We start from the raw sequence: 56,761 nt of genomic DNA on the forward strand, positions 1-56,761 counted from the left end.
GTGATTAGCTCTGCCGAAGATCTCTGGCACCAAATTTTGGAGCGGTTGCAACTGTTGCTCAGTCGCCCGACGTTTGAAACTTGGATTAAGACAGCAACGGTGCAGTCCTTTGATGGCCAGACCCTGACGATTTGCACCCCCAATCCCTTTGCCCGCAATTGGCTGCAAAAGTACTATTTGAAAACCATTGCCGATGTGGCACGGGAAATTGTCGGTGAGGCGGTGGAGATTGAGCTGGCGATCGCCCAAGGGGCAGAGCATGACACCAGCATTCGCCCCACCAGTCGTGCTGAAGTAGAGGCTACCACCCCGCCCGCTCGTCATCGCGGCAGTGAACTGAATCCCAAGTATGTCTTTTCCCGCTATGTCGTTGGCCCCAATAATCGCATGGCCCATGCGGCCTGCTTGGCAGTGGCGGAATCACCGGGGCGGGAGTTTAATCCTCTCTTTCTCTGTGGCGGTGTTGGCTTGGGCAAGACCCATCTGATGCAGGCGATTGGTCACTATCGCTTGGAAATTGACCCCAATGCCAAGATTTTCTATGTCTCGACCGAGCAGTTTACGAATGATTTGATTGCCGCCATCCGCAAAGACAGTATGCAGAGCTTTCGCGAGCACTATCGGGCGGTGGATGTCATGCTCGTGGATGATATTCAATTTATTGAGGGCAAGGAATACACCCAAGAGGAGTTTTTTCACACCTTCAATACACTGCACGAGGCCGGTAAGCAGGTGGTTTTGGCCAGCGATCGCCCCCCCAGTCAAATTCCCCGCCTGCAAGAGCGCCTCTGCTCCCGCTTTTCCATGGGGCTGATCGCCGATATTCAACCCCCGGACTTGGAAACCCGCATGGCCATTCTCCAGAAAAAAGCGGAGTACGAAAATATCCGCCTGCCCCGCGATGTGATTGAGTATATTGCCGCCAGCTACACTTCCAATATTCGGGAACTAGAGGGGGCACTGATTCGAGCGGTGGCCTACATTTCCATTTCTGGGTTGCCGATGACGGTGGAAAATATTGCCCCCGTTCTGAGTCCAGCCATCCGCAAAATTGAGACCTCCCCAGAGGTGATCCTGAATGTGGTCTCTGAAGCCCTGAATGTGTCTATTAGTGATCTCAAGGGCAACTCCCGCCGCCGCGAAATTAGTATGGCGCGCCAAATTGGCATGTACCTGATGCGCCAATATACTGGCCTCAGCTTGCCGAAGATTGGTGAAGAATTTGGCGGCAAAGATCACACCACCGTCATGTATAGTTGCGACAAGGTGGCCGAACTGCAACGTACCGATCCAGAAATGGGCAGCCTGCTGCGACAACTCAGCGATCGCATTAACTTGGCCAGCCGTCCCACAGAGCCATAGTGCCCAGAGCCTTCCTATGCCAAGATAAAAACAGTCTTAAAAGGGGTATGAATGCACATCCTCATTCCCGCCGCCGGCATGGGTAAACGCATGGGGGCAGGCCACAATAAACTGCGCTTGCAACTCTTGGGTAAACCCCTGTTGGCATGGACATTGGCAGCGGTGGCTGCTGCGGAAGCGATTGAATGGATTGGCGTTATTGGCCAGCCAGAGGATTTTCCCACTTGGGAAGCACTCCTTGGGGACTTGAACCTACGGCAGCCCGTCCAGCTCATCGAAGGGGGTGAGACCCGTCAAGCCTCTGTTTTTAATGGGTTACAGGCACTTCCCGAAAGGGCTGAGCAGGTCCTGATCCACGATGGTGCCCGCTGCCTTGCCACCCCCGATCTGATCAACCGCTGTGCCCAAGCCCTAGAGACCTACGCGGGACTGATTGCAGCCGTGCCGGTCAAAGATACGATTAAAATTGTCAATCGTGAAGGGGTTGTCGTCCAAACCCCAGAGCGGGACTCCCTGTGGGCGGCTCAAACTCCCCAAGGCTTTCGCGTCGAACCCTTGCGTATTGCCCATGAAATGGCGGTGGCCAGAGGCTGGGAAGTCACAGATGATGCTGCCCTTTTTGAACGCCTTGGTTATGCCGTGCACATTGTTCTAGGCGAAGAAACCAATCTCAAGATCACCACTCCCAGCGATCTCCCCCTTGCAGAACGAATCTTGCAGCATCGCCAAGAGCAAGGCCAAAGGGACACGATGCCCTAGGCCAAGGTTTCGGGACAGTAGCCCAAGCCTTGAATGAACTGCTTGCGAAACGCTTCAATGTCGTCGTAGTTGGGGTAGCCATGGGAGACAATCGCCACTTGATAACGGCGCATCACCTCCACCATTGACTGTCCGGTTTCCAGTGCCCACAGTGCCATTTTCAGCGAAATCCCCGGTGTGTAGGGGAATCCCAATTCGTTCAAGAAGGCGCGGAAATTCCCTGCTTGTTCGTTGGAGAGGGGCGAATGCATTTTAATGCGAATCACCCACCCATCCACTTGATGAATGACTGTAACAAACTGTATTGGTAGCTTGGCGTATTCATGCAAGAATTGCACAACCCGCAGGGTAAGGCTGGCATTGCTGAGGTGATAGATGAAATCCATGGTGTTGACCTCTTACCCTTGATACTTTTATTGTCGGTGGCACCTAGAGCGATCGCCTAGGGGAATTGTCCGCGATTTGCTGGGGAAAACTCCCCTATCCTCAAGATTGAGATAATCGCTGCTGCGGCGTGCCACTGAGCAGATCATGGGCTGCCTGCAAAATCCTTGGAATCTTCTGCCGATGGGGACTCTTTTGCAAACAGGGGTCTAAATCCAAGTGCTTGACCTGTGCTGCATTCGCCCCCGGAAACCAGTGGCCACCGTTGCCAAGCAAGTTATAGCGCATACGGGCGTACTCAAGCAAATCGTAGGCCTGCACTAGGTTCCACAGCCAGAGAATGGTGGGGATATTCACCTCACCGGGGGTGTGGCGATAGTCGGGCAGTCCCTGATGCCAAGTGTGGTACCAATCTTCCCCCAACCGCTCAATGGCGGCTTGCTCCAGTCGCGCCAAGATCGGCGGCAAAATTTCAGCGGCCTGATCCAACAGATCGAGCACCTTGAGATGCTCATCAAAATCACTGGGGCGAGCAGCACCGACACTCAGGGTATGCACTTGGGGATGGGAGAGGCAAAACAGATCGTTAAAGACCATTGGGCTTAAGGGGGCACACAGTTCCACTAGGCGTTGGGGTGGTTTGTAGAGCATCCCCCCCTTATCCGCAGGGCTAATGATAAAGACGCCCATATCCCGCGCTTGGGCATCGAGGATGGCGGGCCAATTCTGCTGATTGATGTAGTACCAGTGCAGATTGACGTAGTCAAAGGCATCGCTGGCGATCGCCCGGCGGATCACCTCCAGACTGCCGTGGGTAGAAAAGCCAATGAAGCGGATCTTTCCTGCCGCTTGCCAGTCCCGTGCCACCTCTAGGCATCCCCCCGGTCGCAGCACCTGTTCCAGATGCTCTGGCAAATTAAGGCCATGAATTGCCAGCAAATCGATGTAGTCCAGCCGCAGATTACGCAGCGAGGTTTCCAAGGTTGCCCGAAATTCCTTGGCGGTGGGTCGCGGCCCCACTTTGGTTTGCACAATCAGCTTTTCGCGAGGCAGCCGCGGCAGAATTTTGCCCAACTGCACTTCTGAGGTGCCATAGCCACGGGCGGTTTCAATATGATTAATGCCTAGCTCGACGGCTCGGCAAATCGTCGCCTCTAAATTGCGTTGATTTTCTTCTGGAATCGTACTCGGGCTGACATCCTGCCATGAAAACTGATAGCGCATGCCGCCACAGGAAAAGACAGGCATTGGTAATTGGGTACGACCAAAGCGACGGTAGCGCATGTTGAACTCAATGAACGTTTCTTCATCATTGTCGCGGAATTCCCGATCCTTCGCTAACGGGGGCATGAGGGGCTGAGGCAGCGGCACTGAAGAGAGTATCCCCAACATCCCTTGGTTTGGGCTAGGCTGGAAAAAAATGACAGCAATTATTTTGTATGTTCCAAGGGAAAAGCAATTCTCTCCTGCCTCTACTCCTTTCCTTGCTGGCCACCCTCGGCCTTTTGGGCATTGGTGCAGGGCTGGTGCTTCGCCTCATCAATAACGGCGAAATCATTGGCAATGGTGGTCTCAATCTCGGAACCAAGGGTCAATCCACGTTTACCCAAGTCAAGAATGTCCCCAGTGGTCTTTTTAATTATGGCGGTAGCACCACTTGGGCACCCATTCGCCGCGATGTGGATCCGCTGCTGCAAGCGGCTTGGCCCAATTTTCAACTGCGCTATGTGGATCCGCCCACAGGAACGCCGGGGTCGGGCAGTGGGATCCGCATGTTACTGAATCATCAATTGTCTTTCTCCCAATCTTCCCGTTCCCTCAAGGACGAAGAGCTAGCCAAGGCAGCGGCTCAGGGTATTAAATTAACTGCCATTCCTGTTGCTATTGATGGGCTGGCGATCGCTGTCAATCCGAGGCTAGAAATTCCCGGACTGACGGTGCAACAAGTGGTGGATATTTACACCGGCAAAGTAACCAATTGGCAGCAGGTGGGCGGCCCCAACCAAAAGATTACCCCCTTCTCTCGCCGTCCGGAAGATGGTGGTACCGTTGAATACTTTATTCAGGAAGTGCTAGGGAAGCAGCCTTTTGGTCGCAATGTGGTCATGGTTCGCGATACCACCGATGGCCTACGGCGCGTCGCCGCGACACTGGGGGGTATTTATTATGCCTCTGCGCCGGAGGTCGTGGGTCAGTGCAGCATCCACCCGCTTCCCCTCGGCCGCCAAGCCAATGAGTACGTGCCTCCCTATCAAGACCCCTATGTTCCCCCTGAGCAGTGTCCCCAACAGCGCAACCAACTGAATCAGCGTGCATTTCAAGAGGGGACGTATCCCATCACCCGCCGCCTATTTGTCATTACCAAGGAGGACAATAGCCTCGATGCCCAAGCAGGACGTGCCTACGCTGCACTCTTGCTCACGGATCAAGGGCAAGCCGCCATTGAAAAGGCAGGATTTGTGCGCCTGCGCTAGCGATCGCCCACTGAACAGGGTTTTGGCTAAAATCAATATTCTGGCACCGCCACCCCAGATAATAGATCTGGCCACCTGCTTCTTAATCTGAATCCATGACCTACAAGCGACTCAGTGACAGCGAACGCCAGCGTGTCTTTCAACAGTACACCGCCGGACAAACGATCAAAGCTCTAGCAGCGGAATTTGGTGTGAGTGAAAACACCATTCGGCGTGTGATCAAACAAATGGAAGAAGAAGCGGCTGCCCCTGAAGCTCCCCTATTGGCCATGGCTACAACGGATGACATGCCAGAGGAAGAGGATCTAGAAGATGTAGAGACGGCAGAGGCCGTTGTCCTCGATGAGGATGACTACAGTGATGCAGAGGATGACGATCTCGAAGATGACGATGACGAGGAACTTGAGGGGGACATTCCCTTACCGGATCTCGCCGATGTAGAAGTGGTGCAGTCGGTGGAGGTCATTCCCCTTGCCGAAGCAGTGCTGCCCCGTCCTTGTTATGTTGTTGTGGATCGGCGGGCGGAACTGCTCACCCGTCCCCTAGAAGCCTTTCGCGGTTTAGGTGCCCTCTCTAGTGAGGAAGCGCAACAAAGTACCCTACCCATTTTCGATAGCCGCCCCGTGGCTCTACGCTATTCCCAGCAAAATCAACGCCTCTATAAGGCCAGTGATGTCCAGTGGCGCAAGACCGTTGTTAAGGTACCCGACGGCGAAATGCTGCGGAAAGTGCGCAGCTATCTTCAGTCCAAAGGGATTACCCGCTTGCTCTACCATGGGCGGGTGTATGCCCTGGATTGAGGTAAGCTAGGGGGGATACAGCCCTTTTCTAAAACGTGGGGTTCCTCAAGGAGTAGTGATCAACCATAGCTTTGGCTCTTTCCAGAGTCTTCCATACCTTGTGAAAAGGGCTGTTATCACGAGTGGGGGTGTCTCCCTTTCAGTGTTGGTAGATTAGGTAAAACCGATATGAAAGCAATGATCTTGGCGGCTGGAAAAGGCACGCGGGTACGTCCGATTACATACACCATTCCGAAGCCAATGATCCCAATTTTGCAAAAACCGGTGATGGAGTTTTTGGTAGAACTTTTGCGGCAGCATGGGTTTACTGAAATTATGGTGAACGTTAGTCACCTAGCCCACGAAATTGAAAGCTATTTTCAGGATGGCCAACGCTTTGGTGTAGAGATTGCCTACTCCTTTGAGGGCTATATCAAGGATGGCGAACTCGTGGGCAAAGCCCTAGGCTCTGCGGGGGGAATCAAGCGAATTCAAGATTTTCACCCCTTTTTTGATGACACCTTTGTGGTGCTGTGTGGGGATGCCCTCATTGACTTGGATTTGACGGCAGCGGTGGCTTGGCATCGCCAAAAGGGGGCGATCGCTACCGTGATTATGAAAACAGTCCCCAAAGAGGATGTCTCTAGCTATGGCGTCGTCGTCACCGATAAGAGCGATCGCATTATCGCTTTTCAAGAAAAACCTAGCGTTGAAGAAGCCCTGAGCAACAATATCAACACGGGAATTTATATTTTTGAGCCAGAAATTCTCGACTACATTCCCTCCAACCAGGAATACGACATTGGCAGCCAGCTGTTCCCTAAATTGGTGGAAATGGGTGCCCCCTTCTATGGCCTAGCAATGGACTTTGAATGGATTGATATTGGTAAAGTCCCCGATTACTGGCAAGCGGTGCGCGGCGTTCTTGAGGGCACAATTAAAAATGTCTCGATTCCCGGCCATGAGCAGTTCCCCGGCATTTATACCGGGCTGAATGTGGCGGTCAACTGGGATAAAGTCACAATTCAAGGCCCTGTATACATTGGCGGCATGACCAAGATTGAAGATGGGGCAACGATTATTGGGCCGACGATGATTGGCCCCAATTGCCACATTTGCAGTGGTGCTGTCGTCGATAACTGTGTGATTTTTGAGTATTCCCGCCTTGGTTCGGATGTGCGTCTTGTGGATAAGCTGGTCTTTGGCCGCTACTGTGTTGACAAAACAGGGACAACGATTGATCTCAAGGCTGCTGCCCTCGATTGGCTAATTACCGATTCACGGCAAACGGATATTCAGCCGAGTCCCCTCGAGTTGAAGGAGATTGTGTCCTAGACCCCGCTATACACCCATGACATTTGCGAATCAGTTGCAAAGCGGTTTTACCCTTTTTCTGAGCCTACTGGTGGAGGCAGTGCCGTTTCTGCTGCTGGGCATTTTGCTCTCTAGCGTGCTGCTGCTATTTGTAGATGAGCAGGCGCTCATTCGTCGCTTGCCGCGATCGCCCCTGCTGGGAGCCTTGATCGGCAGTTGCATTGGCTTTCTTTTTCCAGTGTGTGAGTGTGGCAATGTGCCGGTGGCGCGGCGATTATTGGTGCAAGGACTGCCTACATCCGTGGCCATTGGTTTTTTGTTGGCAGCACCGACAATCAACCCGATTGTGATTTGGGCAACGTGGACGGCCTTTCGTGATCAACCGGAAATTGTCGTCTTTCGTGTCCTCTTCTCACTGGCGATCGCCACCATTATTGGCTGGGTTTTTAGTTTCCAAAAGGATCTAACCCCCTTTTTGCAGCCCACCGTCACCAGTCTCATGCGTCGTCCCCAGCCTCAAGCAGCCACTATACCGGCCTTGCTCCAGTCAGGCACCTACCTGTTGGGAACCCCCGGCCAACCCCTTGCCATGGAAACTCTCACGCTTGCGCCACCGACTGCAACGATGCCTTGGCAGCAGCGTCTGCCCCAAGTCCTGGAGAATGTGGTGCAGGAATTTCGCGAATTGGGGGGAATTTTAGTCCTCGGTAGCCTAGTGGCGACTCTTATTCAGGTGGCGGCTCCCCGCGAACTCATTCTCAGCCTTGGCCAAGGGCCGGTGATCTCGATTGTGGCAATGATGATCTTGGGCACAGTGATTTCCATTTGCTCGACGGTTGATGCCTTTTTTGCCCTTGCCTTTGCTGCCACGTTTACGCCGGGGTCAATTCTCGCTTTTCTTGTCCTCGGACCGATGGTAGATCTCAAGGGGCTGGGATTACTGCTGACGATTTTTCGCCCCCGTGCTCTAATTTACCTCTTTCTGTTGGTGGCACAATTGACGTTTTCCCTTTGTTTGTTTTTGAATTTGCAGTGGAGTTAGCCGTGGTTGTTAAACCAGAGTGGTTACGGGTCAAAGCACCCCAGTGGCAGCGGGTCGGTTCCGTCAAGGAACTGTTGCGGGACTTAAACCTCAATACCGTTTGCGAAGAGGCCTCTTGCCCCAATATTGGTGAATGTTTCCATGAGGGAACGGCGACATTTTTAATGATGGGGCCAGCTTGCACCCGCGCTTGTCCTTACTGCGATATTGATTTTGCGAAAAAGCCACTGCCCTTGGATGCCACTGAACCCCAGCGACTGGCGGAAGCAGTGGTGCGAATGCGGCTCAATCATGTTGTCATTACCTCGGTAAATCGGGATGACTTGGCTGATGGTGGAGCCTCCCAGTTTGTGGCCACGATTCAGGCCGTGCGGGCGCGATCGCCCCAAACAACCATTGAAGTGCTCATTCCCGATCTCTGTGGCAATTGGCAGGCCTTAGATCAAATTCTCGCCGCCAGTCCCGAAGTGCTGAACCACAACACCGAAACCGTGCCCCGTCTCTATCGGCGGGTGCGTCCCCAAGGCAACTATCAGCGCAGTCTGGAACTGCTGCAACGGGTGCGCGATCGCGCCCCTTGGATCTACTCAAAGTCAGGCATGATGGTGGGTTTGGGAGAAACCCCTGAGGAAGTGGCGGCAGTGATGGCGGATCTGCGTCAAGTGGGCTGCGACATTCTCACGATTGGCCAGTATCTGCAGCCGAGTCCGAAACACTTACCCGTGCAGGCTTTTATTCCACCAGAGCAATTTGAAGCATGGCGGCAGCTTGGCGAATCCATGGGCTTTTTGCAGGTGGTCTCCTCTCCCCTCACCCGTAGTTCCTACCACGCCGAGCAGGTGCGTGCCCTGATGCAACAGTATCCCCGCCAGCGTCCTGCAACAAACCTCCTCGGATAAATTTATTGCAATTTAATCGCAACTAAGCTAGGCTAAGCAATAGGAAAAATCTGCATTAAAAAACCCCCTTGGGTGGGGGCGTTTTATGGACAACCGTGATCTTGCATTAAGGTTCGTTAACCTAAATTGCGAAAGACTACGCCTTCAGGCTGTCGTTGGCCAAGAAATGACCAATGTGGTAAGCACGCTCCTCCGTTTGCAGCAGGATTTGGTCATAGAGGTAGGCAGTGGCGCGATCGCCCAAACTCTCTGCTTGGGTAGCCTGTTGCCGCAGAACACCAATGATTGCCTGTTCGGCCTGCAAATCATTAGTGAGCATTTGGCGGCAATTAAAAGCCCCCTCCGGTTCAGGGGTAAAGCAGCAGAGCGTGGCCAACTGTTGAAAACCGGCCACAGGCACGCCCCCCAGACCATTCAGACGTTCACCCAAGTCATGGACGTGACCTTGCACCTGTTCATAGCAGTCTTGGAAAAACTGATGCAGTGGATAAAATTCTGCCCCCTCAACCACAAAATGATGCTTTTGGTACTGCAAATACAGGGCTTGAAAACTGGCCAAGAGGCGATTCATCCCCTCACAGATGGGCGTGGTGGTGGCTTTCTCCAGCAGTACAACTGTATCTTTCATCTCGCCAAAGGCTTGGCGCGGCAATGCACTGGTCGTCATAGCACGATGCTCCTTTGCGGACACTAGTGAGCTAACCAACTTAGCTCTGACAGCCCGATCCTAAACTACCTTTCTGTACATTTTCAATAGTGGAGTGCTTATTGAATGTCTATAAACCCCCACCTTATTGCAGTTCAGTGGCAATTACGCTGGCCAATCTACCAACGGTTGATTGATCTAGAGGTGCCCTGTGACTATGCTCCCTATCAACCCCTGAGGGTCGAGGTCAACTCCCCCTTAGCTGCCTTACAGGTGTGGTCAGTGGTGCGGCAAGTCTCTGCCCCTCGCGAGACCTTGATAGACTGGCTCGAAAACTGTTGGCAGTACTCTTTGACCACCTTGAGTGAGTATCACAATCCTGCTGAGTCCTAGGGGAATGTACAACCAGCGGGTGGTGCAGCACTGAATATGGCAGGCGTGATATTGGTAACTGTTCCTGCTCCAGTTGTGTTGATGACTACACCACCATTGTTCGGGGTGAGACTAAGAGCATTAACAACACGGAAGATGACAGGAGCATTCTGGGGTCGTAAGCGGAAACCTGCACCACTTGTTTCGACGTTACTAAATACGTTTGCACACAGTGTTGCATTATTATCAGCCCGCAGCTCTAAACTTCGCGTGGCAGGATTCCCTTGAGTGAGGGTGTTATTGTTGACTGTGGCATTGAGGCGAGAAGTATTCTGAGCACGCAGTCGCACTGCTTCACCACCAGCTGTTGCTTGGATACTGTTATTGCTAACCTCAAGTTGCAAGCTAGCATTGTTAGTGGTATCGATTTCTATCCCGCGATCGCTGACACCAGAAAGCTGATTGCCAACAATTCTGACCCGTGCCGGTGTTGGATTGGCAGCATTCGTGGTGAACTCAATGTCAATGCCGTCATTACCATTGCCAATATTTTGGATTACATTATTTTCAATGTTTAGTACCACTTGTCCTGCACTGTTGGACTCTAGCGTGATGGCATCATCATTGAGGATGTTGCGTATCTCATTGTTGCGAATTATGATGTTTGCGCTGGGAGGTGCAATTGGAGCCGCACTGCTGACAATATCAAACGTCATCCCCGCATCAGAAATATTGTTAACCACGTTATTTTCTAGAACGGCTGTGAGGTTGGCACCATCGCCAATATTGAAGTCAATGCCATCACTGCCGTCGGTACCTGTACCAATGTTGCGAATCTGATTGTTCCGAACGATAACAGTTGCACTCGCGGGAGCCGCACAGTTCGCAAACTGATTGTCACTGAAACGGTCAGCCACAGCAAAGCTATCGCCACGGCAGAGGTTAAATTCAATTCCATCCACACGATTCCCTGCCGTCAAGTTGTTTTCAGTCACGTTATCTTCGATGGTAATGTTGGCGTTGCCACGATTGTTGCGAATGAAGATGCTAGCTTCGAGGTTAGTATCTGTTGCTGTTTGGCCAACATTACGGACAGTGTTGCCACGAATAGTTACATTTCCAAGGGCATTATCTAGGCCAATTCCCTCACCAATACCACCATTAACAGTGTTATTTTCAATCGTTGCGTTGGTGCTTTCAGTAATACTGATGCCACGGCGGTTAAAGGCAGGGGCAGTTGTGCTCGTAATTGTAACGGTATTATTGCGAACCACAGGGGATTGTACATTTTGCAAGATAATACCTGCGGCATTTGTAACGGTGATGGTATTGTTGTTAACCGTAGGCGTCAATACAGAGTTATTTTGACCACGTAAGCGAATTGCTTCGCCTGTATTGGTTAAGGTGTTGTTGCTGATTTCAATTGCTAAGCGAGCATTATTAGTGGTGTCCACTTCAATCCCGCGATCGCTAATGTTATTCAGTTGATTCCCCACAATTCTGACTTGTGCAGGGGTTGGACTTGCAGCCGTTGTTGTGAACTCAATGTCAATGCCGTCATTACTATTGCCAATATTTTGGATTACATTATTTTCAATGTTTAGTACCACTTGTCCTGCACTGTTGGACTCCAGCGTGATGGCATCATCATTGAGGATGTTGCGTATCTCATTGTTGCGAATTATGATGTTTGCGCTGGGAGGTGCAATTGGAGCCGCACTGCTGACAATATCAAACGTCATCCCCGCATCAGAAATATTGTTAACCACGTTATTTTCTAGAACGGCTGTGAGGTTGGCACCATCGCCAATATTGAAGTCAATGCCATCACTGCCGTCGGTACCTGTACCAATGTTGCGAATCTGATTGTTCCGAACGATAACAGTTGCACTCGCGGGAGCCGCACAGTTCGCAAACTGATTGTCACTGAAACGGTCAGCCACAGCAAAGCTATCGCCACGGCAGAGGTTAAATTCAATTCCATCCACACGATTCCCTGCCGTCAAGTTGTTTTCAGTCACGTTGTCTTCGATGCTGATGTTGGCGTTGCCACGATTGTTGCGAATGAAGATGCTAGCTTCGAGGTTAGTATCTGTTGCTGTTTGGCCAACATTACGGACAGTGTTGCCACGAATAGTTACATTTCCAAGGGCATTGTCTAGGCCAATTCCCTCACCAACACCGCCATCAATAGTGTTATTTTCAATCGTTGCGTTGGTGCTTTCAGTAATACTGATGCCACGGCGGTTAAAGGCAGGGGCAGTTGTGCTCGTAATTGTAACGGTATTATTGCGAACCACAGGGGATTCAGCATTGACTAAAATGATGCCACTGCCATTGGTACTCGTAATTTGGTTATTGGTAATTTGTACACCAGTACTATTCGTTATACTGATGCCGTTGGCATTGATGGTTGTAATTTGATTGTTGAGAATACGCGGTGGATTGACGTTATTACCAATAATTGCAGGTTGGCCGGAAGGCGGTGTAATATTGAACCCCTCAATTGTATTATTCTTAGCTAAAATAATAGTGGCAGCGATAATCGGCTTTTGGCTACTGGGTGTCAGAGCAGGAATCGTAATGGTTCCTACTGTACTTGGTAGTTGCCGATTGACAGTTGTCGAGAGGAGTTGGACGCCATCTCGGAGATTAATTGTGCCCTGACCTGCGGTATTGCCATCGGTGTCAGCAACGCCAACTAAGACAATATCGTTTTGAGCAAGGGGTAAATCATTAATACGAGCCGCGCTGCCAGCGCCAGTATCAACTGTGAAAACGCGATAAGGCTGACCTGTAGCAGGGTTAATTGCCGCAATTTGATCCTCAACAAGTTCGTTATCAACGGTAATAAAGCTGAGACGCTCTGGAGATTCACCTAGACGGGCTGCTACATTTTGACCCTGTTCTGGAGCACGGCGGCGACTACCTGCGACACCGGGAAAAGAAACCCCAATTCCAAACCAAGCTTTCGTGCCAAAGCGATCATCGTTTTGCACTGTTGCACTGAGGCTGAGGTACTCAATAGGGCGGGTAGCTAAACGGGCACGGACGCCAACAAAATCAGCAATACTCTCACCGCTGTAGTAGTATAAACCTGCGTAACCCCGCAGATAGTCTTTACCTAATGGAACCAATCGGGTTCCTACTTCAAAGTCAAAACCCGTCAGCGCTTCTTGGAAAAGGCGATCGCGATCAAGAAGAATCTGGTTGTTTTGAATGGTGCCGATTGAACCCACTGCTTGATTGAGAAGGACTTGCCGAGTCCCTAGGGGGATATAGCCGTTTATACGGACATCAACATCTCCCAAGAGTTCCAGACCAAGCCCAAGCTGGTTAAAACCTGCATCTCCCGTGTTGCGAAAATCGTAGGATAGGTAGCCACCAAGGGCAAATTTCTGATTGCCTGTCAGGGCACGGTAGCCAAGGGTCAAATTGTACCCCAAGGCTGTATTGGGCGTGGCCATGAGGAGTTTGCCTTCAAAGAAGCCGACGCTAGCACCCTGCTGTTGAAAGAACGGAATAAATGTTTCTGCACTGAGGTAGTGATCAAAACCAGCGCCTTCACTATTGAAGCGAATCGTTCCACGGGGCTGGATTCGAGGCCCTAACATTTCCTCTGCTGATGACTGGCCAACGGCTGCATTGTTCAATCCCAAAATGACGCCCAAGCCAACTAGGCAGCTTCCTAGAAGCTTCCCCCAAGAACGCATATACACTCCTCAACACACAATTCGGCAGTCACACCTCACCTGCGACTGCTTTTTGTTCCTCGACTCAAGATATTGGCTTGTATTTAAGTGGCGATAAAGATTTGTTTAGCTGAACGTTAAGGAATTAAACGCAACAATCGGCCATTTTGGGCATCGTCGGTGAGAACGTACAGGTAACCATCGGGGCCTTGGCGCACATCCCGTACCCGCTGACCTATCGGAATGCGTCCTTGGCTTGCAACAGCATTGTTAGTATTGACTCGAATTTTGCGCACATCTTGGGAGACGAGACCGCCGGCAAAAAGGGCACCTTGCCACTGGGGAGCGCGATCGCCCCGATAAACTGCTAGCCCTGAAGGCGCAATGGCCGGTGTCCACACCACCAAAGGATCCACCATTCCCGGCCGGCGCCGCTCTGGGGTAATTTCTGCCCCCCAATACTCACGGCTATAGGTGACCACTGGCCAACCATAGTTGGCACCACGTTCAATGCGATTGAGTTCATCACCACCAAGGGAGCCGTGCTCCGTTGACCACACCGTTTCTGTGACTGGATCAACCACCAGTCCTTGGATATTGCGGTGGCCGTAGCTCCAGAGTTCGGGGGTGGCCGTGGCATCGCCCACAAAAGGATTGTCCTCCGGCACAGTGCCATCGTCCCGCAGGCGAATAATTTTGCCCAAATGACTGCGGCGGTTTTGGGCTTGCTCGCGAATTAATTTGCCTTCCAGTTCAATTGGGGGATTGCCGCCATCGCCAATGGCCATGAGCAATGTGCCGTCGGGGAGCCAAGCCAAGCGGGAGCCAAAATGCTGTGCCCCAGTTTTCGCTTGCGAGACTTCAAAGAGAACTGTCACCTCTTCAAGGCGATCGCCCACCAGACGCCCCCGTGCTAGGCGAGTACGATTCGCGGATGCTGTGCCATGGGCATAGGTAAGATAAACCCAATTGTTTTCAGCAAAGCGGGGGTGAAGGGCGACATCCAATAAGCCCCCTTGGCCTTGGCCAAAGACCGGCGGCACGCCACGAATAGGTGAACCCAAACGCCCTTGGTGAAATCGCCGCAACCGTCCGGGGCGCTCAGTAATCAACGCACTGCCATCCGGCAGCCAAGTTACTGCCCAAGGATGCTCTAACTCTTCAACAACGGTTTCAATGCGTACCGCCAGTGTTGGTGGTGGCTGCGATTCTAACAGGGGTTCAGCGGTTGATAAGGGTAACGGGGTATCCGACTGCGCAATGGGACTACAGCCTAGGAATACCCCGATCGCCCCCATGAGGGGGAGTAATTTGACAAATCGATAACTAGGCAATGGGTGTCACATCTTCAGAACGCTCTGCACCTTCAGACTCTGGCAAGACCACCGGCAGTTCCAAAGAGGCAGCATCAGAAGCAGGGGTCGGGGCATCCGTTTGCTGCCGCCGTTGCCAGAGGGTCACCCCCACTGCCGCTGCTGTAATTGCACCTGCACCCAGTCCAAGGGCGATCGGCAGCTTGCTGCTATCGAAGAATGAGGAATTACTCAGACTTTGATGACTTAGCCCTTTGGCATAGGCACAGGCTTGGGCAGAACTGGGTTGCGGCATTGCCACCAAAGTGGCAGACAGGCCAACGGTCAGGGCAATGAGGGGACGCAACATAAACGACTCCTTAACGAATGTATTCTTTGAGGACACTGTTGCGGTTGGGATGGCGCAGTTTCCGCAGGGCCTTGGCCTCAATTTGGCGAATGCGCTCACGGGTGACGTTAAAGAGTTGACCAATTTCCTCCAACGTTTTCATGCGACCATCGTCCAAGCCATACCGCAGTTTTAACACATCTCGCTCGCGGGGGCTAAGGGTGCACAATACTGTTTCTAAATCTTCGCGCAGCAGGTGCTTGGACACTTGATCTTCAGGGGTTTCACCCTCAGATTCAATGAAGTCCCCCAGACGGGAATCCTCTTCTTTACCGATAGGGGTTTCTAGGGAGATGGGCAGTTGTGCCGATTTGGCAATGAAGCGCAGTTTTTCAATGGTCATTTCCATGCGATCGGCAATTTCTTCCTCAGTGGGTTTGCGCCCCATTTCCTGTGAGAGCAGCTTGGTGGTTTTCTTAATGCGGGAAATGGTTTCGTACAGGTGCACAGGCAGACGGATGGTGCGGGATTGATCGGCAATGGCGCGGGTAATGGCTTGGCGAATCCACCAGGTGGCGTAGGTGGAAAATTTATAGCCCTTTTCGTGGTCAAATTTCTCAGCAGCGCGGATGAGCCCTAGGCTGCCTTCTTGAATCAAGTCCTGAAAGGATAACCCCCGGTTCATGTATTTTTTGGCGATCGACACCACCAGTCGCAGGTTCGATTGCACCATTTTTTCCTTGGCTTTGCGACCCACAAATAAGCGATGGCGAAAGGCTTGCACGGTCATACCCAGCTCTGTAGCCCAAGGCTCAGGATTGCGCTCTAGCTCTTCAGGGGTACAGCCGAGTTGTTGACACAGGCGATCGCGCACTCGCTCCATTTCTAAGAGATCGGCAATTTTGCGTGCCAATTCAATTTCTTCGTCGGCACGTAATAGACGAATGCGGCCAATTTCTTGCAAATAGAGGCGTATCGAGTCCTCGGTGTAGTGTTTCTTCTTGACCTGTGTCCGCCGTCGGCTGGCACGACCTTTTGTGGGCTTGTCGTCAAGATCGTCGCTGACCTCCTCAAAGTCTTCGCTCTCCTCCTCTTCTTCGGCCTCTACAGCATCAAGGCCATAGTCACTGAGTAGAGCCACCTCATCCTCAAGGGGGGCTGTTGCGGGGTCGTAAACGTCAAGTACATTCGCTTGGGTCATGCCGTTGTCCTCGTAAAATCTCCCTAAATGTCTATTGTCAGTGTGTTGTCGGCAACCGTTGCCTTTGGTGACGCTAGAATCGTCAGCCACATTTCAATCATGGAATGTAGCTAAGGAAAGCGGTTGGACGGGGGCATAGGCTCTAGATTCCACATTCTCAGGATCTCTACCGCTGGATCATCTTGAAAAATTTCCTGTGTGACCCATGGGGTCAGGGAGCAGGCAGTAGCGAGCGGTTGAGACTGTGCAGGAATCTTTTGACTAATTTTAACTAAAACCTCATTGATTGTAGCCTTTCTAACAGAAATCGCCCACAGCAAAGGGATAAATTTTTCGGGAATTCAGGGCTAGCGATCGCTCGCGTCAACAACCGCTAACAAATTCTAATTTGCTGTTCTCAGATAAAATTTCTATCCCTGCTGAGGGAAATTTCTTGCTTCTAGCCTAGCTAATTTATCACCGTTCCGCCGTACCCGTTACGTTTGATCACGAACGATCACGAAACGCCCGAATCGTGGCTTGCAGTGCCTGAGTGCCCCTGACATCACTGCTGTAATAAAACCGCAGGGGAATTACCTGCCCATTCTGTAATTCCAAGGCCAAACGAGCTGATACTCTGCCCTTCTTACCACGGGAGAGCTGTACGACGACATCCTTGAGGTCATGCCAAGGGAAGGTTTTCTTTTCTGTCCTGAGAAGACTGCTATATTGCAGCGATACCACGCCTGCACTTTTATCAAAAACCAGCACCAGCACCTTGGCTCCGATAAAGATTAGGGGTAAGCCTAGACCCCAGCCAATAGCTAAGATCAAAAACCCCCACCAGTGGTTGTCTTCCACTAATGTTAAAGGGGGATGTTGCGGCTGCTGCAAAAAGCGACGGATGCGTTCGGCAACGGCTTCCCGATTCTGGCGATCGCGGGTAAATTCACCAAAGGCAATAGAACCCGCGGCGGTTTGTAGGTGCACCTGATAGACACGGTAGCGTCGTCCGCGACTAGAGCGCCACTGCTCGATAATGCCCACCCCTTGGAGCCGATTCAGGGGAATTTGGGTGATCTGTACCCCCGTTGCCCCAGAGCGCACCCAGCGACAGCGACTATCAATAACGCGAACCTCATGGCGGCACACCAGCTCATAGCGGGCTGCAAACCAAATCGGTACAGCAGCACCAACACAGAATATCAGACCTGCCAGCCACACCCCCCAAGGGCGACTGCGCAAAATCAGCCGCTGCTGAGACTTCTCGATAATTTCCATGCCCCTATTCTAGGGGGTCGGATTATTGGCATGGACCTCTTGGAAAATCACCTGACGCCGCAGCACCTCTTCAATCGTCACATCAGGTTCAGGCACCCCCTTGAAGGCAGTCCCCACCTCTAGGCGAATAAACTGAATGCCTGCCAAGCGATAGCCTTCGGGCGTAAGGGGAACATACCCGACCTTGGGAACGACCGTCGGTGCCTGCTGGATGTAATACTCAACAAACTGTCGCAGCAGGGGCTTGTCTTGGGCATATTTGGCATTGACATAGAGGAAGAGGGGGCGCGAGAGGGGCTGGTATGTACTGTTTTGCACCGTTTCCACTGAAGGCGGAATTGCCCCTCGGCCATCATTGACGGGCACAGCTCGTAGCCGATTCTGGTTGGCCATGTAGTAAGCATAGGGAAGGTAACCAAGGGCATTCACATCCCCGGCAATACCCGCTACGATTTCGTTATCGTCTTCGCTGGCTTTGTAGTCGGTGCGAGAGCCGCGCTGATTGCCAAGAATCGCCTCGTTGAAATAATCAAAGGTGCCTGAATCTTGACCTGGTCCCCAGAGCACAATGGGTGCATTGGGAAAGTCGGGACGTAATTGGTTCCAGCGAGTGAGCTTTTGCTCCGCCGCTTTTTCCCAGAGTTTTTTCAGCTCAGCCACAGAAATTTCCTTGAGCCAAGTATTTTGGGGATGGACAGCGATCGTCAGCGCGTCAAAGGCAATGGGCAATTCAATAAAGGGGACACCATTGGCAATGCACTCGTTCATTTCAGTAATGAGGATCGGGCGAGAGGCGTCACTAATATCCGTTTTGCCGCTACAAAAGGCGCGAAAGCCAGCAGATGTCCCTGAAAAAGCAACGGCAATATCGGCCTCTTGACCATTGGGCGTGGTCTTAAACCCTTCGGCGATCGCCCTGGAAATGGGATAAACCGTGCTCGATCCATCCACCCGAATCACCTTGAGCATTGGGTCATTAGATGCCGCCTCCATTGTGCAGCCCACAAAGATGATGGCCAAAAGGGGTAAAACGCCGCGCCTCAATTGCTGAAACTGCATCACTCAAGCCTCACTCTAAAAATGACGGATATTGCATCAATTAGAAAATTGGTGAATTCAACTATTTCCCCACTAAAACAAAATCACTAAAAACGATGAATAACTTGCCAAAACTATTTATAAATAAAACTTCAAAGATGAGTTATTAATATAAATCCTTCTAAAGTTAGTAACTTGAATTCAAAGAATTGAGACTTAAAAAGTCTTATCTTAAGGTATTTCGTTAGCCCTTCTCCCTAGAGAAAGTATTGTTGAGAACACCCTAGCGATAATCTTAGGCTGCCTTTGGTCTCAGGAACCTAGAGATTAAGAAAATTTTTATAAATTGCTTCCTTGAAAGTATTCCTCACTACACCCAGCGGAAAACTAAGTTTAGACTGCCCTACCCAAGCTTTGGTTCAGATCGACAGAGACTGCACAATAATAAAAAAACTTAATTAACAGATGGAGTCGTTCTTAACCTAACCTTTACATCGTTCCCGTATTATCGCCCTAGCTTGTCTTTGAGTCGCGATAGATTTGTCGTTGCTATCGAGCAAGCTGTCATACAGCCCTTGTTCTAAAAACTATGGAGCACATGAACGGGGATGAGAGCCTCGTGCCTGCTGTCAGCGCACAATCGTTCTAACTGTTTGGAGCAGTCTCAATCCTCACGAGAGGGGCTGTAACTACTGATGCATCAATGCATTCGTTCATTGTCCTTACTTGCGATCGCGCTTATGATCTTCAAACTCAGAAAATCTCGAATTCTCATGATCCTCTCCGCTATTATTACCGCTGGCATCGTTGTTGCTTGCGGTCCTCAAGGAGGGGGTGGCTCAAATCAAGCGGGCGAGCCGATAAATATTAATGGTGCCGGCGCCAGTTTTCCTGCCCCCCTTTACCAAAACTGGTTCAAAACCTACGCCCAGCAGGTTGATCCCAACGTCCAAATCAGTTATCAATCCGTTGGCAGTGGTGCTGGTTTGGAGCAGTATATTAACGGCACAGTGGATTTTGCTGGTTCCGATGCACCGATAGCCGGCGATCGCCTGAAGTCCTTTCAGGAAAGATACAAGGCTGACCCCATCCAAGTTCCCATGGTCGGTGGTGCCGTTGTCTTTGCCTATAACCTGCCCGGTGTGGATGAACTGAAATTACCGCGGGCGGTCTATTGCGACATCGTCATGGGCAAAATTACCCGCTGGAATGATCCCAAGCTGGTTGCTGCAAATGAGGGTAAAACGCTTCCCGATAAACCAATTACCTTTGCCCACCGCTCTGACGGCAGTGGCACCACATTTATTTTCACAAACCACATCAACACCGTGTGTCCTGGCTGGCCGGCAGGGGTTGGCACCTCCGTCAATTGGCCTGTGGGTGTTGGTGGCCAAGGCAATGAAGGCGTGGCTGCCCAAATTCAGCAAAACGAAGGCACCATTGGCTACGTCGAGTATGCCTATGCCAAACTCAACAACTTGCCCCGCGCCCTACTGGAAAACAAGGCAGGTAACTTCGTCTATCCTTCCCCGGAAGCTGCCTCCAAAGCCTTTGAGGGCGCTGACGTTCCCGAAGATTTTGCATTGCTAGTGCCGGATCCCGAAAATCCCGAAGCCTTTCCCATCGCTGGCTTGACATGGATCTTGGTGTACCCTGAGTACCAAGATGGCAGAAAATGGCAAGCCCTTGAAAATGTGCTGCTTTGGGCACTGGGCAATGAGGGCAAAAGCATTGCCGAACAACTGGACTATGTTCCCATGCCTGACGACATCGTCGCGCGAGTCAAGGCAACCCTCGATAAGGTGAAAGTCACAGGCTAAATCATGCAACCGCAGGGGGAGTGTTTCCCCCTCGCAATCCCCTAGGATGAAAAAGAGCCAGTTATGGCAATTGAGGCAACTGATCAATATTACCCGTGAAACCCTATGGCTGTTACCAGCACTCCCCCTGAATCACCGGATTTGGCTGCGATTGAGGCACGGAAAAACCTCCGCTACTACCTCGATCAATCCTTCTACTATCTGACAATGGTCTTTGCCTTGGCGGTGGCTGTTGCCCTGCTCTGGATTGTGATTCAAATTGGCCTTGCGGCTATACCTGCAATTACACGATTTGGTCTGCGCTTTCTGGCTAGCACCACATGGGATCCGGTGCAAAATATCTACGGCATCCTACCCCAAATCTACGGTACCCTTGTTAGTGCCCTCATTGCCCTACTGGTGGCAGTTCCCCTAGGACTGGGTATTGCCGTCTTTCTCAGTGAGGACTTTCTACCTACGTACATTCGTACCCCAATTGCATTTGCGATTGAGCTATTAGCTGCCATTCCTAGTGTGGTCATTGGCCTGTGGGGCATCTTTGTGCTGATTCCCTTTTTGCGGCCATTTTACAATTTCCTGCACGAGTACCTCGGCTGGATTCCTCTCTTTGGTACCAGTCCTCGCGGTAACAGCATCCTCACCTTAGGTCTAGTGCTGGCGTTCATGATTTTGCCCCTGATCACCTCCATTTCACGGGAAACGCTGGTTTCTTTGCCTCCTTACTTACGCCAAGGAGCAATGGCTCTAGGCGCCACCCGCTGGGAGACGATTTTGCGGGTGCTCATTCCTGCTGGCTTCTCTGGAATTGTGGGTTCGATTATGTTGGCTCTCGGTCGGGCGATGGGGGAAACGATGGCCGCAGCTATGCTCGTGGGCAATACCAACCGCATCAGCCTCTCAATCCTTGAGCCGGGTTCGACGATCGCGTCATTGATTGCCTCCCAGTTTGGGGAAGCAGGGCGAGAGCAAGTGGCTGCACTGCTGTATGCCGGTTTAGTGCTCATGATCCTGACACTGCTGGTCAATATCTTGGCAGAAATCATTATTAAGAAGTTTCAAAACGTTGAGCGATAGGTTGCACCATGACAGAGATCAGTAACCGCCTTTCTACCGCAGAGATTCAACTAGGCAAGGTCTGGACTTCGGCACGAAACCTCTTTGGTCTGTTGATGACAGGTGTGACGGGACTGTTTGCTGTCATTGCGGTGATTCCCTTGGCAGCCATTGTCATCAATGTGGCGTCCCAAGGACTGCCTCGGATTAACTTAGATCTGTTTACAAAACTGCCACCGCCGCCGGGTTTGAGTGGGGGGGGCTTGGGAAATGCGATCGTTGGTACGTTAATCGTGCTCGCTGTTGCCATGGCGATTAGTGTTCCCATTGGCGTTTTGGGCGCTGTGTGGCTGTCCGAATTTGGGCGGGGGAGCAAAATCGCCTATTGGGTGCGGTTTTCGGCAAACGTTCTCAGTGGGGTGCCCGCTATCATTGCGGGTTTGTTTTCCTATACGATTGTGGTCATGACGATGGGCACCTTTAGTGCCTTTGCCGGTGGGGTGGCTCTGGCAGTGGTCATGCTGCCCATTGTGATGCGAACCACAGAGGAAGGCTTGGTGCTGGTACCTGAGGAGGTTCGTCTGGCAGCATTGGGATTGGGTGCCACTCGTTTTGAGACGGTAACGCGAGTTGTTCTCCCTGCGGCGTTGCCCTCTATTGCTACTGCGGTAACTCTAGCGGTGGCGCGGGCAGGGGGTGAAGCGGCACCTCTCCTCTTTACGGCTCTGAATAATAATTTCTGGTCAACGGATTTGTTTCGCCCCATTTCCACGCTTTCGGTACAGGTTTATTTCTTTGCCATCATTCCCTACAAACCCCAGCAGGAACTGGCATGGGCAGGCGCGTTGGTGTTGCTGAGCATCATTTTGATCGTCAGTATTGGCTCCCGCTTACTCACTCGTAAGAAACGCTACTAAAGACTTAAAAGGTAACTGTTCTATGACAACTTACCCTAAACCTACTCCTAAAGTGGTTTTCCAAGTGCAGAACGCCTCGATTTTTTATGGCTCATTTCGGGCAGTACGGGATGTGACGATGGACATCTATGCCAATGAAGTAACGGCTCTCATTGGCCCATCGGGTTGTGGCAAGAGCACGCTGCTGCGCTGTTTTAACCGCATGAATGATCTGGTGCCGGGTGCTCGGGTAGAGGGCAAGATTACCTACCACGGCAAGGATCTGTACGCCAAGGAGGTGGATCCCGTGGAGGTGCGGCGGCGTATTGGCATGGTGTTCCAAAAGCCTAATCCCTTTCCCAAGTCAATTTATGACAATGTGGCCTTTGGAGCGCGGGTCAATAAGTATAAGGGGGATTTGGGTGAGCTAGTGGAAACTGCCCTACGGCAGGCGGCTCTTTGGGATGAGGTGAAGGACAAGCTCAAAGAAAATGGTCTGTCGCTCTCTGGCGGACAACAGCAACGGCTATGTATTGCGCGGGCGATCGCCACCAAGCCCGAGGTCATCCTCATGGATGAACCCTGTTCTGCCCTTGACCCCATTTCTACCCTCAAGGTGGAAGAACTGATCCATGAATTGAAGCAGAACTACACGATTGTGATCGTGACCCACAATATGCAACAGGCGACTCGGGTGAGCGATCGCACTGCCTTCTTTAATGCCGAGGCTACAGAACGGGGCAACCGGGTAGGCTACCTCGTTGAGTATGACTATACTAGCATTGTCTTCAATAACCCCAAAGAGCAAGCCACGATGGATTATGTCAGTGGCCGTTTCGGCTAAGGTCTAAAGCGGCGGTTGCTGCTGGTGCCAAGGGGTCGCCTGTTCATAGGCATAGGCAACGTGAAATAGGGTCTCTTCCCGTAGGACGTTGCCAATCAATTGCAGACCAATGGGCAGCCCGTTGCTGTCAAAGCCACAGGGGAGGCTCAATGCGGGTAAGCCAGCAAGGTTCACGGGAATGGTCATCAGATCTGACAGGTACATACTCAGGGGGTCGGCGGTTTTCTCCCCAGCTTTGAAGGCAGTGGTGGGAGCTGTGGGGCAGACCAAAACATCCACCTGTGCAAAGGCTTGGGCAAAGTCTTCTTTGATCAGGGTGCGTACCTTTTGTGCCCGTAGGTAGTAAGCATCATAGTAGCCAGCGGAAAGGGCGTAGGTGCCAATTATGATCCGTCGCTTCACCTCAGCCCCAAAGCCTTGGGCGCGGGTTTTCATGTACATTTCAAGGAGATCGCTGGCTCCTTCAGCGCGAAAACCAAAGTTCACGCCATCATAGCGGGCTAGGTTTGCCGAGGCTTCCGAAGGGGCAATAATGTAGTAGGTGGGCAGGCCGTAGGCAAAGCGGGGACAGGAGAGTTCAACAATCGCGGCCCCCAATTCCTCTAGGGTTTTTAGGGCGGCCTCAAGGGCAGATTTCACTTCTGGTTGGATGCCTTCACTCACTGTTTCTTGAATAACGCCAATGCGCATTCCCTTGAGATCGGGTTTGAGGGCTTGGGTGTAGTCGGGAATCGACACGCTGAGACTGGTGGCATCCTTGGGATCATGCCCCGCGATCGCCCCCAAAAGAATCGCAGCATCAGTAACTGTCGGTGCCAAAGGCCCAATTTGATCCAATGACGACGCATAGGCAACAAGGCCATAGCGCGACACCAAACCATAGGTCGGTTTGAGGCCGACCACCCCACAAAAGGCGGCGGGTTGACGAATGGAACCGCCGGTATCGGAACCAAGGGCAGCCGCACATTCCCCGGCGGCAACGGCGGCAGCAGATCCCCCAGAAGACCCCCCAGAGACCCGCTCTGGATGCCAAGGATTGGCGGTGAAACCAAAGGCAGAATTTTCGGTGGAGCTGCCCATGGCAAATTCATCGAGATTGGTTTTGCCCACCATAATCGCGCCAGCGGCCTGCAATTTTTGGGTCACGGTGGATTCGTAGGGGGGGACAAAGTGCTCCAGCATCTTAGAGGCACAGGTGGTGCGCACACCGTAGGTGCAAAGGTTATCCTTGATGGCCAAGGGAATCCCTGTGAGCACACCAATCTCTTCACCGGCAGCAATGCGCTCATCTACAGCGGCCGCTTGGGCAAGGGCGCGATCGCCCGTCACGGTTAAGAAGCTATGGAGCGTTGGCTCCACTTGGGCAATGCGATCTAAGTAAGCTTGGGTAATTTCAGTGGCGGAGCGTTCTTTGCGAACGAGTTGACGGTGGAGCTCCTGAATCACTGACATAAATGCAGATTCCCTAGTGACAATGCAACACTGGCGATCGCGGGCATGGCCGCAAACAGGCCAATCTTAAGTTTAGCAATGTGGCTGATCATTTATTGCTCCAGATGCAGCGCTTTGGCACAGGGCTGTCTCTGAATCAATCAGCGATATATTAGGAATCAAGAAGCCCTGACGACGGTGCTCATGCCCTTGGGGAGTATTCGATGGAACCGCTCGACCCCGTGGATCGGGAAGCCTTTACCAACCCGACATTGCAGCGATTGTTGTTCTTTGTCTATTTGCTGCCCATTTTTGGCATGATTCCAGCACTGTGGCAGTTGAGTCGCCGGGGGAGCGATCGCCAGACCCGACAAGTGAGCCGCCTCGCTGTTCTCATTGGTCTCATTTGGCTGTTGGGCTATGGCCTGCTGAATGGGGCGGTCAGTGTGAGTGAAGCCCAGTCTCTGCATCATGGCCTATTACTCTTTCTCAATAGTCTCTGGGGATCCGCCTATTTTCTGGTGAACTTGGGGCTGATGGTACAGTTGTGGCGGGGGCGATCGCTGCAATTGCCCTTCCTACAACGTCTGATGAAATACCTGCCATGACCCCTAGGCGTTGGTTTTGGCCCCTATTGGGATTCAGCGCCATTCTGGTGCTCATCCTCTGGTTGATATCGGCACTCACGTGGCTCTATGTACAGGTGGCCTTTACTGCCCCCTTTTTGGCCAATCTCTTGGTGCTGATTTTCATTGGTCTATTGGGGGGGTTGCTCTATACCTTCTTTCGTTACCTGTACTTACTTGAGCGCAAGGGCAAGCCCGCCACCGCTACGCCCCAAGCCCCCCTCGATAAAACGGAGGCCGCCGCTGAAAACCTCAAAGCCCTACGGCAGCAACTGAGTCAAATTGAAGATGAGGTGGCACGGCAAGCACTGTTGGCACGGGCACGGGAGCTGGCGGAGGATTTTTACCGCCAAGAATTGCGCATTGTGGTCTTTGGCACCGGTTCGGCGGGTAAAACCTCTCTTGTCAATGCCCTCATGGGGGAGATGGTGGGGGAAGTGGCACCAACAATGGGCACGACGGCGGTGGGGCAAACCTATCGTTTTTGGCTACCTAATACAGAGCGGGAAATTCTGATTACCGATACCCCCGGCATTTTGGAGGCGGGTGTGGCTGGAACCTACCGGGAACAATTAGCGCGACAACTGGCCGCCGAAGCAGACTTACTCCTTTTTGTGCTCGATGATGACCTGCGCCAGTCGGAATATACCCCCTTGGTCAACTTGGTGGAAATGGGCAAGCGATCGCTCTTGGTCCTCAATAAAATTGACTTGCGCTCCGAGGCCGATCAACTGGCTCTTTTGCGCCATCTACGGCAGCGGGTTAAGGGGTTGATTCCACCCCAAGATGTGGTGGGTATTGCCGCCCGTCCCCAACCGATTCGCCTCGACACAGGAGAGTGGTTAGAACCCGAACCCCATATTTGGCCATTGATTCGGCGGCTGAGTGCTATTCTCCGCGAGGAAGGGGATGACCTCGTGGCAGATAATATCCTCTTGCAGTCGCAACGCCTAGGGGAGCAGGCTCGCAAAATCATTGATCAGCAACGGCGCCGCCAAGCCGATAAGGTAGTGGAGCGCTACCAGTGGATCAGTGCGGGTGTGGTCTGTGTCACGCCGATTCCCGGCGTAGATCTACTGGCTGCCGCCGCCGTGAATGCGCAAATGGTGATGGAAATTGGCAAGGTCTATGGCTGTGACCTGAATCGCGATCGCGCCCGCGAGCTAGCTCTTTCCCTAGGCAAAACCCTGGCCAGCTTGGGCATTGTTAAGGGAGCCATGAATCTCGTCGGTACGGCCTTGCAATTGAGCATGGGGGGGCTGGTGGTGGGCAAAGCCGTCCAAGGAATTACAGCCGCCTATCTCACTCGGATTGCGGGCAAAAGTTTTATGGAATATTTTCGCCACAACCAAGACTGGGGCGATGGTGGCATCAGTGAAGTAGTTCAACAGCAATTTGAACTCAATCGCCGCGATGAATTTATTCGCTCCTTTGTGCAGCAGGCGATCGCCCGCTTACCGTCGCAACTTGGCACCATGATGCCTGAAGCAATGAAAACACCCTTATCCCATGAGGAAGAGCTGCCTTAAGGTATTCTTAGGATTCCCCCAAGGGTCTTAGCAAAAACCGCTACTATGTTCAGTAACTATTTTATGTTACCGATTTCGGATGAGTCTCTCGACCCGCAGTCCCGATCTTGAGGTGGAACAACTGCCGCAGTTATTGCAGGCAGCTCGGTCTCGTTATTTGGCCGGGGAGCGATCGCCCGCCGTCATCAAGCCCCTCTCTCAAGTCCTGCAAGCGGTTCTAGAGCGCAACATTGATAGCCATCTCAGCCAACGAGGGGGGTATCTCCAACGCTTAGTGGAAGCCTATTTTCGCCTTTTTCCCCGCTGCTTAGAACATCTCAGTCGCGAACAACTGCAGCAGCAGGCTGTTCACAAAACTGTGCTGCGCATAGTGCAAATTCCTGCCACCATCATTCAGGATGAGTACGATCGCCTCAATCGTGGCCAGTACAATCAACCCCTAAAGCAACTGGTGCTTGCCTTTAGTCGCCCAGCCCTAGCCAACCGTAATCCCTCTCCCGAATTGACAGAGGCCGAGTGTTTCCTTGCCTTCTTTATCCAGTGCCTACGTCAAGAACTCGGCGCAACGGTTCTCCTATCCCCCCAGTTTCGCCAAGAGTACCGCGATCTCCTGCGCACGGTGTGTCTGGGGAGTTCTGATCCCGAGCAATGCCAAAGTAACCTCACGGGCTGGCTCTGGGAAGCAATGAAGTCCTTTGACCCCCTCAAGCCTTTTGGTGCCACTGGTCATGGTCGTCCCACCTTTGAAGCATGGGTGCGCACGGTCATCAACAATAAACTGGCGGATGAAAAACGCAAACTCCTCAAGCGCGAGGCCGATGAACTACTCTTTTATGACAACCGTGCCCTGCAAGTCTTTCAAGATCGTTATCAAGCAGCGCCCCCTGAGGTACAACGGGAGATTGATCCCAAAGCCTGCGCTCAGTTGATTACGATTGTCCAAACGGAAATTACCGATCCCCGTATCCGTGCTTCGACGGCTCGCTTGCGCCAGCACATTGCCCAACTCTTGGGCTGGACGATCGAGTACACCCGCGACATTCATCAACAGGTGCGGCGTATTCTTGGACGTTATGTGCAGTCCACTCGCTCTCTGAACATTTGCTCCACCGACAGCAACCAAGAATGGATTGACAACTATCCCGATACCCGCACACTGCCAACCAGCAATGGCCAAGGGGTGGAGTGCATAGTGGAGTTTCTCAATGATCCGCAGACGCCGACATGGGTCAGGGATTGGTGTGAGCGTCGCCGTACCCAAGCCGAAATTGCCCGCGAACTCTTTGTCAGCCAACCCACGATTTCTCGCTGCCTCGGTCGTGAATACCGCCTGTGGCTCTACCGTAAATTCTTTCAAGATCCCCAGATTCCGCAATGGATGAGGCGATGGTATGAAACCCAATCAATCCCCAGCCCCCACCAACGACGGCAAACCCGCCGCGAAATTCATCCTGACTATGCCCGTGGTCTGTGCACAGCAAAACAAATTGATGAGCAAATAGAGGCCAAACTTGCGCAGTGGTGTGAGCATAACGATATTTACTACCTTCCCTAGGCAGCCTCGCTTTTTCGTACTTGGTTTGGATGACGACGGCTATGACTTCCTTTTTGGCACCGACTGTTCCCATTCGTTCCCTGATATTGGATGCCGCCCATGCGGTGCTTCAGGGATGTCGTCCCAGTCGGCAACGGCAGGTTCTGCCCTATTTGGTTGCCCTCTACGCCTTCATTGACTGGTGGGAAAATGAGGGTGTTCCCAGTAAGCAGGATGATCTGGACGATCTGCCCGATGATCTGACCTTGAGTACCACTTGGTGTGAGCGGCCAGAGGTTCTTGACCTTGTGGACATTGCGGATCTCAACTTGGAAGGGGTGCAGTTATCTATCTATCCTGTCGAGGCGGGAGAGTCTCTGCGGATCCATTGCCCGACATTTTTGGGGGTGATCAACGCCGATTTGGCAGTTGCTGTTGGTTTGGATCGCGATCGCCGTCAGGCACAGATGCTGGGTTTTTGCGATCGCCAGACCCTTCTTGACTACTGGCAACACCATCCAGCGGATGCCCAAGGCTATGGCACCTTTCCCCTAGAGCACCTGCAGCCCATCTTCTACTTGCCTGAGCAAATTAGCTTCCTCAACCCGCTGCCCCGAAGCACACCGCTGGCCACCAAGGGCAATACCTACGGTCAACCCCTCGAAACTCTACCGCAGCTCACCCAGCGCACGGCTGTTGCTGAACCTGAAGGGTTGCCCCTCGACAATGAAACCGCAATCCAACGGCTTTTACAAGCCCTCCAAGGCTACACTGAAACCTCGGAAATTTCCCTCTCCCAAGATTAAGATTGGGCTTCTGGGGGCGATGTGTTTTCGGGTGAGTGCTCGCGGTAGTAGGCCTGTGCTCCCTCTTTGGTATGAATCTGACCGGGTTGAGGACGGCGATGGGTTTGCAGGCCTTGCAGCACTTCTGATAAGGTCAAGCCTTCCGGCAGGGGCGATCGCACTTCCCGCACCTTGTGCCACACCGAGCGCGACATCATTAAACTGCGGCGAACCGGTTCCGCCCAGCTTTCAAGGTAGGCTTCTCGCTCCCCTTGGTAATCCGTCGAAGACAGCAGTAGAGGTACGGGCGGATAGGCCTGCACCAAGCGAGCAATGTGGGTCAGTACCCCTGGATACAGATTTGTATAGGCAGGATGTACTGTTAAGTCTAGCCAGTGGGGCGTGTGTCCATCTTGGCTGGTATGGAGTGTATAGGAGGCGATCGCCACCTTCCGCTGTGGTTCAAACACATAAGCACGATGCACTTGTACCTGTTGCGACCAACTGGCCAAACCGTGGTGTAGCCAATCCAAAAGACTCGTTTGAAAGTCCCGATAGTGGCGATTAAAGACTTGGCGCACCAGTGCCGGCATCGACATCGTATCCAACTCATGCAGCAACCGTGCATCAGCATTCGTGACCTTCAGCAAATTAGGCAAGCAAGGTGTGCCCTGTGCCAGTTCTGCCAACTGATCCGCTGAAATTTGCCAGTAGGTGAGATGCGCCAAGGGTTGAAAGCCATTTTGGCGGTAGAGGTCTAGTGCTTCACGGTGGTCAATATTGATTTCAACCATCCAAGTACGGGCTTCCACAAGGGTACTAAAACAGTGGCGCAGGAGTTGTGTCCCCACCTCCGTAAACTCTTGGGCGGCCAATTGCTGCACCTGCCATGTGGTGCGACTTTCATTAAAGGGAGCCACCTGCACAACGCCCAACACTTGGTTGTCCCGCTCCGCAACATAAATCCGCAGCTTGCTCATCCCCGTTAGCCACTGCAATAGATGCAGCGGTGAGGTCATCAGGCCACCCGCCAAGGACGGCAGACCAAAGGGTTGATCATGTACCCCTTCATGGCACAGCCGCTGTTCCACCACCTCCACATCCCGATAGGCCAAGGGACGGATAATCAAATCACCAGTGGAGGGCAAGTCGGAAACCATCAGCCGGCACCAATCACTACTTCCATCTTAAGGACTCCAGTCCCAAAATAAAGGGGCGATGCCCAACGACAACCGCCCCAGCAACATAAATTGTGCAAAATCGCCTTAGTAAAGTTCTTCCTCTTGGTTGGTGAGGATTTTGCAGTCAGAACGGGGATAGGCGACACAGGTGAGCACAAAGCCCTTCTCGATTTGGTCATCATCCAAGAAGGATTGATCCGACTGATCCACTTCCCCTTCCAGCAGCTTGCCGGCACAGGTCGAGCAAGCACCAGCACGGCAGGAGAAGGGCAGGTCTAAGCCTTGCTCTTCAGCCACATCCAGAATGTACTCATCTTCGGGCACGTCAATTGTTGTTTCGCTTCCATCAGGACGCACTAGCGTTACTTTGTAGGTTGCCATGAATCTTGTCCTCTCATGTATGGAAAAGGCAGGGAGCCATCACGCTCCAATTTAGATACTAGGGGAAAACCCTAACCTTGATGGTTGGATTCAAGTCCCTCTTTGTATCGTTTTCGTAATTTGAGGCTCCCAAGGTATCTGAAATACTTATAGACATTGAACCCTATGGAGAAAATTAAGCAAACTCGATGACTGGCTCTATTCTCCGACTCGATGGCGCGGGGGCACAACCAACTCCCCTGTCCGATACCGATTCACCATGGCCGTTAGGGCTTGCTCCATCTCACGGCTAAAGCGTTGGGGATTCCACAGGGGGGCATAGCGTTTAGCTTGGCGCAGTTTCCAGCTGACCTGCTGCCGCAGCGCTGGCTCCGTCCCGAAACGAATTCCCCAATTCACATACTCCTCATCATTGAAGGCAATCCCCTCCTCAACGCCGACATTTTTCAGGAAAGTATAGGTGTGCCGTGCCACAAACTGCTGGCCTACCTTTGTAACAATTGGCACCTCCAACCAGAGGGCTTCAAGACTCATTGCTCCCCCAGCATAGGGATAGGTATCCAGCACCACATCCACATCATAGAGATTGGCACGGTGGATCTCTGGCAGATTTGATGTCAAGAAATAGAGTTTGCTTAAATCAAATCCGGCAGCTTCCGCCACACTGCGGCACCACTCCTCAAAAATCGAGCTACTAGCGTGGTACTTGACAATGAGTACAGCATTTGGCACCGCTTCAACAATGGCAAATAGCAGCTTGAGCATTTCGGGTTGAATTTTACTGGCTCGCTGGGCACACAGAAAGATCACCGTATCGGCACTCAGCCCCAATTGATCGCGAATCCCAGTTTTGTTGGCCACCTCATAGCCATCAAGGGAGAGATAACAATCCGGCAGGCGCCACAGGGTTTCTGTGTACCATGCCTGCGCTCCCTCGGGAAGAATATACGGGTCAACAATAAAGTAATCTACTGTTGGCAAGCCAATGGCATCAAAGCCCACCCATGTCGCTTGTACAGGTGCTGGCTTGAGGGTGAGAACTTGATAGGTAAGGTCACTGGTGCAGCTATCTAAGTCAATGAGAAGATCAATTTTATCGTCATAAATCTGCTGAGCAATCTCATTGACTTTTGTGTCACAACTGCGAAAGTAATCGAAACTAGCTTGAAACCAGCGAGAAAGTTGGTCTTCCTTACTGGTACGAAACCATGGATTATAACCATAAAATTCAAACTGCTGGCGATCGTACAACCGAATAAAGGCACGAACCTGATGACCCGCAGGATGCTCGTGAAAACAAGTGCCAATAAATCCAACCTTAATTTTCTCAGTAGATGAACTCTCTATAGAAGAATGTAAAGATCGTTGATGATTAGCATAGTAATTATTGACGGGTAGAAAGTACTGAGCATTTTCATAAAAGACTTTATTACGCCTGTTATAGATTGGTTTAATCTTAGAAGGTTCATCAAATTGATGTGTCAGATGAAAGTAAGAAGAGATAGCATAAAAGATGCTGCCAAAGTCAATTTGTTGACTGCTGATATTCTCTGCAAGAAATTGATTACAGCGATCAGCGTTCTCAAGCCATCTCTTCCACAGATTTGCAACTTCTTCAGAATAATTGAGATCATACTTAAACGTTTGTAGCACGTGCAGTTTAGAAGTGGGGCTGACATCCTCCCCCAAAAGTGTCAGTGGATAATCAAAGAGCTTATTTGCACAGTAAAGTGCCAACTCATGTAACTTGCTCTTAGCACAAATACGAGAAAGAAACTCGTACAATCCCCATTTTTCCTCAGCAATTTTTAGATAAACCTCAGCTAGGGAAGGAGCTAGGTTAGCAGGATGATTATTGAGCATTTCAAACACTGCCTTCTCAAGCGCAGGTTGCAGTGATGGATATTGGCCTAGCGCTTTGATAAACTCAGGCAACCCCTCTAGCTCACTGTTGTCACCCACTAAGTGCTGCACTGTATTAACAACATCATCAGGGTTAATTTCCTCTAAGCCTTCATTTGGTGGCAATAAAGCAGTGAGTTGATGTAACAAGTGAGTAATTTCTTCTGTGCCGAATCGTAATTGAAGTGAGAGGTTAATTAATTTCAACCCTATCTTGAGGTTAGGGGTAAATTCGTAGGCGTAGCTTGTGAGAGCAAATTGCAATTCTAAGGTGTTGCAGGGTAAATTTGCAAGCTCCAATAAGATGGGTGCCCATGTTGCGGTAATTTCTACTTGCTCTTCTTCAGTAAAGTCACTGAGATACGCTGACCACAGCAGCTGTGCCTCTGTCTCCTTGCCCTGAAAAATGTACGTGGCGCCTTGATAGGCAACCCAGTAGTGCTCTGCAGGAAACTGCTCGCTCAATGTCTCGCAGGCAGCTAGTACATCCTCATATCGTCCCTGTTCAAGATAATAGCGAAGTCGCTGCTGCCAGTTGCCCAACATTACCACAGACTCTGTCAACACCTGTTCTAGAAATGCTTCCCATTCGCGGGCACGAACTGACCATGTGCAGTGGCGATTGATGTAGTCCACTTGAGCACGGAGATGGGCATCGAGGGCGGCATGGGCTTGAGGGTCTTTAAACCGTTGAATCACCTGATCAAGCACGCAGCCATAGGCAGCCAGATAGTCCTCGTGGGGAAGAGGGATGAGGTCAGCAAAGCCCGCTGTTGTTTCAGGGAGTGCCCCTAGTTCACTAGTAATGACGTAGCAACCACTGGCCATGGCCTCCATTGCGGCAATGCAGGAGGTTTCAGCAAAGGCATTCGTATAAGCCCAAATGGCAGTGGATTTAAGGGCTTGAGCTAGTTCTGGTTGGGGGAGTGAGCCAATATAATTAACATTGGCCAAGTCATGGCAGCGTTGGTAAAGGTTCCCATACCGCTGTTGATCCTCAGCCTCGCTGGCTTGATAAACCTTCATGCTGGAATAAACATTGAGACGTACTGCGGGATGGCTCGCCTGCAGCGAAGGCATGAGATCAAGAAGTAGATGCAAACCGCGAAAGGGGGTACTCGTATAGGCCAGCGTCAAGGGTTGCGCCTTTGCCTTAAGGATAGATTCTGTAGGATCAAAAAGGTTTTCAAAACAAGGGGCAATGGCATTACGCAGGACAGCGGTTTTCTCAACAGGAATCTTGAATACTTCAATATATTGCTCTTGCTGCCATTGACTAATTAAGATAATCCGTTGATAGACCTCTTGATGTTCAGGGGATTGCAAAGATTCAACGGCAGGTTGATCGGCAGCGTGTTGTGTCCATAGTAATAGGGGAGTCTGGGGTGGCAACACTAAACGAAGCTGGTCAGCCGCAGCGGTACTATTCAAAATAATGGCCACATCAGGTTGCAGTTGCTCAAGGAATGGCAGCGTCAGCCAAGCTAGGGGCAGATGGGGAACCTGCCGAATACATTCAATATGCCGTGTGTTATTGAAGAGCCAGACCTCGTGCCCTCGCTGTTGCAATTGCTCCGCCAGATAACACAACGCCGACTGTGACCCCCCTAAGGGAGCTTCATAGGGTGTGTTGAGTGTGTACTGCCAACCAATCCGATCAATAAAGAGAATGCGCATAGGAGCAGAGGGTAACTGACCAGACTAATTTTCTCTTAAGGTAATAGTTTTTGGTGAAAAAAGCCAAGAATACCTCGTTTTAGCTCTAATTTGGTTTGACTGAGTAAAGCCAACTTTGACTTAAAACTTAACTTAAGACTAATATAGCTATTCCAATCAAGAATGAGACATTATCCAGCACAATACTTGCGAATCATCTCATCCATAGAACAGTTTGACCCCGCATACATCCGCGCTTGCTTCAGCGCACTAAAGTCATGCTCAATCACATTCAAAATAAAATCTAGATATAAATAAAAGGCCAAGAATACAGAATTCTTGGCACTTCAGGTTTTATCAGTAAAACTCTGCAAAAAAAACTTAGGCAGTCCTACTGCATTGACCTAAGAGCAGTCAGGAGCATTATTATTGGTGCCTGTCACAATTGTAGAGGTCGTGATACCGCTGCCCACCGTCACACAACCTGTGACCCCTGTCCCTTGGTCGTCAATAGAGGTTGTTTTGGCGATAGCATGTGCCCCAGCACTAGTCGTAATTCCAGGCTCCTGGTATCCATCAGGGACGGAGACACCCAACTTCAGGGTTGTGACATTAGGTGCAAAATTTGTGTTTTCCAAACGATAGGCCTGTTGGGCACGGTTGATGGCACCGATCGTGTTCTTGGCGCTAGAGAGACGAGCTTTAGCCGCCTGGTTGAGCATGGAGGGCAGGGCAATGGCGGCCAAGATACCGATGATGATCACCACCACCAGCAGTTCAATCAGGGTGAAGCCTTCGTTGGCTTTTTTCTTGGCCAGCAGGTGCTGGAGGAATTTTGCTTTCAGTTCGGTTTTCATATTTTTGAGACTCCTTAAGTCAAGACATATTCGCCTCTAGGCATAACATACCCACCCCCTGCAGCAAAATTAACACCCCTGCTAAAAAGTTTCCGATTTTTTCCCCGCTACTACTGGAGTGCCCTCGGTAGGCGTCATTCCCAATCTGCTAAATTTGCGGTAGCTGGCTCGCGTGGTATCTTCGCCTCATGTGCAGTAGGCTAGTCTATAGTTATCAAGCCTGATCAGTCTCTTTATGAATAACCGTGGCAATGGCTTTGGCTGGGGATTTCTTGCAGGTGCCCTTTTTGGGGGCATTACGGGTTCCCTTGTCACGCTTTTAGTCAAGGACAGACTGCGGCAAGCAGCTACGGGTGAATCTAGGCGACTGCGGGGGGATAAAGCCACTCCTCTCAACGGCAGTGATGACAACTTAATGGAGTCGATGCGCCTAGAGCTAGAGGCCAAAATTGCCCAAATTAATGAAGCGGTGGATGACCTGCAAAACCGCCTTAGCAACGAGGATCAGCCTTGAGCGGTAGGTAGAGTACGGCCGCTAAAACAAATAAAAGACTTGAGACGTAGGGATATTGCCTCAAGCCCAATCAAGGATTTACCGAAGGTTTCACGAAAATAGGGGACTAGTAGGCTAGACCCATGCTGCGGGTGGTTTCGGCACCCAAATAGACACGAATGCTCAAAAAGTCCGTCGGACAGGCCGTTTCGCAGCGTTTGCAGCCAACGCAATCTTCTGTGCGGGGGGAAGAGGCAATTTGACCCGCTTTGCAACCATCCCAAGGCACCATTTCCAGCACATCGGTGGGGCAGGCCCGCACACACTGGGTGCAGCCAATGCAGGTATCGTAGATTTTGACAGTGTGAGCCATGTGGTAACCGCTCCTAAAACGATCAGGATGACAGGTGGATGCCCTGCCGCCAACTCAGGAAGCCCCTAAGCTACGACAATAAGGGCAGTCTGGAGATAAATACCGAGATTTAGGATACCGCAGTGGTTGATTGCTGGGTGGGGTGGATGAGCAAACTTCAAAGAATGTAACTTTTTTGTAAAGTCTGGTAAATTTACCTACTGTGGGGTCAATCTTAGTCATTTAATCCGTGGCGCTTGCCTAGGTTGCGGAACTTGAAAGGGTTCTAGGGATTCCAAGTACAGTGTAGTCGGATGCGTTGTGTGTGGTGGTCAATGTCTTGGAAGTGGTTGCCCCTTGCTGTGTGTAGTGCAGGCCTACTGCTGGTGCCTGTGCCTTCACCTCATTCCTTGGCTCAAACTTCCCCGCGCACAGATGCGATCGCTCCGTGGGAGATCATGAACTATGCCCGCGTGGTTCTGGAAATTGAACCCATTCGTCAAAAATACTATCGTCAAGCTCAGGTGGCTTTCCAAGGTCAAGTGCCCCGCAACTCTTGCTTTGGCATGAATCCCCAAAATATCCCCAGTGGCTTGGAGACCATCTGTGCTAACTATGTGCGTGAGGCAATGCAGGTGCTGAGGAAATATAATATGTCTTTAGAGCAATTCAATGCGATTACACTGCGAGCACAGCAGGACAGCGCCTTGAGTCAGCGTATTCAGGCCGAGATGGTGCGATTGCAGCGACCTTGAACCCATGAAACCCACTCAACCAACTCTAAGTATTATTACTGCGACCTATAATGCTGAGGAACACCTGCCACGGTTGATTGCGTCGTTGATTGCTCAAACCGATCCAGACTTTGAGTGGGTCGTTGCCGATGGTGGCTCTACAGATCGCACTTTAGAGCTAATAGAAGCAGCAACAGCTGAACTCAAGGCAGTCGTTGTCGACTCGCGACCCGACTTTGGGATCTATGATGCCCTCAACCGTGCTATTCGCCTAGCCTCAGGAGACTATTATCTGGTGATGGGTGCAGATGACGAGCTCTTTCCTGAGGCAGTTGCCCAATACAAGATCGCTTGCGAGGAAACAGGGGCGGATTTTGTTACTGCTAACTATTACATAGGAGAGCGTGACATAGCGTCTGTTTGGCAGCCAGCATGGGAATGGCGGAAGGGAATGCAGGCTCACGTAACTGGTCATGCTGTTGGCTTGGCAATTCGACGCACATTACATCAAAGGGTTGGTCAATACTCCCGCCATTTTCCTCTCCTAGCGGATCAGCTTTTTGTTATGCAAGCAATCCGTGCGGGTGCAAGGGTTGCTAGGAGAGATTTTATTGCTGGGCGTTTCCATCCCCATGGAACCAGTGGTAGCGATCTTTTGGGATCGATTGTTGAGATGTATCGGATTCAAGTTCGTTTAGGACACTCCTTCCTTGTCCAAACTTTGCTACTCTTTTGTCGGATTATCAGATATTGGCCCCGCATTCAACAACAGAGATTAAACTTTCTGTTGTAATTCCTTTGTATAACAAAGCTAGGCATATTGCTCATACGCTGAAGAGCGTTTTACAGCAAACCAGCCCAGCAGCTGAGGTTCTTGTGGTTGATGATGGGTCAACTGATTCTGGGGCTGAAATTGTTCGCGGCTTTTGGATCAGGGTGTGCGTTTGATTCAACTTTCCTGCTAAGGTTTGCGACTGGCAAAGGGCGGAGTTCCCCGCCCATTCAGCTAAAAATTGCGAGCCTTAGCTACAGCCACAGCCTGTATGGCCACAGCCACCGCTTTCTTTGCAGGTGCCGTTGGCACAGGCTTCGGAGCAGTAGGGTTTGCCTTCAACCATGATGGCCTCGCTGAGGGAGACAATGCAGAGACAGTGGGGGCAGGCGCATTTCATTTGGGTAACGGTTGTCATGGCTTTTTTCTCCAAATGGGTGACACAAGGGAGGTATGCTTCACCTCTCCTTTAATATATCTGAACAGTTGTTCAAACGTCAATTAGTTAGCACCTGATCAACGCCTATGATGGAAGTATGAATACTAGAATTTTTGCTCCTTCTCATCCTCATCATCCAGAGGCTTTGGCACGGGCGAGCGATCGCCTGCTCTCTACAGAAAAAGCCCAACGGATGGCGCAATTTTTTGGCCTGCTAGCCGATGCCAACCGACTGCGGATTGTAGCCTTGCTCGCCCAAGGGGAGTTTTGTGTTGGCGATATTGCCGTGGCACTGGAAATGAGCGAGTCTGCCGTCTCCCACCAATTGCGGATGCTTAAGGCCATGCGACTGGTCAAGTTTCGTCGCCAAGGGCGGCATATCTTTTATCAATTGCTAGATCACCATGTCCTCGCTCTTTATGAGGCGGTCGCAGAACACTTAGATGAAGACGCATCAGACACTTCAGGGAGTGGGAACGGGGCAAGATGAGGGTGAGGCAATTCCTGAACCAGCGGGGGCAGCTTCTAAAATTTGGGTTGTGGTTAGTGTTGTAAACGTAGCATAGGTGCAGCCCGTAAACGCTTTCAATTCTGAACGCTCAGGGGTGGCTTGGAATTCAGCATAGTTACTATTCGCAGCGGTGATTGCGTAATCATAGTCGGGCGTATCACTAAAGCCGATTTGTAAACTTGCGATGTCAGTGGTGAATGTGGGATTGGCCAAACGGTAGGCCTGTTGCGCACGGTTGACCGCACCAACGTTTGTTTTGGCTTGGGATTCGCGGGCTTTGGTGGCTTGATTTAACATGGAGGGGAGGGCGATCGCGGCCAAAATCGCAATAATGATGACGACGACGAGCAGTTCAATCAGGGTAAAGCCTTTCGAGAGGATGAGCGATCGGTAGAACCAAGGCAAATTAAGACGATAAGGAGACATAGGGCGGCTCTCAGGTTAGACTCGTCTTCACTCTCAAGTGTTCCCACAGATCTCCGTAAAATTACAGGCAGCTCCCCTATAGCCCCAGTAGTTTTTTCTTGGCCGCTTGGAACTCCGCTTCTGAGAGTAGCCCCTGCTGGTACATGGCCATGAGTTGTTGCAGTTGCTCTAAGCCAGAGGAACTCGCCGAAGCACTGGTTTCAGGTGTTGGTTCGGGTTGGGATGGAGGTGGTTCAGGAGCAGGGGACGTTGGTGTGGGGCTAGGGGCTGGTGTGCCTTGAGCCAATTGATAGGTTTGGATCACCTCTTGGAGAATGGCGGCTTCTCGCTTATATTCAAGGCTGTCGCGTCCTCCAGCTTTGTGGAGTTCTTCCTCGCGTCGCTTCAAGTAGTTCAGTAGATGCTCATAGAGGACTTGCTTTTGTTCTGGGGTTTCGGCTGCTTTGAGAATAACGGTCACTTGGCGCTGAATTTCCTCTAAGTCGGGACGGCAGGCCAACACCTCTAGGACTTGGGTCACTTCCTCCCAGTTGGCGGCAATATCCACATCTTCAAGACCAACGGCGGTATGGCGGGTGTAGCGGATGGTGGCTTCGCGGGTGGCGCGGTTTTCTGCTTGTTTAAGGACATCAAGGGCGCGAGCAATCACCACCAGTTTTAGAATTTGGGGGTTTTCTGGAAAGACATCCCAGAAGGGGGGATCCTTTTGCAGATGTACGGGGATGGGCAAATCGCGGTTTTCTCCCCGCAGGCGGGCGCGTTTGGCGGTAATCATTTGGCCTCGCCAATCTTGGTAGGACTGGCGCAGTTCGGGCATGCCCTCAATACAGCGTAGGGAAAAGCCCCCCATCTCTTGGACAAAGACAATGCGGTGGCGTTCGCGATCGCCCAAGGGCTTAATGTCATCACTGGTAATGCTCTGGCCATTCGGTTTGACGAGGTTCTTGAGCAGGGGAATCAGTTTTTTGGCAGCCAAATCGGTAGTATTTTCACCGCCGACAATGGCGATATTGGTATTCACTGAAGGAGTAAAGCCAGCATCACGACCACTCATGACCGCTTGGGAGAGCAATAGCAGTGGCTTTGATTTCTGATAGGCCATGCGCAGGACACTGAGGATTTCCCCTTCATCATTGCGATAAACCTGCAACAGGCGATCGCAGGCAGTGAGATCCCGCACAAGGCGGCTCTCTTCTGGGGCATTTTGCACGGTGCGCCGTACGGTTTCTTGGATAATCTCCCGCAGGTCACTTTCTTGGACATCCGCTAGTTGTGCCAAATCCAAGAGACGCATCACTTCATTGGCGGCGCGGGTTTCCTTCCAGAGGGGACTGGCCTCCTGCAACACCGTTGCTGCCGTTGTGGTACAGAGTTGGTTCAGACCAATGGCAAATGTGGACTGCACCCCGGTATTGGCACCCGCATAGCGTTCCACCAAGTCTTGATAGAGGCCATTGAGTTCTTGGCGATCGTAGAGCTTCACCCCATTGATTCGCAGGGCATCGGCACTATCCGCTTGACTATCGGCCATTGCCTTGAAACCATCACGTAAATTGAGGAGCCGCTGGTTGAGCTTGGCAAGACGTGCCTCCATCCCTTGCAGCCATTCCTCTAGTTTGTCCATCACCTCCTTGGCCAGAAAGCGGGCTTTAGCTTGAATGATGGCATTGAAACTGCCCTCAATCCCCTCTAGGGCCTGCTGGCAAAATTCCTCCATTTTCGCTTGCTTGGAGATGCCAAAGAGAGTGCTAAAGTGCTGGATATCCTGCAGGGCATTTTCGTATTGTCGCTGACGATTGGTGATATTGGGTTGCCAAGTTTGCTGAATTTCGCGGTCGTACTTTTCTGCTTGGCTCATAAAAATTTGGCGAATTTGCAGCAGAAAGGCGTTGGCAAACTTGGGTCCGCGATTGCGATCTTCAACAATGCGGTAGAACTCCTCCTCAAGACTTTGGCGAGCCTGCTGGATAATTTGATTGCGGTTGTCGTACATGCGCTGCAAAAAGTCACCGTGGAGACGCTCATCGGGGCTGAGTTCGCGCAAGTGGGCAGCACGGTAATTGTCCACCTGTTCACTCAGCCAAGGCACAAATTGTAAAATTTTGCCTCTTTCGGCACCAATCATGCCCCCTACCCCCTGTTGGGTACATTCAAGGCGGTTTTCACGGCTAATTTGATTGCGTAGATCGTTAACCCAGCGGGAAATTTCCTGCATGTAGGGGCGATCGCCCGCTGCTGCTAAGGCCAGTACCAAATCCACATCCAGCAAGTTCATGGGTTTCAGGAGACTCTGGGTCACCTCTAAAAGCTGGGGTGGCAATTGCACCGATTCGTTCAGCCACCAGTGAATAAAGTCTTGGCAAAGGCGATAGGTCAAGGAGGCGCGAATTTGGGCAATGGGAATTTCGACACTGGAGAGGCCAAAGGCCATAAAGCTCTTGGGATAGCCTCGCCCCCCGGCATCCTGAGAGGCCCAAGCCGCCTTAATGTTGTCGCGAATCGAGCGTTTGTGGGGGGCAAAGTCAGAAGTGAGATCCAAAAAGATATTTTGGGCAATCATCTCGCGGATCTCATCGAGCTTGAATTCATTCTCGCCATTTTTGGTGCCCACGAGGTAGGTAAAGTCAAAGGGAGGACAATTGTAGCGCACTTCGTCGCTGAGGCTGCTACTAAATTGCGCCACGTACTCGGTGCGGTAGTCGGCAAAGTAACTGAGTTCCATGAGGGCGGCATAGCCATTGGCCAGCACGCGATCGCCGACACTAATGGCTGCAAAGGCATTGGGCATGGGCACAATTCCCGTGATCAGAGGACTCGACTGCCCCTTGAGCCAATGGCGCACACAATAGCCCAAGTCAATGAGCATACCGCTACCGGTGCCCCCAGAGAGGGAGCCCGTAATAAAGACATTTAAGCTGCTGTTGTTGACCTTGACCCCATAGCGGCTTTGCATATAACTTTCGTGGCCTTTAACGCGATCGCTGGCCGCTTGGAACTTTTGTTGAATCGCATGGTAGTTGCAAAAGAAGGCAAACCGACCACAGGCACGGATTTGACCCGCCCCGGCCTCTAGGGCGGTAATGTTGCGCTCCAGTTCCTTGGGAAACCAAGAGGCAATCCACGGGTAGTTGTCGAGGTTTTGAATGATTTGCTGCACGTTTTTGCCACTGACACTGGCCCAGTGCTTTTCGTTGTCCTTGAGGGGAGAGCCAGCGGCGAGGGGGTTACTCACTTTGTAGTCGCGATCGGTGTCAATGGCAAGGAAGCTAATCACGGGAAACTGTTTCAGACTGCCGTAGGTTTCTTCCACCAGTCGCCGCACCCGCGATAGCACCTCAATGCCTGTACCTCCCACGCCAACAATTACTGTCGGAACAATGGACTTTTCCTCCACCTGTGCAGGCATGATTCCCGTCTCCGTGACCAGTCATCCCCATCCTAGCAAGGATGTCTACCAAGTCTGGAGTGGCCTGTCCATGAATACCATCCCTCAGGAGAGCAGAGAACCGTGGTAGTAGGAGACTCATTGACTGGGAACTGGTACGAATCCTCTCACGGCAGTACCCTGTGGATTTCGGGGCTGGTTCATTCCCTGATCGGCAGCAGGGAGCAGCCGCAGTTGCCAAAATTTGAGGCGCCTTCACGATAGATTGAAAGATGTTTGCGCCCTGAGTATCGTCATGACAGCTTCTTCTCCGGTTTCGACAACAACTGCCCCTTCCCTAACACCGGTGGCGGTACCCCGCCAGGATCTGACTGTGCCGCTGTGGTTAGCGCTGGCGATCGCTGCCGTTGCTACGGTGATCCTTTACATTTTCTTTCTGCCCCTTCAGGGCACCTACCTTGGCCAACTGCTCCTCAATCGTGGCTGGACGCAACCCGTGGCTGTCTTTTTTGCGTGGACAGTTTTGGTGTTTACGATTTTGAAGGCGATCGCCCTCTTTCAACAAGCACCCAGCCTGCGGCAAATCTGGATTCCCGCCAACTACCCCTTCACCTCAATGCGGGATATTTTGCAATTACAGCAAACCCTTGCCCAACGGCGGACACTGCTGCCCAATCGCTGTGCCCGTGTTTTAGGCGCGTTTCTCAGTAGTGGCCAGCGAGAGATTGCCGTTGAAGCCGCCGCAGAAGAGAGTGGCAGTGCCGCAGCCGCCACTGATGCCTCCTATACGATTCCCCGTGTTCTCGTCTGGGCGATTCCCCTGCTGGGCTTTATTGGCACCGTGGTTGGGATTAGCCAAGCGGTCAGTGGCTTTTCCAGCTTTTTGGAGACGGCTCAGGACGTGAACCAAATCAAGGAGGGGATTGGCGGTGTAACGACGGGGCTAGCAGTGGCCTTTGATACGACCCTCGTGGCCTTGGTGCTGAGTGTGCTGGTGATGATTCCGATGGTGATCGTTGAACGCTGGGAGAATAAGCTGCTGCTGCAAATTGACACCTACATTAACGATCAACTGCTGCCCCGCCTCCCCGTTACGAATACGTCCGCAGGGGTGGATCGCGACACCCTCCAAGACATGATTCAGGAAACGATTCGCACGGAGCTGCCCACGGAGGAACGGCTGCAACAACTCTTGGACAACTTAAATCAACTGGCCCGTGCCGTGGTCAGGGATCGGCAGCAATTTGTGGCCACACTGGAGGAGCGCCAGCAACAGTCCATTGAGCAGTTTGAGCGCCTCGTGACCCAGATTCAGCACAGCCAAGGGGAACTACTGGCGCACGTCAATCAGGAACAGACCGCCATTGCCCAAGAACTGCGGCAACAAAGTCAGTACATTGCTCAACTCTTGGCCGAGAGCGATCGCACCCTACAACAGCGGTTACAACTGTTAGAAACCCTCAACCAAGCCCTGCAAGCCCTCGCCGATACGGGTAATCTGCAACTGCTGCTTGATCGCCTCAACCACACCTTGGCCAGTTTGCAACCGGTACTGCGGCAATTGGCTCAGCCGCGGCGACTGATGCTCGTGGAACAGCCTAGGCTCTACGAATACGAAGAAGATCGACCGCAAAAATAATCTCTCAACCCGGTGGCCATTGCATGGCTCGCCCGCCCAACAGGTGCAGGTGCAGATGATAGACGGTTTGACCGCCATCGGGGCCATTGTTAATGACAATCCGATAGCCATTGGTTAAACCCTCTGCCTCAGCAATGCGTTTGGCCGTCAGCAGCAGGTGCCCCAGCACACGGTGATCTTCCGGTTCTGCCAAGCTGAGTTGGGGAATCGGCTTTTTGGGGATCACCAGAATATGCACGGGGGCTTGGGGGTTGATATCACGAAAGGCCAGACACAGCTCATCCTCGTGGACAATATCCGCTGGGATCTCGCGGCGAATGATGCGGCTAAAAATGGTTTCCGTGGTCATGGTTTCACTCCTCACAGAGGTCTAATGGTTTAGGGATCCACCCAGCGGCCATCGGCTTTGATTAATTCCACAAGGGCAGCCACCCCTTCAGATTCCGGCACCTTTTTCACTTCCTCACGACCGCGATAGAGCGAGATATAGCCAGGTTGTTTGCCCACATAGCCATAGTCGGCGTCGGCCATTTCCCCTGGCCCATTGACAATGCAGCCCATGACAGCAATATTCAGACCCGTGAGGTGTTTGGTGGCTTCGCGGACTTTGTGCAGGACTTCCTCAAGGTTAAAGAGGGTACGGCCACAGGAGGGACAGGCCACATACTCCACCATGGTGCGCCGCAGACCCAAGGCTTGCAAAATGCCGTAGCAGACGGGAATTTCTTTTTCGGGGGCTTCGGTGAGGGAGACACGAATCGTATCGCCAATACCTTCGGCAAGGAGGGTGGCAATGCCAGCAGTGGATTTGATGCGGCCATACTCGCCATCGCCGGCTTCAGTGACTCCCAAGTGGAGGGGGTAGTCCATGCCCAGTTCATCCATGCGCTTGACCATAAGGCGGTTGGCGGCAATCATCACGGGTACCCGTGAGGCCTTGAGGGAAATTTCAAGGTTGTAGAAATTCAAAGACTCGCAGATGCGGATAAATTCTAGAGCCGATTCCACCATGCCTTCTGGGGTGTCCCCATACGTAAAGAGCATCCGCTCAGCAAGAGAACCGTGATTGACGCCAATGCGCATGGATTTGCCCTGATCCCGCAGCGAGATCACCAGTGGCTCAAGGGTTTCGCGAATTTTGGCACCAATTTCCTCAAACTCGGCTTGGGTGTATTCAGTGCGATCGGGCTTGGGTTTCTCAAAGACGTATAGCCCCGGATTGATGCGTACATTGTCCACGTACTTGGCAACTTCGAGGGCAATTTTCATGCCGTTGTGGTGGACATCGGCAACCAAGGGCACAGGTTTGTAGGTTTGGTAGAGGCGATCGCGAATCTCTTCCATGGCTTTAGCATGGGCAAGGCTAGGCACTGTCACCCGCACAATTTCACAGCCAATTTCATGGAGACGACGAATGGCGGCTACTGAGCCTTCAATATCTAGCGTGTCTTCATTGATCATCGATTGCACCGCCACAGGATGACCGCCCCCAATGATGACAGAGCCAACGGGCACAGGACGGGTTTTGCGACGGACAATGGCGGTTTCTGTCGGAGTAGCTTGAACAGGACTCGGCAGCGTTTGCATAGGATGTAAGTGGCCAAATTGCGCAACTTCTCCCTTTCAGGATGCCATAGAAGCGGCAAGCTGCGGCAGGCGATCGCCCCCCAAGAGATTTGCTATAATTTTTTCGGAACCTAAAAAATACTCAAACGTCCCCTTCATTGTTAGCAGCAGCCTTTAACAACCCTAACGCTGTTTCTAGCACCCGAACTGCTGTTGCTGGAGGTAAGTGACACAATTTGCCAAGAATCTCAGTCACCAGTTGTTCTTCTTCGCGGTTGGTGACATCCGTTTGGTTGAGGTAGGCGATAAAACTTTCTAAATCCTCAAAGCCAAAAACACGACATAACTTTAATAGATTTTCAGTATTTGGAAATGAAGCCATATTCTCCCATTTTTGCAAGCAGGTATAGGAGATTCCCAGCTCGGCGGCAAAGGCACGTTGACTGCGTATCTCCCGTTTTTGGCGTAGCAGCCTAGAGAGTTGTTTTCGAGAGCGTGGACTAACCATGCGGAACCTAAATAGACCCTTGGAAAGGGCACTGCGTCTTTCAATAACTTTACATGTCAAGCTCATCAATGAATACCGCCACTACCTTGTCAAAAGTTGTCGCTTGACAACCTTATTGCCCGCAATTAGCATTGAACTGTTGGGCACAGATTTATAACAGCACTATGCATCCTGAGGACATTAAGGCAGAATTGCGGAAACGGGGCTGGAATGGCGCTAAAATTGGCCAAAAGCTAGGGGTTTCGCGTCATTGTGATCGGCAGTGATTCGTGGCCGCTCCCGCTCGGCAATGATTGAGAAAGAAATAGCAACGATTCTTGAAAAGCCCCTTTACGTTGTTTTCCCCGATTACTATAGTTGTCAATCCCCCTCGGATTAACTTTTCGCTCTAATTATCTATTTTTTAGTATAGCCTAACAATTAGAAAAATTTTACTTTGACAACTAACCTTTAATTTTTTGGTGTGTTCCTGAAATATTTCTTATTAGTATAACCATTCCTTTGATAGGCTCAAACGAAACAAATGAGGGGGACACTTGCTGAATATATTTGCCTTTTCCCTGAGCCGATCGCGATCGTGAACAGTAGCGGTGAAATTCTAGCAATCAACGATGGTGCCTCGCTCTTTTGGCAACAGGATACAGAAGCCTTAATTGGTAAATCCCTCGCAGCGCTGCTGCAACAATCGCCGGAGCAGGTACAGGCATGGTTAAAGCTCTGTCAAAGCAATGCCCAGATGTTGGCTGCCCATTTTCCGATTCCCAACCCTGAGACGGATCAGTGGGTTATTGAAGGCATTGGCGTCAATCTGGATGATGAACCTGCGATTTTGACGCGGATTGTTCCTAGCTTTTGCCACAATCAGCAGTTACTCGCTGCCCAGTTGCAACAACTACAGGCCGAACTGGCTCGGCAAATTGCCCTTGTGACGGAATTGCAACAATGCCAACAAGCCCTAGAGCAGGAAAAACAGCACCTCCAGATCCTTGCGGAACGGGATCCCTTAACGGGGTTAGGCAATCGTCGCTTTTTTGACATAGCATTGAATCAGCTCTGGCAGCAGGCTCAAGACCAAGGCCATACTTTGACGCTGGCTATCATTGATATTGATGACTTCAAGGCCTATAACGACTGCTGTGGTCACTTAGCGGGCGATCGCGCCCTGCAACAGGTGGCTCAAACCCTTAGGGCCCATCTGCGCTCCAACGATATCATTGCTCGCTACGGCGGTGAGGAGTTTGCCCTTGTGCTCTCCCATGTTTCTGCTGATACGGCTCTACACATTGTTGAACGAATGCTCCATCATGTCCGAGAGATGAAAATCCCCCAAGGGGAGAGGGCGCACCATCCCTACATAACAGTCAGTGCTGGGTTATGCTTTGTTCCTGCCAAGGCAAGTGAGGGCACCTTAACGGAGATTTTTGCCATTGCTGATGCCGCCCTTTATCAGGCCAAGCAACAGGGGCGCGATCGCTGTGTTCTGCTGGAGTGGTCACACAATGGGTCTTCATAATCTTGGGGCTTGTGATACTGGTTGGCGATCGCCCCCGCCTCCGCTAGGATAAACTTGAGTTGCGTTTCCGCCAATGGCTATGAATACTGCACCGAACTACTTTATTGCCAGCCAAATGACGATTGAGCCGCAGATTATTGTGGCGCAGAAATTCAAAGATACCTTGGGGGAAGACGTTTCTAAGGCGTGGGCAAACTTTGTCGATTCTGGCCAACTGTGGGCACTGATTATTGGTCTGGCCATTGGCTGGATCTTTGGCAAGCTCCTGAATTTTTAGCCCTGAGAATCGCCCGTGACTGCCCAACCTCAGCCTTGGAGCCAGCGCTTTGAACAAGCCCTCCATCCGGCGATCGCCCGCTTTAATGCCAGTATTGGCTTTGACATTCGCCTCATTGAATACGACCTCAGCGGCTCCCAAGCCCATGCCCGCATGCTGGCAAAAACGGGGATTATTTCCCCTGAGGAAGCCGAAACGCTGATTCAAGGCCTAGAGCAAATTCGCCAAGAATACCGGGATGGCCAGTTTACCCCCGGTATTGAAGCCGAGGATGTGCACTTTGCCGTCGAACGCCGCCTCACAGAACTGGTTGGCGATGTGGGCAAGAAACTCCACACAGCGCGATCGCGCAACGATCAGGTGGGCACCGATATTCGCCTTTACCTGCGCTCAGAAATTGACCATATTCTTCGACAACTGCGACAGTGGCAGCGCACACTTCTGGATCTTGCAGAGTCCCACATTGAAACCTTGATTCCCGGCTACACTCACCTGCAACGGGCACAACCCCTGAGCTTGGCTCACCATCTGCTGGCCTACGTGGAAATGGCCGAGCGGGACAGCGAGCGACTACAGCAAATTCGTGAGCGGGTGAATGTCTCTCCCTTGGGAGCCGGGGCACTGGCGGGCACAACGTTTCCCATCGATCGCCACTACACAGCAGAGTTGTTGGGTTTTCGTGAACCCTATCGCAATAGCCTCGATGCCGTCAGCGATCGCGATTTTGCCATTGAATTTCTCTGTGCCGCTAGCTTGATCATGGTGCATCTATCGCGGCTCTCGGAGGAGATTATTCTGTGGGCCTCTGAGGAATTTGCCTTTGTCAAGCTCACCGACACCTGTGCCACGGGTTCTAGCATCATGCCCCAAAAGAAAAATCCCGATGTGCCGGAGTTGGTGCGGGGCAAAACAGGACGGGTGTTTGGCCATTTGCAAGCTCTCTTGGTGATTATGAAGGGGCTGCCCTTGGCCTACAACAAAGACTTGCAAGAGGATAAAGAGGCGCTTTTTGATGCTGTGGATACCGTCCGTGCCTGCCTAGAGGCAATGACGATCTTGATGGCCGAGGGGGTGGTGTTTCAACCGCAACGCTTGGCGGCGGCTGTGGAGAGCGATTTTGCCAATGCCACCGATGTGGCGGATTACTTGGCCAGTAAGGGGGTGCCCTTCCGTGAGGCTTATAACTTGGTGGGGCAGGTGGTGAAAACCTGTCTTGCTGAAGGGAAATTCCTCAAAGACCTCACCCTTGAAGAATGGCAAGCCCTGCACCCCGCCTTTGCAGCGGATATTTACGAACGCATTGCACCGCGACAGGTGGTGGCTGCCCGCAATAGCTACGGGGGCACAGGGTTTGATCAGGTGCGCCAAGCCCTCGCAGCGGCTCGCGATCGCCTTAATGATTTTTAATGAAAAATGGTGTCATTTACCCTTAGCCTGAAAAATAGACTGTACTGACGGTCGCTTTTAGAAACAAAACGTTGCAAATTTTTAAGAAGGATCTCGTGATGACGACGTCTCTAGCGACGAAATTGCGTGAAGGCACCAAAAAAGCCCACACCATGGCCGAGAACGTTGGCTTTGTGCGCTGCTTCCTCAAAGGCACCGTGGAAAAAAGCTCCTACCGCAAACTCGTTGCCAGCCTCTATCACGTTTACAGTGCCATGGAGCAGGAAATGGAACAGCTCAAAGACCATCCCATTGTGGGCAAGATTTACTTTCCGGAGCTGAACCGCAAAAATAGCCTTGAGCGAGATCTGACTTACTACTTTGGTTCCAATTGGCAGGAAGAAATTACGCCCTCGCCAGCCACACAGGCCTATGTAGCCCGCATTCATGAAGTGGCGAACACCGCCCCAGAACTGTTGGTGGCGCACTCCTACACCCGTTACCTTGGCGATCTTTCGGGCGGCCAAATCCTCAAGGGGATTGCTGAGCGGGCAATGAATCTCCAAGACGGCGAAGGCACCGCCTTTTATCGCTTTGAATCCATTAGTGACGAAAAGGCCTTTAAGCAACTCTATCGCCAACGCTTGGATGAACTGGCGGTGGATGAGGCAACGGCGGAGCGGATTGTGGATGAGGCCAATGCCGCCTTTGGTATGAATATGAAGATCTTCCAAGAACTGGAGGGCAACCTCATCAGAGCCATTGGCCAGTTGCTCTTTAATACGCTGACTCGTCGTAAACAGCGCGGCAGCACCGAATTGGCGACTGCTGAGTAGCCTAGAGGGTAAACTGAAAGGCCTTGACGAGCATCCCCGGCACCGTAATACCCCCAAGGGAACGACGTTCATAGGTGTCGGTGTGGGCAAACCAAAGCGGGGTGTCTGTCAAGGCTTCGAGGTTGTCTCCCCAAAACTCATAGAGACTGTCATCAAAGCGCAGGTCTGTAATGGGTGCAACAATTTTGCCCTGCTCTACCCAAAAGCAGGCGTAGCGGGTCATGCCGGTCATTCGTCCATTGGGGCGATCGCTCCAGTTGAGGTAGTGTAAATTGCCCACATAGAGACCCGTATCGAGGGCAGCCAGCACCTCCTGCTCTGGTAGCGTGCCCGGCAAGAGGAGGGGCGATCGCAGGGTTTCTTGGCGGTTGGCACCATTGGCCACAAGGTGGTATTCCTGAGCGGTGCGCCGACTAATGAGTAACGTTTGCAATTTGCCGCGATCAATCAATGACAAGCAAGGGGGCGCAATATCGCCATCGGCATTAAAGCGGGGCACCGTTCCGGTGGTAAAGTCCTCCTGCAAACTAAAGAGGGGAGAGAGGGTTGCCCCTTCCCGTAATTTGGCGAGGGCACTGCCGCCTTGACGATAGGCCGCTTCACTCACGGCTCCCCAAGAGAGCATCCCCACTAGCTCGGCTACCGCTGCCGGGGCAAAGTAGGTGCGATAGCATCCCGCTGCTAACTGACGGGGAGGCTGTTCCAATTGTGCTAACTGCTGGCGATCGCCCTCAATTTGAGCTTGATAGATGGCAGTGTCCCAATGGGTACTGGCATAGCTATTTTTCACCGCCTTGCCCGCCGCTGTAAAGAGAGAATAATCCAAGCAAAACGTTTCCGTAGCAAACCAGTGCTCCTGCCCAGCGGAGTTAAAGCTCCCACGAGCGATCGTCCCCCCACTGTAAATGCCCACAAAATCAAAGCCTTGAACGGGTGTCAGAATTGTCTCTACCACTGAGTCAGGATCAGGTAAGCGGCCAAGGTAAGTGTCTTGAATCGAACCGGTATCCGTTGGCGGTACAAGGTAAGGATCCACAGGGAGTTGCACCGTTTCTGAACGCAATGCGGCCAAGTGCTCTAGGGCAGCCGCTAGATCCGCCGTTCCCGTATAGGGAAACGAGGTGCTTGCCGTCCGTTGCTGCGATTGCAACCGCAGGGTTACCACCGTATCTTCTACGGTGCCAATTTGCCGCACCCGCGCCCGATTGAAGCGAATAAACTGGCTGGATTCACTGGCAATTTCAACGAAAAGCGCCTCTGCCGGTTTCAGGGCAGCAAACAGCTCATGGCTCAGGTGCTGAGCAGCAGAAAAGTCAAGGGTCATGCGGCGCAGAGTTTTTGTGAAGATTCTCAAAGGTATTCCTTAGATTAGCGCATTCCCCCCCTGCATATCCTTCAAGCGTCTTGCATTGTGGCTCTGCCTAGGGCACGCTGAGACAAGAATCGCTTAATAGTTCCGCTTCATGTACTTGGTCACGGGTGCCACAGGACAATTGGGTTTGCGGGTGGTGCGCCGCTGTATCACGTTGGGGCTGCCGGTACGAGCCTTTGTGCGCCTGACGAGCCAATACGATCTCCTCAAGGAATGGGGTGCTGAGATTTTCATTGGCGATCTGCAACAGCCCCGCGATATTCAGGCTGCCATGGCGGGCGTGGAGGCGGTGATTTGCTGCCATGGTAGTCAGTTACTCAGCCGTGCCATTCAGGCGATTGATTACCGTGCTACGTTGGATGTGATTCAGGCGGCTCAGGAACAGGGGGTACGCCATGTAACCTTGATTTCTCCTTTGGCGGTGACGGGCGATCGCCAGCAGTCCCCCTTTCTCAAGGCCAAGTACGAAGTCGAGCAGGTGCTCATCAGCAGTGGCCTCAACTATGCCATTTTCCGCTGCCCCACCCTTATGTCTAGTTTGCTGCCCCTTGCGGAGCGCTTTCAGCAGACGGGGGTTTACATTGTCCTTGGAGATCCCCAGCACCGCCTGCAACTGCTCAGTCCCGAGGATTTAGCCCGCTGTATTCTCGTGGCTAGTCAAGCCAGCCAACCGGCCATTTTTAGCTTGGCACATCCAGAGGTCTTAACCCGCCAAGAGATTGCCGATCGCCTTGGTCGCTTTTTCAATAAACGCCCCTTTGTCATGACGGTTCCCCTAGCCGTGATTGACGGCGCTCGTCAGTTTTTGGGAGTGATGAATCGGGATCTTGAGGCCAGCCTAGGAACGCTGCGAACCCTATTGGCCTATGAAAGTCTCTGCCCTGCCAGTGAAATTGAACGTGCCCAAACCTATTTTCAACTCTCCTTTGAGTCCTTAGAGACATTCTTGGATCGCTACTTCTAGCCGCGAATATCCCCACAGGGGCGATCGCGATAGGCCTGCCAATAGCGATTAAACGTGACCCAGTCAAAACTACGCGGATCCATGCGCTCGCCAGAGCGATCCACCGCCGCATGGGTGGTTACCCGTTGGAGATCAATGCCCGTTTGCGCCACCAGCCATGCCAAGGTACGGTACTGAGCATCGGTATAGCCCGCATGGGTAGAACCATTATGGCGACCTTCAGGAGGGGTTTCTAGGGAAAAGTGGAGGGCAAAATTGTTCACCGAAGGGGCAAGGCGGAGGTTGGTCTGCACCGTTTCCCTGCCAAAGACAGAGTTGCCCGCACCATAGGCACGCTTGGACCAAGGCACTAAGTGCAGCAGCCAACCCCTGAGGGTAATCAGTTCATGGTAGCTGGCTTGATCTTCATCGCGGGGATGCGGTGTTTGGAAAAAATCCAGCGTAGATTGGGCAGAGGCCACAGTTTCATGCAAAACAATCAGCGGTGCATTGTCCACCACTTGACCCCGAATATCGGTACGGTAGCGATCGCCAAAATTGGTGCGGTCGATGGGGACACTGTACCAAGGGGGCGTAAATAAACACTGTTGATGAACTTGGCGGACTTGAGCAAAAAGGCGTTCATAGGGGGCGCCATCACTGCGTTGTAGAGGCAGCAGGGTATTCTCTGGCAGCGGGGGTGAGGGCGATGAGTCCGTTGGCGGATCAAATTGGGGATCATCAATGGAGACCGCTTGACTCAAATCAAGGGGGCGATCGCCACTGGGGATAGAGCCAATCATCACACTCCACAGGGACAGCACAACCACGGTAGCGATCGCCAGCGAAATCATCAACCGCAGGCCTCGGAAACGACGCAGCATAGGCAGAACGGAACCAATTTGGCACAATACAATCAAACCCTAAGCCAAAAATTTGGGATCAGCAAGCGGATGATTATTGTTCTAAAAAGTGGCACCCCCGGTGAAGAGATTGAGCGGGTCAGTAGTGAGATGCGCACTTGGGGACTCACCCCCGAAAAAATTGTGGGCAAGCACAAAGTCGTTATTGGTCTTGTCGGCGAAACTGCGGAACTCGATCCCCTGCGAATTCAGGAAATTAGCCCTTGGATTGAACACGTTCTGCGAGTTGAGCAGCCCTTCAAGCGAGCCAGTCGCGAGTATCGCCACGGTGAACCCAGTGAAGTGGTGGTGCCAACGCCCAACGGCGAAGTTATTTTCGGCGAAGGCCATGAGGTAGTGGTGGTGGCAGGACCTTGCTCCGTTGAAAATGAAGCGATGATCCTTGAAACGGCGCAGCGGGTGAAAGCGGCGGGTGCCAAGTTTCTCCGCGGTGGTGCCTATAAACCCCGTACCTCCCCCTATGCCTTCCAAGGCCATGGTGAAAGTGCCCTTGATCTGTTGGCAGCAGCAAAAGAAAAAACGGGCTTGGGCATCATTACCGAAGTCATGGACGCAGCGGATCTAGACAAAATTGCTGAAGTGGCCGATGTGCTGCAAATTGGTGCCCGTAACATGCAAAACTTTTCGCTTCTCAAGCGGGTGGGTGCCCAACCCAAACCCGTGCTTTTGAAACGGGGGATGTCTGCCACCATCGAGGAATGGCTGATGGCTGCTGAGTACATTTTGGCGGCAGGGAACCCCAATGTGATTCTCTGTGAACGGGGCATTCGCACCTTTGACCGTGAATATACCCGCAATACCTTGGATTTAGCAGCGATTCCGGTGCTGCGCAAGCTCACCCATCTGCCGATTATGATTGACCCCAGTCATGGCACCGGCTGGGCAGAATTTGTTCCGCCGATGGCCAAAGCCGCCGTGGCCGCAGGCGCCGATGCCCTGATGATTGAAGTGCACCCCAACCCAGCAAAAGCCCTCTCCGATGGTGCCCAATCCCTCACGCCGGATCAGTTTGATGAGTTGATGCAAGCCCTGCAACGTCCCCTTGTGAGTCTCAGTCGATAGGCTGCCCAAATGACCGATATGCTGGTCAAGCTCTACGAGCTAGCGGTGGATTGGCCCGCCGTCATGGCGCATCAGCAGCAGGGGATTCACTACCGCCAGCCTTTGGGGTCAGAAGTGGATGGCATTGTCCAGTGGGTGGGCGATCGCTTTAGTGCCGGTTGGCGCAGTGAAGTGGCTCTTGCCTTGAGTCAGCGTCCGCCACGGGGACTGATTGCCGTTGAAAATGGCGAACTTCTAGGCTTTGCCTGCTACGATGCAGCCGCCCTGGGACTGTTTGGGCCAATGGCTGTGGCCGAACCCTATCGCGGGCGGGGGATTGGTCGCCTGCTGTTGCAGTTAACCTTGGCTCAGATGCAGGCAGCGGGCTATGCCTATGCCGTGATTGGCTGGGTTTCCTCAGAGGACTTTTATGCAAAGACCGTTGGTGCCATGCCGATTCCCAATTCGCGGCCCGGACTCTGGCAAACGGCCTTAAACCTTGGGCAGTTGACTAACCCGTCAGGCTCTTAACGAGGAGGCCAAGGACAAATCCCAAACCAGCAAAGCGGACAAAGTGCCAAAAGTTTTCTTGAGCCAGAATGTCCTGCCAGCATTCCCGCGCTGCTTCCCCTAAATGGAACAGGAGGGTCAGGCCAAACTCCGCCTCTAGTTGCCGCAGCTCTTGGACGAGGCGATCGCGCTCTTGATCTAGGGCAGCCTGATTACGTCCTTTTAACCGTGCTTGGGTGGCTTTGATCTGCTCGTACTCACGGTAAAGCTCTGCCATCCGTGTTTGCGTCTCTTCATAAACCTGACGCACCTCATCTTGGGGTTCCACAACCTAGCCCCCATGACTGCGGGGATCATCACTGCGTTGGCGGGCGAGGGGACTCGTGAGTTGGGACATTTCACCCGTCAGTTGACCGTAGGGCAAGGGGAGGTTATTGCTGAGGGCTTCAAGATTTTTGGCCATCACTTCCTTGGGTTGCAGGCCGATCGCCACTGCTTGGGGTTCCAAGTGCCGATTCAGAAAGACAAAATGGGGAATGCCATCCACATTAAAGCGCTCAATTTCCGGTAGCCACTTGGTGTTGTCCACATTCAGCATGACGAAGTTCAGGCGATCGCGATATTGCGCCTTTAATTCCGCCAAATCCTTGGCCATGGCGCGACAGGTGCTACACCAGTTGGCGTAAAACTCCAAAAGTGTCGGCTTGCCATTGACTTGAGCCTCCTCCCAAGGGGTGGCTTGGCGGGCTTGCTCGGCGAGGGTGAGGGGTTGATTGCTACTGCGCAGACCCGCCAATAGGGCAAGACTAATGAGAATGGCGACAACAGCAATCACAAAATTCCGTAACCGTTGACCACTGGCTGCCGTTGCTGCTCCCATAGGGCATTCCTTGCACGTCTTAACACGTTGATCCTAGCGGATTTTCTTCCCAAGAGTTGCCCCATGTTGACGTAACACAGCGCTTTTCACAGGGATTGAACGGCTTTGAAAGGTTCAAACTTCTTTGACACTCATCCCGCTAACGCTAGGCGTATAGCAGGAGATTCCCCGTTCACAGAGTCATAGAACAAGCTCCTATCCGCTTTGTGTACCGTTTTTTAGAAACAGGCTATACCTTTGCTATGATAGATATTCTGGAACTTGGGCGGTTAACTCAGTTGGTAGAGTATCTCGTTTACACCGAGGCTGTCGGGGGTTCGAGTCCCTCACCGCCCATCCTAAAATCAATGCCTCAGGAATCTTCGCTATCTTTGATCTGAGATTGCCGCTGCTGGCGTAACCATGTGGCTTCATCCAAGCTGTCTTTGGCCACGACGATGTACTCATTCTCTTGGTGATCAATAATTAAAATCTCCTGACCATGCTGGGGGGTGACCGTTGCCCAAGGGGGGAGCACTGCCGGCAGAATCAGCCGATTGCGATTGGCATCCAAAACACTCACTTGGCCAATACCAGTACCACTGTGGGGAATATGGGCAGAACTGACGTGGCCACTGCACCCCAGCAGGCGATCGCGACTGGTATCTTCACTAAACTGCGCAAAAATTTGCCCCAAAGGCCGTGAACACAGCCCCCCAATTGTTAGCGCCAACAGCAGTGCCGCGATCGCAATCACCCCAGACCACACCACCCCCGGCCAACTGCCACTCAGGGTGTAAAAGAGAACATTAAAAAACCAGCCCAGCACGCCCAAAAGGCTAAAGTCTAAGGCGAGCAAGAGAATGAGGGGCGCTCTCCCCACCCCCAACCAATGCAAAATTGTCAGAAATGAGATGC

At 52.1% G+C, this 56,761-nt stretch carries 55 protein-coding genes, 1 tRNA gene and 1 pseudogene (1 of these 57 cut by a window edge); 30 read left to right on the top strand and 27 right to left on the bottom strand.

What is annotated here, in order from left to right; translation table 11 throughout:
* Positions 1 to 1,362: a chromosomal replication initiator protein DnaA gene (gene dnaA / locus RHH81_RS00005; protein ID WP_149816991.1), complete on the top strand. Its 1,362-nt coding sequence runs from the start codon at positions 1 to 3 to the stop codon at positions 1,360 to 1,362.
* Positions 1,363 to 1,413: 51 nt separating this feature from the next.
* Positions 1,414 to 2,121, top strand: coding sequence for a 2-C-methyl-D-erythritol 4-phosphate cytidylyltransferase (gene ispD, locus RHH81_RS00010; RefSeq protein WP_310743164.1), 708 nt, complete (start codon positions 1,414 to 1,416; stop codon positions 2,119 to 2,121).
* Here the strand turns inward: ispD and RHH81_RS00015 are convergent.
* Complete coding sequence (locus RHH81_RS00015; RefSeq protein ID WP_302678510.1) at positions 2,118 to 2,507, bottom strand: hypothetical protein; 390 nt, start codon at positions 2,505 to 2,507, stop codon at positions 2,118 to 2,120. The two genes, ispD and RHH81_RS00015, sit on opposite strands and share 4 nt — an antisense overlap.
* A 100-nt stretch (positions 2,508 to 2,607) precedes the next feature.
* A complete protein-coding gene (locus tag RHH81_RS00020) occupies positions 2,608 to 3,789 on the bottom strand; it encodes an aldo/keto reductase (protein WP_315863410.1) in 1,182 nt (393 codons plus the stop codon).
* 155 nt (positions 3,790 to 3,944) lie between these two features.
* On the opposite strand from RHH81_RS00020, the gene RHH81_RS00025 reads away from it, so the two are divergent.
* From RHH81_RS00025 to lipA, 5 genes are all read left to right on the top strand, one after another.
* Complete coding sequence (locus tag RHH81_RS00025) at positions 3,945 to 4,979, top strand: PstS family phosphate ABC transporter substrate-binding protein (RefSeq protein WP_310437769.1); 1,035 nt, start codon at positions 3,945 to 3,947, stop codon at positions 4,977 to 4,979.
* A 95-nt stretch (positions 4,980 to 5,074) separates the two neighbouring features.
* Positions 5,075 to 5,779: a helix-turn-helix domain-containing protein gene (locus RHH81_RS00030; RefSeq protein WP_149817002.1), complete on the top strand. Its 705-nt coding sequence runs from the start codon at positions 5,075 to 5,077 to the stop codon at positions 5,777 to 5,779.
* A 168-nt stretch (positions 5,780 to 5,947) separates the two neighbouring features.
* Positions 5,948 to 7,093 carry a sugar phosphate nucleotidyltransferase gene (locus tag RHH81_RS00035; RefSeq protein ID WP_206200534.1) on the top strand — a complete coding sequence of 382 codons (1,146 nt, stop codon included), beginning with the start codon at positions 5,948 to 5,950 and terminating at the stop codon, positions 7,091 to 7,093.
* A gap of 16 nt (positions 7,094 to 7,109) precedes the next feature.
* Complete coding sequence (locus tag RHH81_RS00040; RefSeq protein WP_310743166.1) at positions 7,110 to 8,114, top strand: permease; 1,005 nt, start codon at positions 7,110 to 7,112, stop codon at positions 8,112 to 8,114.
* A 2-nt stretch (positions 8,115 to 8,116) separates the two neighbouring features.
* On the top strand, positions 8,117 to 9,013 hold the full coding sequence (gene lipA / locus RHH81_RS00045) for a lipoyl synthase (RefSeq protein ID WP_206201546.1): 897 nt from the start codon (positions 8,117 to 8,119) through the stop codon (positions 9,011 to 9,013).
* Between the two features lie 136 nt (positions 9,014 to 9,149).
* Here lipA and RHH81_RS00050 read toward each other — a convergent pair whose 3' ends face one another.
* Positions 9,150 to 9,680, bottom strand: coding sequence for a Dps family protein (locus tag RHH81_RS00050; protein ID WP_206200536.1), 531 nt, complete (start codon positions 9,678 to 9,680; stop codon positions 9,150 to 9,152).
* A 105-nt stretch (positions 9,681 to 9,785) separates the two neighbouring features.
* On the opposite strand from RHH81_RS00050, the gene RHH81_RS00055 reads away from it, so the two are divergent.
* The gene (locus tag RHH81_RS00055; protein WP_302678513.1) at positions 9,786 to 10,052 is read left to right on the top strand and encodes an Asr1405/Asl0597 family protein; all 267 of its coding nucleotides are present in this window, start codon (positions 9,786 to 9,788) and stop codon (positions 10,050 to 10,052) included.
* Here the strand turns inward: RHH81_RS00055 and RHH81_RS00060 are convergent.
* The 6 genes from RHH81_RS00060 to RHH81_RS00085 form a co-directional block, all read right to left on the bottom strand.
* On the bottom strand, positions 10,049 to 13,702 hold the full coding sequence (locus RHH81_RS00060) for a right-handed parallel beta-helix repeat-containing protein (RefSeq protein ID WP_310743167.1): 3,654 nt from the start codon (positions 13,700 to 13,702) through the stop codon (positions 10,049 to 10,051). The genes RHH81_RS00055 and RHH81_RS00060 overlap by 4 nt on opposite strands.
* Positions 13,703 to 13,860: 158 nt before the next feature.
* Positions 13,861 to 15,021, bottom strand: a complete 1,161-nt coding sequence (locus tag RHH81_RS00065; protein WP_206201547.1) for a PQQ-dependent sugar dehydrogenase — start codon at positions 15,019 to 15,021, stop codon at positions 13,861 to 13,863.
* 28 nt (positions 15,022 to 15,049) lie between these two features.
* Positions 15,050 to 15,385 carry a hypothetical protein gene (locus RHH81_RS00070; RefSeq protein WP_206200539.1) on the bottom strand — a complete coding sequence of 112 codons (336 nt, stop codon included), beginning with the start codon at positions 15,383 to 15,385 and terminating at the stop codon, positions 15,050 to 15,052.
* 10 nt (positions 15,386 to 15,395) lie between these two features.
* Entirely contained in the window at positions 15,396 to 16,565 is a 1,170-nt protein-coding gene (gene rpoD, locus RHH81_RS00075) for an RNA polymerase sigma factor RpoD (RefSeq protein WP_310743168.1), read from the bottom strand.
* Between the two features lie 486 nt (positions 16,566 to 17,051).
* On the bottom strand, positions 17,052 to 17,825 hold the full coding sequence (locus RHH81_RS00080; RefSeq protein WP_310743169.1) for a PH domain-containing protein: 774 nt from the start codon (positions 17,823 to 17,825) through the stop codon (positions 17,052 to 17,054).
* A gap of 9 nt (positions 17,826 to 17,834) precedes the next feature.
* Positions 17,835 to 18,887, bottom strand: a complete 1,053-nt coding sequence (locus RHH81_RS00085) for a PstS family phosphate ABC transporter substrate-binding protein (protein ID WP_399378787.1) — start codon at positions 18,885 to 18,887, stop codon at positions 17,835 to 17,837.
* A 749-nt stretch (positions 18,888 to 19,636) separates the two neighbouring features.
* Here RHH81_RS00085 and pstS point away from each other — a divergent pair.
* The 4 genes from pstS (at position 19,637) to pstB (ending at position 23,476) form a co-directional block, all read left to right on the top strand.
* Positions 19,637 to 20,683 (top strand): phosphate ABC transporter substrate-binding protein PstS, encoded by a 1,047-nt coding sequence (gene pstS / locus RHH81_RS00090; protein ID WP_310743170.1) that lies wholly within the window; start codon positions 19,637 to 19,639, stop codon positions 20,681 to 20,683.
* Positions 20,684 to 20,788: 105 nt separating this feature from the next.
* Complete coding sequence (gene pstC, locus RHH81_RS00095; RefSeq protein WP_206200544.1) at positions 20,789 to 21,757, top strand: phosphate ABC transporter permease subunit PstC; 969 nt, start codon at positions 20,789 to 20,791, stop codon at positions 21,755 to 21,757.
* A gap of 8 nt (positions 21,758 to 21,765) precedes the next feature.
* Positions 21,766 to 22,653, top strand: a complete 888-nt coding sequence (pstA, locus tag RHH81_RS00100) for a phosphate ABC transporter permease PstA (RefSeq protein WP_302678519.1) — start codon at positions 21,766 to 21,768, stop codon at positions 22,651 to 22,653.
* Positions 22,654 to 22,675: 22 nt separating this feature from the next.
* Positions 22,676 to 23,476, top strand: a complete 801-nt coding sequence (gene pstB / locus RHH81_RS00105; RefSeq protein WP_206200546.1) for a phosphate ABC transporter ATP-binding protein PstB — start codon at positions 22,676 to 22,678, stop codon at positions 23,474 to 23,476.
* A 3-nt stretch (positions 23,477 to 23,479) separates the two neighbouring features.
* On the opposite strand, the gene gatA is transcribed toward pstB, so the two are convergent.
* A complete protein-coding gene (gene gatA, locus RHH81_RS00110; RefSeq protein WP_310743171.1) occupies positions 23,480 to 24,928 on the bottom strand; it encodes an Asp-tRNA(Asn)/Glu-tRNA(Gln) amidotransferase subunit GatA in 1,449 nt (482 codons plus the stop codon).
* A 203-nt stretch (positions 24,929 to 25,131) separates the two neighbouring features.
* Here gatA and RHH81_RS00115 point away from each other — a divergent pair, with 203 nt between their 5' ends.
* The 4 genes from RHH81_RS00115 to RHH81_RS00130 all read left to right on the top strand — a co-directional run bounded on the left by RHH81_RS00115 (position 25,132) and on the right by RHH81_RS00130 (position 29,402).
* Entirely contained in the window at positions 25,132 to 25,515 is a 384-nt protein-coding gene (locus RHH81_RS00115) for a hypothetical protein (protein ID WP_206200548.1), read from the top strand.
* Entirely contained in the window at positions 25,512 to 27,062 is a 1,551-nt protein-coding gene (locus RHH81_RS00120) for a DUF697 domain-containing protein (RefSeq protein WP_206200549.1), read from the top strand. Before RHH81_RS00115 ends, RHH81_RS00120 begins: the two co-directional genes overlap by 4 nt.
* Positions 27,063 to 27,141: 79 nt before the next feature.
* A complete protein-coding gene (locus RHH81_RS00125) occupies positions 27,142 to 28,617 on the top strand; it encodes a hypothetical protein (protein WP_206200550.1) in 1,476 nt (491 codons plus the stop codon).
* Between the two features lie 41 nt (positions 28,618 to 28,658).
* Entirely contained in the window at positions 28,659 to 29,402 is a 744-nt protein-coding gene (locus RHH81_RS00130; protein WP_310743172.1) for a hypothetical protein, read from the top strand.
* Here RHH81_RS00130 and RHH81_RS00135 read toward each other — a convergent pair.
* From RHH81_RS00135 to RHH81_RS00155, 5 genes and pseudogenes are all read right to left on the bottom strand, one after another.
* On the bottom strand, positions 29,399 to 30,541 hold the full coding sequence (locus RHH81_RS00135) for a GNAT family N-acetyltransferase (RefSeq protein ID WP_206200552.1): 1,143 nt from the start codon (positions 30,539 to 30,541) through the stop codon (positions 29,399 to 29,401). The genes RHH81_RS00130 and RHH81_RS00135 overlap by 4 nt on opposite strands.
* Before the next feature lie 105 nt (positions 30,542 to 30,646).
* Positions 30,647 to 30,943, bottom strand: coding sequence for a ferredoxin PetF1 (gene petF1 / locus RHH81_RS00140; protein ID WP_011056851.1), 297 nt, complete (start codon positions 30,941 to 30,943; stop codon positions 30,647 to 30,649).
* Positions 30,944 to 31,141: 198 nt separating this feature from the next.
* Entirely contained in the window at positions 31,142 to 34,522 is a 3,381-nt protein-coding gene (locus RHH81_RS00145) for a glycosyltransferase (RefSeq protein ID WP_310743173.1), read from the bottom strand.
* A 170-nt stretch (positions 34,523 to 34,692) separates the two neighbouring features.
* Positions 34,693 to 34,797: pseudogene (locus tag RHH81_RS00150) on the bottom strand (IS630 family transposase); the annotation flags it as partial.
* A gap of 108 nt (positions 34,798 to 34,905) precedes the next feature.
* Positions 34,906 to 35,358, bottom strand: coding sequence for a type IV pilin-like G/H family protein (locus tag RHH81_RS00155; RefSeq protein WP_310743174.1), 453 nt, complete (start codon positions 35,356 to 35,358; stop codon positions 34,906 to 34,908).
* Positions 35,359 to 35,593: 235 nt separating this feature from the next.
* On the opposite strand from RHH81_RS00155, the gene RHH81_RS00160 reads away from it, so the two are divergent.
* Positions 35,594 to 35,872 (top strand): hypothetical protein, encoded by a 279-nt coding sequence (locus tag RHH81_RS00160; RefSeq protein WP_310743175.1) that lies wholly within the window; start codon positions 35,594 to 35,596, stop codon positions 35,870 to 35,872.
* A 106-nt stretch (positions 35,873 to 35,978) separates the two neighbouring features.
* Here the strand turns inward: RHH81_RS00160 and psaC are convergent, their stop codons facing one another.
* Entirely contained in the window at positions 35,979 to 36,224 is a 246-nt protein-coding gene (gene psaC / locus RHH81_RS00165) for a photosystem I iron-sulfur center protein PsaC (protein WP_011056855.1), read from the bottom strand.
* A 314-nt stretch (positions 36,225 to 36,538) separates the two neighbouring features.
* Between psaC and RHH81_RS00170 the strand changes: the two genes are divergently transcribed.
* From RHH81_RS00170 to RHH81_RS00180, 3 genes are read left to right on the top strand one after another with little or no spacing between them, the layout of a single operon-like run.
* Entirely contained in the window at positions 36,539 to 36,958 is a 420-nt protein-coding gene (locus RHH81_RS00170; protein ID WP_206200556.1) for a DUF4168 domain-containing protein, read from the top strand.
* Positions 36,959 to 36,962: 4 nt separating this feature from the next.
* Positions 36,963 to 37,730: a glycosyltransferase gene (locus RHH81_RS00175; RefSeq protein ID WP_310743176.1), complete on the top strand. Its 768-nt coding sequence runs from the start codon at positions 36,963 to 36,965 to the stop codon at positions 37,728 to 37,730.
* Between the two features lie 5 nt (positions 37,731 to 37,735).
* A complete protein-coding gene (locus RHH81_RS00180) occupies positions 37,736 to 37,885 on the top strand; it encodes a glycosyltransferase family A protein (protein WP_310743177.1) in 150 nt (49 codons plus the stop codon).
* Positions 37,886 to 37,959: 74 nt separating this feature from the next.
* Here the strand turns inward: RHH81_RS00180 and RHH81_RS00185 are convergent, their stop codons facing one another.
* The gene (locus tag RHH81_RS00185; protein ID WP_206200560.1) at positions 37,960 to 38,127 is read right to left on the bottom strand and encodes a metallothionein; all 168 of its coding nucleotides are present in this window, start codon (positions 38,125 to 38,127) and stop codon (positions 37,960 to 37,962) included.
* 118 nt (positions 38,128 to 38,245) lie between these two features.
* Between RHH81_RS00185 and RHH81_RS00190 the strand changes: the two genes are divergently transcribed.
* Positions 38,246 to 38,638 (top strand): metalloregulator ArsR/SmtB family transcription factor, encoded by a 393-nt coding sequence (locus RHH81_RS00190; protein ID WP_310453062.1) that lies wholly within the window; start codon positions 38,246 to 38,248, stop codon positions 38,636 to 38,638.
* Here RHH81_RS00190 and RHH81_RS00195 read toward each other — a convergent pair.
* Entirely contained in the window at positions 38,612 to 39,085 is a 474-nt protein-coding gene (locus tag RHH81_RS00195) for a type IV pilin-like G/H family protein (RefSeq protein ID WP_302678533.1), read from the bottom strand. The two genes, RHH81_RS00190 and RHH81_RS00195, sit on opposite strands and share 27 nt — an antisense overlap.
* A gap of 76 nt (positions 39,086 to 39,161) precedes the next feature.
* Positions 39,162 to 42,491 carry a tubulin-like doman-containing protein gene (locus RHH81_RS00200; RefSeq protein ID WP_310743178.1) on the bottom strand — a complete coding sequence of 1,110 codons (3,330 nt, stop codon included), beginning with the start codon at positions 42,489 to 42,491 and terminating at the stop codon, positions 39,162 to 39,164.
* A gap of 274 nt (positions 42,492 to 42,765) precedes the next feature.
* On the opposite strand from RHH81_RS00200, the gene RHH81_RS00205 reads away from it, so the two are divergent.
* Complete coding sequence (locus RHH81_RS00205; protein ID WP_310743179.1) at positions 42,766 to 44,109, top strand: MotA/TolQ/ExbB proton channel family protein; 1,344 nt, start codon at positions 42,766 to 42,768, stop codon at positions 44,107 to 44,109.
* A gap of 4 nt (positions 44,110 to 44,113) precedes the next feature.
* On the opposite strand, the gene RHH81_RS00210 is transcribed toward RHH81_RS00205, so the two are convergent.
* From RHH81_RS00210 to RHH81_RS00220, 3 genes are all read right to left on the bottom strand, one after another.
* Entirely contained in the window at positions 44,114 to 44,458 is a 345-nt protein-coding gene (locus tag RHH81_RS00210) for a histidine triad nucleotide-binding protein (RefSeq protein WP_149817064.1), read from the bottom strand.
* Between the two features lie 29 nt (positions 44,459 to 44,487).
* Positions 44,488 to 45,696, bottom strand: coding sequence for a (E)-4-hydroxy-3-methylbut-2-enyl-diphosphate synthase (gene ispG, locus RHH81_RS00215; protein WP_206200565.1), 1,209 nt, complete (start codon positions 45,694 to 45,696; stop codon positions 44,488 to 44,490).
* 121 nt (positions 45,697 to 45,817) lie between these two features.
* Entirely contained in the window at positions 45,818 to 46,183 is a 366-nt protein-coding gene (locus RHH81_RS00220; RefSeq protein WP_310743180.1) for a helix-turn-helix transcriptional regulator, read from the bottom strand.
* Positions 46,184 to 46,706: 523 nt separating this feature from the next.
* On the opposite strand from RHH81_RS00220, the gene RHH81_RS00225 reads away from it, so the two are divergent.
* The 4 genes from RHH81_RS00225 to RHH81_RS00240 all read left to right on the top strand — a co-directional run bounded on the left by RHH81_RS00225 (position 46,707) and on the right by RHH81_RS00240 (position 50,195).
* The gene (locus RHH81_RS00225; protein WP_310743181.1) at positions 46,707 to 47,696 is read left to right on the top strand and encodes a GGDEF domain-containing protein; all 990 of its coding nucleotides are present in this window, start codon (positions 46,707 to 46,709) and stop codon (positions 47,694 to 47,696) included.
* Between the two features lie 79 nt (positions 47,697 to 47,775).
* The gene (locus RHH81_RS00230; protein WP_225901602.1) at positions 47,776 to 47,973 is read left to right on the top strand and encodes a hypothetical protein; all 198 of its coding nucleotides are present in this window, start codon (positions 47,776 to 47,778) and stop codon (positions 47,971 to 47,973) included.
* 15 nt (positions 47,974 to 47,988) lie between these two features.
* A complete protein-coding gene (gene argH, locus RHH81_RS00235) occupies positions 47,989 to 49,380 on the top strand; it encodes an argininosuccinate lyase (protein WP_206200568.1) in 1,392 nt (463 codons plus the stop codon).
* A gap of 98 nt (positions 49,381 to 49,478) precedes the next feature.
* A complete protein-coding gene (locus tag RHH81_RS00240; RefSeq protein ID WP_206200569.1) occupies positions 49,479 to 50,195 on the top strand; it encodes a heme oxygenase (biliverdin-producing) in 717 nt (238 codons plus the stop codon).
* A gap of 1 nt (position 50,196) precedes the next feature.
* Here RHH81_RS00240 and RHH81_RS00245 read toward each other — a convergent pair whose 3' ends face one another.
* Positions 50,197 to 51,519 carry a TldD/PmbA family protein gene (locus RHH81_RS00245; RefSeq protein WP_399379014.1) on the bottom strand — a complete coding sequence of 441 codons (1,323 nt, stop codon included), beginning with the start codon at positions 51,517 to 51,519 and terminating at the stop codon, positions 50,197 to 50,199.
* A gap of 139 nt (positions 51,520 to 51,658) precedes the next feature.
* Between RHH81_RS00245 and RHH81_RS00250 the strand changes: the two genes are divergently transcribed.
* Positions 51,659 to 52,531, top strand: coding sequence for an SDR family oxidoreductase (locus RHH81_RS00250; RefSeq protein WP_206200570.1), 873 nt, complete (start codon positions 51,659 to 51,661; stop codon positions 52,529 to 52,531).
* Here the strand turns inward: RHH81_RS00250 and RHH81_RS00255 are convergent.
* Positions 52,528 to 53,394, bottom strand: coding sequence for a peptidoglycan recognition family protein (locus RHH81_RS00255; protein WP_310743183.1), 867 nt, complete (start codon positions 53,392 to 53,394; stop codon positions 52,528 to 52,530). The genes RHH81_RS00250 and RHH81_RS00255 overlap by 4 nt on opposite strands.
* Before the next feature lie 69 nt (positions 53,395 to 53,463).
* On the opposite strand from RHH81_RS00255, the gene aroF reads away from it, so the two are divergent.
* Both aroF and RHH81_RS00265 read left to right on the top strand, forming a co-directional pair.
* Positions 53,464 to 54,495 (top strand): 3-deoxy-7-phosphoheptulonate synthase, encoded by a 1,032-nt coding sequence (gene aroF, locus RHH81_RS00260; RefSeq protein ID WP_206200571.1) that lies wholly within the window; start codon positions 53,464 to 53,466, stop codon positions 54,493 to 54,495.
* A gap of 9 nt (positions 54,496 to 54,504) precedes the next feature.
* Positions 54,505 to 55,005, top strand: coding sequence for a GNAT family N-acetyltransferase (locus tag RHH81_RS00265; protein WP_302676933.1), 501 nt, complete (start codon positions 54,505 to 54,507; stop codon positions 55,003 to 55,005).
* On the opposite strand, the gene RHH81_RS00270 is transcribed toward RHH81_RS00265, so the two are convergent.
* On the bottom strand, positions 54,986 to 55,312 hold the full coding sequence (locus RHH81_RS00270) for a hypothetical protein (RefSeq protein ID WP_206200573.1): 327 nt from the start codon (positions 55,310 to 55,312) through the stop codon (positions 54,986 to 54,988). The two genes, RHH81_RS00265 and RHH81_RS00270, sit on opposite strands and share 20 nt — an antisense overlap.
* Positions 55,313 to 55,315: 3 nt before the next feature.
* Complete coding sequence (locus RHH81_RS00275) at positions 55,316 to 55,864, bottom strand: thioredoxin family protein (protein ID WP_206200574.1); 549 nt, start codon at positions 55,862 to 55,864, stop codon at positions 55,316 to 55,318.
* A 263-nt stretch (positions 55,865 to 56,127) separates the two neighbouring features.
* Between RHH81_RS00275 and RHH81_RS00280 the strand changes: the two genes are divergently transcribed.
* Positions 56,128 to 56,200: transfer RNA gene (locus tag RHH81_RS00280), tRNA-Val, on the top strand.
* 16 nt (positions 56,201 to 56,216) lie between these two features.
* Here RHH81_RS00280 and RHH81_RS00285 read toward each other — a convergent pair.
* Positions 56,217 to 56,761 carry the 3' portion of an OB-fold-containig protein gene (locus tag RHH81_RS00285; RefSeq protein ID WP_206200575.1) on the bottom strand. The gene runs 154 nt beyond the window's last position, so the window shows 545 of its 699 coding nt (coding positions 155-699); the start codon falls outside the window, past its right edge — the gene reads right to left on this strand; the stop codon is at positions 56,217 to 56,219.

This window comes from Thermosynechococcus sp. PKX95 (assembly GCF_031583295.1).
Classification (GTDB): Bacteria; Cyanobacteriota; Cyanobacteriia; order Thermosynechococcales; family Thermosynechococcaceae; genus Thermosynechococcus.

Bases quoted from the DNA above. Each gene is read 5' to 3' on its own strand.
- RHH81_RS00210 (WP_149817064.1), bottom strand. From the start codon at position 44,458: ATGACCACGGAAACCATTTTTAGCCGCATCATTCGCCGCGAGATCCCA.
- RHH81_RS00050 (WP_206200536.1), bottom strand. From the start codon at position 9,680: ATGACGACCAGTGCATTGCCGCGCCAAGCCTTTGGCGAGATGAAAGAT.
- RHH81_RS00255 (WP_310743183.1), bottom strand. From the start codon at position 53,394: ATGCTGCGTCGTTTCCGAGGCCTGCGGTTGATGATTTCGCTGGCGATC.
- RHH81_RS00200 (WP_310743178.1), bottom strand. From the start codon at position 42,491: ATGCCTGCACAGGTGGAGGAAAAGTCCATTGTTCCGACAGTAATTGTT.
- RHH81_RS00115 (WP_206200548.1), top strand. From the start codon at position 25,132: ATGGAACCGCTCGACCCCGTGGATCGGGAAGCCTTTACCAACCCGACA.
- pstC (WP_206200544.1), top strand. From the start codon at position 20,789: ATGGCTGTTACCAGCACTCCCCCTGAATCACCGGATTTGGCTGCGATT.
- RHH81_RS00170 (WP_206200556.1), top strand. From the start codon at position 36,539: ATGTCTTGGAAGTGGTTGCCCCTTGCTGTGTGTAGTGCAGGCCTACTG.
- RHH81_RS00030 (WP_149817002.1), top strand. From the start codon at position 5,075: ATGACCTACAAGCGACTCAGTGACAGCGAACGCCAGCGTGTCTTTCAA.
- aroF (WP_206200571.1), top strand. From the start codon at position 53,464: ATGATTATTGTTCTAAAAAGTGGCACCCCCGGTGAAGAGATTGAGCGG.
- pstA (WP_302678519.1), top strand. From the start codon at position 21,766: ATGACAGAGATCAGTAACCGCCTTTCTACCGCAGAGATTCAACTAGGC.
- petF1 (WP_011056851.1), bottom strand. From the start codon at position 30,943: ATGGCAACCTACAAAGTAACGCTAGTGCGTCCTGATGGAAGCGAAACA.
- RHH81_RS00240 (WP_206200569.1), top strand. From the start codon at position 49,479: ATGACGACGTCTCTAGCGACGAAATTGCGTGAAGGCACCAAAAAAGCC.
- RHH81_RS00135 (WP_206200552.1), bottom strand. From the start codon at position 30,541: ATGGTTTCCGACTTGCCCTCCACTGGTGATTTGATTATCCGTCCCTTG.
- RHH81_RS00225 (WP_310743181.1), top strand. From the start codon at position 46,707: ATGAGGGGGACACTTGCTGAATATATTTGCCTTTTCCCTGAGCCGATC.
- RHH81_RS00185 (WP_206200560.1), bottom strand. From the start codon at position 38,127: ATGACAACCGTTACCCAAATGAAATGCGCCTGCCCCCACTGTCTCTGC.
- RHH81_RS00175 (WP_310743176.1), top strand. From the start codon at position 36,963: ATGAAACCCACTCAACCAACTCTAAGTATTATTACTGCGACCTATAAT.
- rpoD (WP_310743168.1), bottom strand. From the start codon at position 16,565: ATGACCCAAGCGAATGTACTTGACGTTTACGACCCCGCAACAGCCCCC.
- pstB (WP_206200546.1), top strand. From the start codon at position 22,676: ATGACAACTTACCCTAAACCTACTCCTAAAGTGGTTTTCCAAGTGCAG.
- RHH81_RS00205 (WP_310743179.1), top strand. From the start codon at position 42,766: ATGACAGCTTCTTCTCCGGTTTCGACAACAACTGCCCCTTCCCTAACA.
- RHH81_RS00015 (WP_302678510.1), bottom strand. From the start codon at position 2,507: ATGGATTTCATCTATCACCTCAGCAATGCCAGCCTTACCCTGCGGGTT.
- RHH81_RS00020 (WP_315863410.1), bottom strand. From the start codon at position 3,789: ATGCGCTACCGTCGCTTTGGTCGTACCCAATTACCAATGCCTGTCTTT.
- RHH81_RS00080 (WP_310743169.1), bottom strand. From the start codon at position 17,825: ATGGAAATTATCGAGAAGTCTCAGCAGCGGCTGATTTTGCGCAGTCGC.
- RHH81_RS00040 (WP_310743166.1), top strand. From the start codon at position 7,110: ATGACATTTGCGAATCAGTTGCAAAGCGGTTTTACCCTTTTTCTGAGC.
- RHH81_RS00070 (WP_206200539.1), bottom strand. From the start codon at position 15,385: ATGTTGCGTCCCCTCATTGCCCTGACCGTTGGCCTGTCTGCCACTTTG.
- RHH81_RS00025 (WP_310437769.1), top strand. From the start codon at position 3,945: ATGTTCCAAGGGAAAAGCAATTCTCTCCTGCCTCTACTCCTTTCCTTG.
- RHH81_RS00160 (WP_310743175.1), top strand. From the start codon at position 35,594: ATGAATAACCGTGGCAATGGCTTTGGCTGGGGATTTCTTGCAGGTGCC.
- RHH81_RS00195 (WP_302678533.1), bottom strand. From the start codon at position 39,085: ATGTCTCCTTATCGTCTTAATTTGCCTTGGTTCTACCGATCGCTCATC.
- RHH81_RS00230 (WP_225901602.1), top strand. From the start codon at position 47,776: ATGAATACTGCACCGAACTACTTTATTGCCAGCCAAATGACGATTGAG.
- RHH81_RS00035 (WP_206200534.1), top strand. From the start codon at position 5,948: ATGAAAGCAATGATCTTGGCGGCTGGAAAAGGCACGCGGGTACGTCCG.
- RHH81_RS00250 (WP_206200570.1), top strand. From the start codon at position 51,659: ATGTACTTGGTCACGGGTGCCACAGGACAATTGGGTTTGCGGGTGGTG.
- RHH81_RS00265 (WP_302676933.1), top strand. From the start codon at position 54,505: ATGACCGATATGCTGGTCAAGCTCTACGAGCTAGCGGTGGATTGGCCC.
- psaC (WP_011056855.1), bottom strand. From the start codon at position 36,224: ATGGCTCACACTGTCAAAATCTACGATACCTGCATTGGCTGCACCCAG.
- RHH81_RS00245 (WP_399379014.1), bottom strand. From the start codon at position 51,519: ATGACCCTTGACTTTTCTGCTGCTCAGCACCTGAGCCATGAGCTGTTT.
- RHH81_RS00130 (WP_310743172.1), top strand. From the start codon at position 28,659: ATGACTTCCTTTTTGGCACCGACTGTTCCCATTCGTTCCCTGATATTG.
- RHH81_RS00220 (WP_310743180.1), bottom strand. From the start codon at position 46,183: ATGGTTAGTCCACGCTCTCGAAAACAACTCTCTAGGCTGCTACGCCAA.
- ispD (WP_310743164.1), top strand. From the start codon at position 1,414: ATGCACATCCTCATTCCCGCCGCCGGCATGGGTAAACGCATGGGGGCA.
- RHH81_RS00275 (WP_206200574.1), bottom strand. From the start codon at position 55,864: ATGGGAGCAGCAACGGCAGCCAGTGGTCAACGGTTACGGAATTTTGTG.
- RHH81_RS00125 (WP_206200550.1), top strand. From the start codon at position 27,142: ATGAGTCTCTCGACCCGCAGTCCCGATCTTGAGGTGGAACAACTGCCG.
- RHH81_RS00120 (WP_206200549.1), top strand. From the start codon at position 25,512: ATGACCCCTAGGCGTTGGTTTTGGCCCCTATTGGGATTCAGCGCCATT.
- pstS (WP_310743170.1), top strand. From the start codon at position 19,637: ATGATCCTCTCCGCTATTATTACCGCTGGCATCGTTGTTGCTTGCGGT.
- ispG (WP_206200565.1), bottom strand. From the start codon at position 45,696: ATGCAAACGCTGCCGAGTCCTGTTCAAGCTACTCCGACAGAAACCGCC.
- RHH81_RS00145 (WP_310743173.1), bottom strand. From the start codon at position 34,522: ATGCGCATTCTCTTTATTGATCGGATTGGTTGGCAGTACACACTCAAC.
- RHH81_RS00155 (WP_310743174.1), bottom strand. From the start codon at position 35,358: ATGAAAACCGAACTGAAAGCAAAATTCCTCCAGCACCTGCTGGCCAAG.
- RHH81_RS00190 (WP_310453062.1), top strand. From the start codon at position 38,246: ATGAATACTAGAATTTTTGCTCCTTCTCATCCTCATCATCCAGAGGCT.
- gatA (WP_310743171.1), bottom strand. From the start codon at position 24,928: ATGTCAGTGATTCAGGAGCTCCACCGTCAACTCGTTCGCAAAGAACGC.
- RHH81_RS00055 (WP_302678513.1), top strand. From the start codon at position 9,786: ATGTCTATAAACCCCCACCTTATTGCAGTTCAGTGGCAATTACGCTGG.
- RHH81_RS00065 (WP_206201547.1), bottom strand. From the start codon at position 15,021: ATGGGGGCGATCGGGGTATTCCTAGGCTGTAGTCCCATTGCGCAGTCG.